Below are 57671 nucleotides of genomic sequence, written 5' to 3' on the forward strand. Positions count from 1 at the left end.
CGCGAGATCGCCAAGGCCGACATTGCCGCCGGCTCCCGGCTTATTCTCCACGATGAAGCGCTGGCCGAGGCGCTTATCCAATTGTTCGGCCACGAGGCGACCGAAGGTATCGGTATTGCCGCCTGCGGCAAAGGGCACGATCACCGTCACAGTTTTAGACGGATAGTCCTGGTTCTGGGCCTTCCCCGCAGACGCGGCAAAGGAAGTGATCGAAGCGGCCATCGCCGCCACTGTGATGAAGCGCATTAAACGCATGATTTCTCCTCCCGTTTGGGCGCTCCTACGCCCTGATGAAATCGAGTTCCGGCTCCTCAACCGGAAAATGAAAGCGCTTTCATTCTAGCATCATATTTTGGTCTCGCAAGACTTGGTCGCTCCAAAAGTTGGTGTGTGATATCAGTGGCTTGAAGAAAATGACGAAACTTATTTCCTGAAAGACTTGCCAAGTGGCAAAATGAAAGCGTACATCATTTCAGTGGAGATGATCATGGTTGGACAGAAAACCCGCAGACTGACAGAGGTAGCGAGCCCGGTGACACTGGCGGACATCGCTAGGCTTGCCGGGGTGTCTCCCGTGACGGTTTCCCGCGCAATCAACACGCCCAGCCTCGTCAAGCCTAAGACCCTTGAAGCGATAGAACGCGTCATCGCCAGGACAGGATATGTGCCGAACCTGCTGGCTGGCGGACTCGCTTCGCGGCGGACGCGGCTGGTGGCGGCCATCGTTCCATCGGTGTCCAGCACGATCTTCGCTGAGGCAATCGAAGGCTTGAACGCCGAACTCGTCGCGGCAGGCTATCAACTCTTGCTGGGCCTGTCCGGTTATGACCACAAGCGGGAGATGGAGCTGACGCGAGCCATCCTCGCGCGGCGACCCGACGGCATAATCCTGACCGGCATCACTCATCTAAAGGAGACGCGAGCGATGTTGTCAGGCGCCGGTCTGCCAGTCGTCGAGATCTGGGACTCGACGCCGTCACCGCTCGATACCGCGGTGGGGTTTTCGCACTATGATGTCGGAGCGTTGGTAGCCGAACATCTTATGGCGAAGGGGTATAGCCGATATGCGCAAATCGGCGCCAACGATCCTCGAGCCATTCAACGTAGAGATGGGTTCATAAAGCGGCTCTCCGGGGTCGCAAAGGTGGAACTCCCCGACGTAGAAATGAACTCCCCCTCGACCTTTAGTGACGGGCGGAGAGCGTTGAGTCAGTTACTTGGTCGTGGATCGGGTTCGCTAGCTGTATTTGGAAGCTCCGATGTTGTCGCGCACGGGGCGCTGACGGAAGCGATAGCAAGGGGGTGCAGGGTTCCGCAGGATGTCGCCATTATTGGGTTCGGCGACTTCGACTTCGCGCCGCACACCTATCCGCCGCTGACAACAGTCCGCATCGACAGACGCATGATTGGGACAAAGGCCGCGCAATCAATATTGAGAAAAATTTCCGGCGAGACTGTCGAACCCATGATTGAAATTGATTTCCAGATCGTCGCGAGGCAGTCCGCTTGATCGCAGCCGCGCGGCATTTCATCTTCCAGAGATGTGGTGGTTTGGCCGTTCACTCGATCCATCGCCGAAACAGATCGGCGAGTGGTGCCAGATCGTCGGCGGCATCGAGGAAGGCGAAAAGGCATGGGAAGCAGCGCTAGTGAGGTGGCGGAGGAAACGGGATTGACATGCAGTCGTCTCTATTCCGCAGAGTTATGCGAGCAATTCTATGAGGCTGAGCGCGATGCCATCAGCATTTTTCCGGTTTTTTTGGAAGCGAAGCGAACTCTAAGCGACCGTAGCTCCGGCACTCGCACCTAAGGATTATGCGTGATCGATCTCGACGGCTCCCGCAGACGGGCACCTCTTCGGCGACATAACCCGTCAGCTAGATGGACGACTTGTTTGCCAGCATGAAACCTAAAAACAAATGAAAAGGGTGCTCCGGATCAGGGGCAGACACCCTTTTCGTGCTGAAGCTTGCAATCCAGCGGAAGGAAAATATGCCGATCAGTCATAATCCTCAATCGGACCGAAGTCTGATGCACCACCTGGCCATTTGGCAGCGGCGACACCTTCAGGATGAGGCCGGATCTTAGCAACGGCTACGCCTTTTTCACGATCTGTCGGGATGCGGTAGCATCGCCGCCACCCTTTCCTCAAGGTTTCAGGATAGCCGCTTGGTTCATCCAATGCCGGTCTGCTCGGCCGCCAGCCAGTATGTCGGCTTATGGCACCAGTGTCGGAAGTTCCGGACCTGGCCGGCGAGCGGCGGCAATGGGTCCGAAGGGAGCCGTTCGTACGAGCCCTGTTCGAGGCTTGTTGCGAAGATGTTCACGTTCTGGGCTAAGAAGATCGCATAATGGATCGACTGAAGCGGCTGTGTACCGACGAACGGAAAAACACCGATTGCGAGATACATAGTTATTCCCGGCGAGCCGTTTCCGGTTCGATTCCTTTCAACTGCGCTAGACGCTCGATGATTTCTCAGATTCTGCTCTCATTAAGAGCTGACAAGAAAACACTGAGATGTCCTGGTGTGTCCTAGCGAGAAAGCTCGACCGGCTCCAACACATCACGTCACCGACAGGTTGGCGAGAGGGCCTTGATGATCCTTGGCCGTTCCGAGAAATGCCACCGATGTTGTCCGGCGGTTTGTGGACACATCGCATGTTCTTCGATTTATCCGAAGGCAGATGGTTTCCTTTTCTTCCAGGACCGCAGCGCACGCCAGAGCACGGTATTGTCTGCATAACCCAGCACACGCGCCACCTCGGACATCGGAGCAGCATGCCGGTCGCCGAGATAATGGGCGGCGAGCGTTTGGCGGTATTGGCGAACGAGATCGCGAAGCGACACGCCTTCCTCAGACAGCCGACGCTGCAGGCTTCGCGGCGACATCTTCAGTTCGGCAGCAAGGATCGCGACCGTCATCGGCTTGCGGCCGAGATAGATGCCGATCAGGGCCTGGACCTTTTCCGTGACGGAATCGCCGGTCGCCGGCTCGTTGACCAGATCGCCGATATGCCGCTCCAGGATTTCGAGCAGGCTTTTGTCTTCAGAGCGGTAGATACGATCGGCATCCGTTTTGTTCATGACGATCCGGTTGCCGGATTGGCCGAACAGGACGGGCGCGCCATAGATCCGTTCCAGCACGGCAGCATCGCGCGGGGCGTGATGCTCGAGCTGTATTTCGATTGGGCGCCAGCCGCGACTGAAGCAGGAACGGACAAGCTGGCAGGAGGCGGCGATCGTGAATTCGCTGTCCTGCCGGCGCGGCCACATGCCGGGATCGACGATCCGGTAGCTCCAGACAAAGTCGCCATTCTCCTCGAATACGCCGGAACTGGTCGCGCCCTGCACCGCGTTGACATATTTCGACAGCCGCTCGAAGGCGCTGCGAATGTTCGGCGAGAGCGCGAAGAGCATGCCGATGGGGCCGAGATCGGCGGGCTTGAACCCTGTGCCCATGCGGGCTCCGAGTGCCGGTTCGCCCGTTATCGTCGCGGCATCCTCGAACAGCGCGACGTAACGCGCCATGGGCAGGACAGTGTAGGGATCTTCCAGTTGCGAGCGCAGAATGCCGTGCGAAGCCAGAAGAAGGTCGGTTTTCCCGGATCTTTTATCGATTTGTTGCACCAGCGGGATCAGGACAGAGGCTCGAATCGAAGCAACTGCGGGCATCCGGCTGATCAAATGCGATGCAACTGCCATTTTCAGCGTCTCCGGTGACTGTCGTGGCGCGAATTATCGATTCATTGGCACGAACTGCAATTTCGGGGCCAGATCGCCGCGCTTACCCTCTTGGCAACTAACAAGCAAAGGGGGTTCTCCATGACACTGGACGCAAGCATGCCCGCGCCATCATCGCCGGAGCGTCGTCTGGCCAAGGACTCGGTGGGGCTTGCCCATATCGTGTTCTTTGTCGTTGCCGCGGCCGCGCCGCTCACGGCCGTCGTCGGCGCTTCGCCAGCCGCTTTCGCTTTCGGCAATGGCGCAGGCGTTCCCGGCGCTTTCGTGCTCGCCGGCCTGCTTTACCTGCTGTTCTCGGTCGGCTTCACCGCCATGAGCCGACATGTGGGCGGGGCGGGGGCCTTCTACACCTATATCACCCACGGCATCGGCAAGCCGGTCGGCGTGGGTGGCGCCTTCATGGCGCTGGTCACCTATAGCGCGGTTCAGATCGCCATCTATGGCCTGTTCGGCTTCTTCATGGCCAACGCCATAGCGCCGCTTGGGCTGGTGCTGCCGTGGTGGGTCTGGGCCTTCGCGGCACTCGTCGTCGTGCTGGTTTGCGGTCAGCGCAACATCGCCTTCTCAGGCGCGATCCTTGGCGTCTGCATGATTGCCGAAATCGGCATATTGCTGATTCTCGATCTTGCCATCGTTTTCTCAGGCGGCGGACCGGAAGGCATTGCCTTTTCCTCCTTCGCGCCGTCGCAGGTCTTTACGCCTGGTCTTGGTGTGGCGCTGGTTTTCGTCATCGGTTCCTTCATCGGCTTCGAAGCCACGGCCATTTTCGGCGAGGAAGCCGAAAATCCCGAAAAGACCATTCCCCGCGCCACCTATGTTGCGGTGCTGCTCATCACCCTCTTCTATGCCTTCTCCACCTGGGCCATCGTGCAATTCTACGGTCCGGGCAATGTGCAGGCCTCTGCTGCTGCCGGGCTCGACAGCTTCTACTTCGCTGCCGCCAATTCCGTGCTCGGCGCATGGTCGAGCCAAGTGATGAACGTGCTGCTGATCACCAGCCTGTTTGCCTGCATCCTGTCCTTCCATAATACGCTCAACCGCTATTTCTTCGCCCTCGGCCGGGAAGGCTTGGCCGCCAAGGTGCTTGGCAAGGTTCACGCCAAGCATGGCTCACCCTACGCCGCGGGACTGCTGCAAAGTCTGATCGCGGCCATCGTCCTTGCCCTTTTCGTGATCTTCGGAGCCGATCCATACACCGTGGTGTTTTCGTGGATGGCAGCGCTTGCAGGGATCGGTATTCTGCAGGTGCAGGTGCTGGTCTCCGTCGCGATCGTCATGTTCTTCCGCAAGACGCCGAACGGCTACAGCGCCTGGACCACGATGATCGCCCCGACGCTGGCGCTGCTCGGTCTCATCGGTTCGCTGGTGCTGGTCAGTTCCAATCTTTCCCTGCTTTCCGGCAGTGAAAGCCTGATCGTCAAGGCTTTCCCCTATGTCATGGTGCTGGTGGGCATTCTCGGAGCGCTGTTTGCAATCCACGTCAAGAGATCCAAGCCCGCTCTCTACGCCTCGCTCGGAAAGGTTTTCGAATGAGTGCCATTGCTGAACTTGCACCCGTCGATCGCCTTCTGGTTCTCGCTATCGCGATCCTTGCCGGCGCAACTTTGCTGATTGCCGTTGAGGCGCATGTCTTTTGCTCCGTGTTTTGCATTCACGCAGAAGCGATCATGACCGAGATGCAGATCTGCTCCGGTCGATCCTGATCACCGCAGCTTGCGACGCGCGAAGGCGCGTCGTCTTTCCGGAAGCCAAGAGGCCCACAATCAAAGAGGCCCAATTCAAAGAGGTATGTTCATGGACGCCGTTGTCGCAGTCACCCATCCGCTCGATCCTCTGAGCCTTGCCGAGATCGCCTCTGCCATTGCCATACTCAGGGATAGGCAGAAACTCGCAGCCACGTTCCGCTTTCCGATAACCCGGCTGGAGGAACCGACCAAGGCGGATCTTGCGAGCCATCGCGTGGGCGACAGTCTGCCGCGTCTCGCCTTCATCCTGGCAATGGATATCAGCAACGGCGACTCCTTCGAAGGCATCGTCGACCTGACCGCTGGCAATGTCTCCTCCTATAAGAGACTGCCCCTTGACGAGCTGCCTTATGGCCAGCCGCCGGTCATGCTGTGCGAATTCGAAACCGTGGAAGGCACCGTCAAATCCGATCCGCGCTGGATCGCTGCCGTGAAGAAGCGCGGCATTACCGACGAGGATATTCCGCTCATCCAGATCGATCCTTTTTCCTCCGGCTATTTTGGCCGTGAATTCGAGAAGGGAAAGCGCATAGTCCGCGCCGTGTCCTACTGGCGCGAAGATATCCGTGACAACGGTTACGCACATCCGATCGAGGGCGTCGTAGCGGTGGTCGATCTGATCACCAATCGAGTGGTCGATCTCGTGGACGATGAAAAGATCATCCCGGTCCCGAGGAAAAAGCGCAATTATGGTCGCGAAACCTTCCCGGAACCGCGGCCCGATCTGAAGCCGCTGCATATTGTTCAGCCGCAGGGGCCGAGCTTTACTGTCGACGGCTGGAAAGTCGAATGGCAGAACTGGAGTTTCCGTGTCGGCTTCACCCCGCGCGAGGGGCTCGTTCTGCATGAACTCGGCATCAAGGATCAGGGCAGGCTGCGGCCCGTCGTCTTTCGCGCCAGCGTTACCGAAATGGTCGTGCCGTATGCCGATCCGACCGCGAACCATTATTGGAAGAGCGCCTTCGATGCCGGCGAATACGGCCTCGGGCGCCTGGCCAACAGCCTCGAACTTGGCTGCGACTGCCTCGGCCACATTCACTATTTCGACGTGCCGGCGGCCGATGATTTCGGCCAGCCTTTCATCATGAAGAACGCCATCTGTATGCATGAGGAAGACTATGGCATCCTCTGGAAGCATTACGAATTCCGCAACGGTATTTTCGAAGTCCGCCGCTCCCGCCGCCTCGTCATCTCCTTCTTCGCAACTGTCGGCAACTATGATTACGGCTTCTACTGGTATCTCTACCAGGACGGCACGATCCAGCTCGAAGCCAAGCTCACCGGCATCATCCAAACGGCGGCAGTCGCGACCGGCGAAACCTATCTTTGGGGCGGTATGGTCGATGACAATCTCGGCGGCCCGACCCACCAGCATTTCTTCAATGCGCGCCTGCATATGGATGTCGATGGCGATGGCAACACCGTGACCGAGCATGAGTTCGTGCCACGTCCCTGGGGTGAAGACAATCCCTACGGCAATGTCTTCGATACTAGGACTCGCGTGCTGAAGCGCGAACTCGATTCGCCTGCGCTCGCCAATGGCGAGACAGGCCGCTACTGGAAAGTCTCCAACCCAAATATGCAGAACAGCGTCGGCAAAGCGCCAGGCTACAAGATCGTCGTCATGCCGTCACCTGTCATGCTTGCCCAGCCGGATTCGACCGTTGCCCAGCGCGGCGGCTTCGCCAAGAAACACATCTGGGTCACGGCCTTCGATGCCAGGGAAAAATATGCGAGCGGCGATTATCCGAACGTTCATGCCGGCGGCGACGGCCTGCCGGGCTATGTCAAGCAGAACCGCGAAATCGAGAATGCCGATGTCGTGCTCTGGCATTCCTTCGGCCATACCCATGTCTGCAAGCCTGAGGATTTTCCGATCATGCCAATGGAATATGCGGGCTTCACGCTGAAACCGAACGGCTTCTTCGCATCTAACATTGCCATGGACCTGCCGCCTGATGGAAACGAGGAGAGCGTCGACAATCGTCTGCCGCACTCGCATGAAAAAATCGCAAGCGGTTCCTGCTGCCACACGTAAAGCGTGGACGCAGGACGAAGGATGATGCCCGCATGATAGTGGGCGATCGGGTTCTCGGAAGGGTCCGGGGTCCGGTCGTTCCGCAAGGATTTCTCGGCGCCGTCCTCTGCGCTGCTCTCAAAGTACGCTCCATTCCAATCGTCAAGACGGTTCCATAAATCACCGATATGCCGCGCGAGGGAATCGCGTGGTCGACGGTTCGTATCCGTTCAACTGCAGGAATGCGATTTGCTGCCAGGTACCGATAGATTTTGACCTCAGAGCTTCTCCGCCAACGCTTTCACCGCTTCTGCTTGCGGCGCCATGAAGTGATAAAGGTAGGTCTTCGCCATCACCACCTGTTTCAGCCGCGCCGAGTTCAGCAGGCGGGTGCCATCTTGCTGAAGGATCGCTTCCGTCTTCCTTCCGATTCGACGGCGGCGGTCGATCAAGCCGCGCTCCTGCGGAGACATGTTTCGTGAACACTGAGCGGCCAGTGAAAATATCAATCACGCCCTTCCACGCCATGGCACGAGTTTCCTTTCCAGCCAGCGCATCGCGAATTCAAACATGATCGCGAAGAAGCCTATGACGAAGATGCCCATCATGACGATGTCGGTGCGCAGGAAGTTCGAAGCATTCAGGACCATCTGGCCCACGCCTGTTGAGGCTGCGACCATTTCGGCGGCGACCAGCGTTGTCCAGCCGACCCCCATACCGATCCGCAGGCCGACAAGGATGTCTGGGAGGGCCGCCGGGAAAACGACGAAACAAAGCAGCTGCCAACGGCTGGCGCCAAGGGCGCGCGCCGCATTGATCTGGTCGGACGAAGCGGACAACACGCCGGCCCGTGCGGCAAGAGCCACGGGCGCGAAGCAGGCGAGGAAGATCAACAGAACCTTCGATGTTTCCCCGATGCCGAACCAGATGATGACGAGCGGCAAGTAAGCGAGCGGCGGCAGCGGCCGGTAAAACTCAATGAACGGGTCGAGCATCGCGCGGATGGCAGGGCTGAGGCCCATGGAAAGGCCGACGGGAATACCGATCAAGGCCGCCAACAGGAAAGCCGAAATCACGCGAAACAGGCTCATCAGAACATGTTCGGTGAGCGGAGCGCCATCGATATTGCCCTCTATGGCCGAAATGAAGGCATTCAAGACCGTTTCAACTTTGGGAAGGAACAGCGGCTTGACCAGGCCGAGATGAGTCACTGCGATCCAGACCGCTAGAACCAGCAACACGGTCAGCATGCTGATCAGGCCCATTTGAATTGCGGTCAGGGCGGTGCGGCTGCGAGCAGGCTTGGCCCGTGACGGTCGCGCGACGGGTAACTCAGCCGCAGTGTTCGACGCTCCCTCGTTCATGCCACCAACCCTTCCTTCATCTTGTCGCCTTTGTGGATCGCGGCCAGGACCTCTTCCCGGATGGCGATGAAGTCCGGCGAGGATTTGACCGCGCGTGCATCACCGCCTTCCAGGAAACGCCGGCCGAAATTCAGCGCTATCATGCGCGCGATGCGCCCGGGGCGCGGTGTCATGATGATCAGTTTTGTCGCAAGAAAGATCGCCTCCTCGACATCATGAGTGATGAAGAAAGCCATCTTGTTTGTCTGAGCCCAGACCTTAAGGATCAGTTCCTGGACCTGCTCGCGCGTAAAGGCGTCAAGTGCGCCGAGAGGCTCATCCATGAGCAGCATTTCGGGATCTGCGGCAAGTGCTCGGGCGATGCCGACGCGCTGCTGCATGCCGCCCGAAAGTTCGTAGATCTTTTTCTCGCCAAATTCGTCGAGGCTGACGAGGCTCAGCATGTGGCGTGCGCGCTCGAGTCTTTCGGCTTTCGCCATGCCCTGCATGCGTAGACCGAAGGCGACGTTGTCCACGACCGAAAGCCACGGCATCAAGGCGTGGCGCTGAAAGACCACGCCGCGATCTGCTCCCGGCTTGGTAACAGGCTTGCCGTCGATCTCGATAATGCCTTCCGTCACCGGCTGGAAGCCCGCGATGCAGGACAGAAGCGTGGTCTTCCCGCATCCAGAGGCGCCAAGCGCCACTACAAACTCGCCCGGCTGGATATCCAGATTGATGCGTGAGAGCGCGACTACGCCGCTTTCGCCTTCACCATAGTGGACGCTAACATTGCGAATCTCGAGCATCTGCTTCACCGCTCCAAACAGAAGATGGGCCAACCGCACTCCAGCTCGCCCATGGGATTGGCTTACTTGGCAGCCTTGACGTATTCGTCTGTGACGAAGGCGGCATAATCCGGGGCAAGCTCGGTCACGCGGCCCTGCTCCTTCAGGAACTCGGCCGTCGACTGTAGCGCCTTGGCCGCGCCGCCGCCCAGCCAATCGGCGGAAGCCTGTTCGTCGAGCGTCGGGAACTTGTAGGCGGCCATGCCTGCGGGAACGTCCGCTGCGTTCGCTCCGGTCCATTTGACGACGGCTGCGACCGGCTTGGAATCCGGCGTCCACGAAGCCTTGTTCGCGGTATAGTCGGCATCGGCCGCCGCAAGCAGCTTGACGAAGGTCGTCATGAACTCCTTGTTGGCGGCGGCGAACTTGTCGGTGACGACGATGCCGTCAAACGTCGCCTTGCCCTTGGCGGCGAAATCCCCGGCGCTGGCAATGACAGTGCCGCTTTTCTTGGCAACATCGAGAACCGGCGCCCAGATGAAGGTGGCGTCCACATCACCGCGTTCCCATGCGGCCGCAATTTCCGGCGGACGCATGTTGAGCAGCTTGACGTCCTTGCTTGACAGGCCGGCTTCGGAAAGCGCGTACATCAGCTGGTAGTGCGACGTTGAGACGAACGGAACGGCGACCGTCTTGCCCTTCAGGTCGGAAATCGTCTTGATGCCGCTGCCATTGCGCGCGACGAGCTGTTCTGCGTTGGCAATGTCGTCGAGGATCCAGAAGAGCTTGATCGGCAGACCTTGCGAGGCGGCAGCAGCGACAGGCGAGGAGCCCGCTTCCCCAATATCAACGTCACCGGAGGACATGGCGCGGATAACGTCGCCGCCGCCGCCGAACTTGACCCACTTGATCTTGTAGCCGGTTTCGGATTCCAACTTGCCGGATTCCATCAGGACGCGGATGGGCGTCATCATGTCCTGGTAGGCGAAGGTAACGCTCTTGTCCTGAGCCGCCGCCCCGAACGAGATTCCTAAAACGGCGCTGCACGTCACGGCAAGGGATGCAAAGGCTTTGCTGAGGCGGTTCATGGAAGCTCACTCCTTGAGAGGATCGGGAAGACGGACCCATTAAGACGGAAGCAAGCATTGTGCCGAAAGAGCCAGTTGCAGCCATCTCTCCCGCCATCTGGACCAGTGAGGGTGCGAAGAACTCTAACTGGCACCCCAGATGTGCGGGTCTGGCTCTGCCATTAGGCAGAACGCAGATTCTAGAAGCAGATCAGGCGCGAGCTGATGCTGGAGGCTTGATGGAGATATTGGCGATTGCAGCCATGACATTTGTGGCGGGCGCGTTTCGCGGCATTACCGGCTTTGGTTATGCGATGGTTGCCGCCCTTGGATTGACCAACGCATTGATTGCGCCCAGCGTCAGCGTGCCGTTCATCCTGTTCAACGATCTCGTGCTGACTGCATGTACCCTTGGCGACCGCAAGGGAGGAAGCGTGGATTGGAACGCCACACGCATCCTTCTGGTGTCGGGCTTTTGCGGAGCGCTGTCCGGCGGTTGGCTTGCCGCGTACCTGGATGCATCCACCGCCCGTATATTTGTCGCAGCTTTCGTAATGCTGGCTGCCAGCGTCGCCTTAATTCGCAATCCTCCGAGATGGCTGGCAGGCCGCGCCCTTGGACTTGCGTTCGGTTTCGCAGTTGGCCTACTTCTTTCGGCCTTTGCGGTCGGCGGGCCGCTTGCGGCTGCTTGGCTTCTCGCCGGTGGTACGCAGCGCTCCCACGTCCGCGGCACGCTGGCCGTATTCTTCGGCGTGATCGATTTGGTCAGCCTTGCAAGCCGCTTGCTCATCGGCGGGGTTGATCCACAGTTGCCCGGGCTCCTCGTTTCCTATGTTCCTGTGACCCTGGGCGGCTTTGGCGCCGGTTATCTGCTGTCCCGGTGGCTTCGGCCTAATATATGGCATCGGATAGCATCCGGCGGCCTGGTCGCAATTGCCCTGGCCGGTCTTGCGCAAGCTGTTTTCGCTCTCATCTCAACCTGATCGTCGGAAGGAATTCAAAAATGCCCCAAATAGCGCTGGTGACCGGTGCCACGTCCGGATTCGGGCAGTCCATTGCCCGACGCTTCGTTGCTGAGGGATGGAGCGTCATCGTGACGGGACGGCGTAAGGACCGGCTTGATGAACTTGTGGCGGAACTGGGCGGTGCAGCACAGGCGTATGGGTTGTGTTTCGACATTCGTGACGAAGAGGCGACGCGCCAGGCGCTTGCATCACTGCCCCCCGTGTTTCAGGGCGTGGACGCGCTTGTCAACAATGCCGGCCTGGCGCTCGGCACCGGCACCGCGGACACCTGCGACCTCGCCGAGTGGCGAACGATGATCGACACCAATATCAACGGTCTGGTCACTATTACGCGGTTAATGCTCGACGGTCTGATCGCACGGCGTGGCCTCGTCGTGAACCTGGCCTCGATCGCGTCGAACTGGCCTTATCCCGGCGGCAATGTCTATGGGGGCACCAAGGCGTTCGTCCGACAGTTTTCCCTTGGCCTACGTAGCGATCTTTCCAGCCGCGGCGTTCGCGTGACGTCGATCGAACCGGGACTATCCGAAAGCGAATTCACACTGGTGCGCACCGGCGGCGACAAGGCGGCATACGACAAGCTTTACCAGGGCGCCAGTCCGCTCCAGCCAAAAGACATCGCCGAGACCGTCTACTGGGTCGCTTCACTGCCGGCGCATGTCAACATCAACAGCATCGAGATCATGCCGGTCAGCCAATCCTGGGCGCCATTCCAGATCCATCGCGAAACGACTGCCCAACCGGAACGATGAAGGCCACGGCATGATCGGCGTAGCCCTCATCTCGTTGTTGTGTCGATCAGCCGAAAACTTTGGTCAGCGCCGTATCGACCGCACCGGTAACCTCGTCGATATCGCTGGCCGAGGCGATCAGGGCCGGGCTGAAGCACAACGTGTTGTTCAATCCCGGCAGCGACCGGTTGGTGGCGCCGATGATGACACCATTCGCCAGGCAGGCTGCGACGACGGCTTGCACCTGCTTTTCCTCAACAGGTTCTTTTGTTTGTCTGTTGCTCACAAGCTCGGCACCACAGAACAGGCCTGCGCCTCGAACGTCGCCTATGACCTCATGGCGCGTCTGCAGCTCCCACAGGTTGGCGCGGAGGCGCTCACCCATAAGCGTGGTGTTTTCGAGAAGATTCTCGTCCTCGATGATCCGCATGTTCTCAAGCGCGGCAGCCGGGCCAGCCACACAACCCCCAAAGGTCGAGATGTCGCGAAAGAAGGAAAGGGGATCGGAGGGATCGTCCTTAAAGAGGTTGAAGACTTTTTCGTTGGTAACGGTGCAAGAGATGGCCGCGTAGCCGGATGCCACGCCTTTTGCCATGGTTACGAAATCCGGCTCGATGCCAAAATTCTGGTAACCGAACCACTTGCCGGTGCGGCCGACGCCGCAGACGACCTCGTCGATGTGAAGTAAGATATCGTAGCGCCGGCAGATGTCCTGCACCGTTTCCCAATAGCCGGCGGGGGGAACGATGACGCCACCACCGGCCGTGATCGGCTCGAGACACAGCGCGCCAATCGTTTCCGGTCCCTCCCGGAGAATGACGTCCTCGATCGCCTGTGCCGCCCGTTCGCCGTAATTCGCAATGTCGCCGTACTGGCCGCGATACTCGAGGCAGTGCGGCACTTCCACGAAGCCAGACGGCATAGGTCCGTACTGCTCGCGCCGTTCCGGCTGCCCTGCTGCAGCAAGCGTTCCGATCGTCGTGCCGTGATAGTCGCGTTCCCTGTAGAGGATCTTGTATTTCTGACCGCCATAATGACGGTGTGCGATCTGCCGCACCATCTTGAAGACCTTCTCGTTCGCTTCCGATCCGGAATTCGAATAGTAGACGCGGCTCATGCCGGGCATCTTGTCAATGAGCTTCCGCGCAAAGAGCGCGCCGGGAATGGAGCCGGCTGAATTCGCAAAGTAGTTGAGCTTGACCAACTGGTCGCGCACGGCGTTGGCGATGCTCTCGCGGCCGAAGCCGACATTCACCGTCCAGACGCCGCCCGATACCGCATCGAGATATTCCTTGCCCGTGGCATCCCAGACCCGCATGCCGCGTCCCTCGACGAAGATGCGGGGATCGACGGTTTCGAACGTCTTGTGCTGCGTCAGATGGTGCCAGACATGCGCGCGATCGGCTTCGATGACGTCACGGATGTCGTTGGGTTGAACGAGGGAATTCATGATTGCCTCCGATTAAAGGATGGCATCACTTAGCATAGGTCACAGTGCATGCGCCCGGCCAAAGCGTCTCTGGCTCCATGGAATGTCCGATCTGGACCCGGCATCAGACCAAAATAGCCGGATGACAGCCCGGCTGTCTGCCATGGTCGCGCAACCCTGTGCCGGATCTCTCGACAGACTTCTCGATAAGTTTTGCCAGCCTGAAGAGCCCTGCCTCAATCCGATGGGTCGCAATCGAGCCGAAGCCGAGCCGGAGATATCGACGCCCTGCGAGAGGATCAGCAAAGAAGATGTCGCCCGCCTCGACCAATACTCCGGACTGGCGCGCCAAATCCATCAACTGCCGGCCGTCGAAGCCGGGGGGGCCCTCTATCCAGAAGCTTGTCGCACCCTGCCCCCGGATGATCCTGCATGACGGCACCAGATCGGGAAGCCGATCGGCAATCAGGTTTGCCCTCTCAAGCATCACGGCGCCGGTTCGGCCAAGATGTTGTCGATAGTGGCCGAGCGCGATGAAATTGGCGAGTGCGCGCTGGTTATTGGTCGGGGGGTGACGCAACATCAGACGGCGCAAAACCCTGAGTTCGCTGATGACCGGCGGCGGGGCGACAATGTAGCCGACACGCAGCCCTGGAGCCAGCACCTTGGAGAAGCTGCCGACATAGATGACCCGTCCTTCCGCATCCAGGCTCTTGAGGGACGGGATGTCTCCATCGCTCTCAATGGACAGATCCGCCTCATAGTCATCCTCGACAATCACGACGTTCTCGCGGCTGGCAATCTGTAGCAATTGTTGGCGTCGATCGAGCGGCATGACGGCGGTTGTGGGGCATTGGTGGCTGACAGTGAGAAAGGTGACGTCACGGCTGACAAAATCGTCGTCCGGCAACACGCCATGGCGATCGAGCGTCAGGCCAACGATGTTCCTTGTAGCGAGGCTCACCATATTGCGGACGTCGGGATAGCCCGGATCCTCTATGCCGACTGCCGTGGTCGGGCCGACGAGCAGCTGGACAAGCATCGACAAAGCCTGCTGCGAGCCAATCGTGACGATGATCTCGCCTTTGCCGGCGAAGATGCCGCGCCTCGGTAGCACCTGCACTTGCAACTGCTCCACAAGGTCGGGGTCGTCATCGTCGATCATGTCGCCGGCCCAGCCCTGTATTTCCTTCACGCTGGAAGCTGCCCGCACCGCCTCGCGCCAATTATTGGTCGGGAACAGGGCGGGATCGTATTGGCCAAATAGGAAAGGGTAGGCGTAGTCGAGCCAGTTGCGCGGCTTGCAAATCTGCCGAAGACCCGATGGTTTGATCGCGAAGCGCGACGACCAGTCGTCCACTGCATCAGCCTGATGTCGTGCCTTGATCCGACCGTTGCCGCCGGCCGCGACAAAGATGCCGCTGCGCTCTCGTGAGACCAGAAAGCCTTCGTCGATGAGCGATTGATAGGCAGTCGTGACGGTATTGCGCGCAATCCCGAGAAGGCTGGCAAGCTGGCGTGTGGACGGCAGACGCGTATTCTTGCTGAGCATGCCCGTTTCGATCGCATGGACGATCATGCGTCGAATCTGCAGGTTAAGTGCCTGTCCGTCCTTCGTCAAAGCGCCGAAAAGACGACGCCATGTCACGTCCGTGACCGCCTGCGAATTGTTCGTGCCCAGAGGTTTCATAAAGAGGGACACGCAAGACTCGGGCCAGTCTTGGATAATTTGCTCAACCACATCTAGCCTGGGATGAAGCAATCCCAACTGACCCTTCGGTTTGCGGACAATCTCGCCATCAATTTCTGTCCGGAGGCACATGAAAATAGGCAGACAGATCGCTTAGTTGGCACATCCTTCCGGGCTTCGCCAGCTTTCTTCTGCCGGTGCTGCTTGTCTGGCTGGTGCCGGAGCTTCCGGCATGGATGCATGGGCTCAACGGAATCACTGGCATTGTCGGGCTGCTGCTGAAGGTCGGCCTGCTGATACCGCGTCACAATCGTCTCGAAAGCACTGGCAAGGACGACGTAACGACTTCGTCCTGACAAGTGTTGCAGTGAAACTCCGTCGGCGCAATGAGCTCGACAGACTGCGTGGTCGACAAGTTCGATCTAATACGACGAGCCGTCGCGACCATATTATCGGTTCGGCCACGAGGTGCGAGCTTGCCCTCTGCCGGACGTGTCAGAGATTCTGAGGCTCTGGCTTTCGACGCCCTGAAGCCGTGCCCCATTTTAATTAAAAAGGTCGAGATTCGGTTTGATGGCCTCAATCTAGAGGGACATCCGGCGCGTGAAGGCAAACATGTTGGAAGATCTAATCGAGCTTCACTACAGCGTCAACAGGGGTAAGCCTGTTGATCGGGCTTGACGTGAAATCAAAGTTACTTAATCTAAGTCTCAGCAGGCCCACTGGGAGGAGGGGCCGGCAATCTCTCCGTAGCACCATTCTCATCTCCCAACGCCATGATTCCGGATCTTTCTCCGCTGATTCTCAACAGGATAAGCCATGCCGCTCACCATCGCCCAACGCCTCGATCGCCTCAAGGTCCGCATAGCTGAGCTCGCGCACTGGCGGGACCGGCAGAGTGTCCCGATCAACGGGTGGACCTTCGAGGGTGAGCCGATTGGCCATCAGCAGGATTGGCCGCATCGTGAGGGTGCGGTGCATTTTGCCGCGCGCGCCGAGGCACCGCAGGGCTGGCCGCTCAAGGATATCCGCCTGCAGCTCGATCTCGGCGGCGAGAGCCTGATCACGCTTAGCTATCCCGGTGGTGAAAGCGAGACATTCGGCCTCGATCCCTATCACCAGGAATTTCCGGTGAAGGGCCATCGCTTCTCGATTGCAACGGAAAGCGTCGCTCGTTTTCCCTTCGGCGAGCCGAATCGGGCGCCTCGGCTCAACAAGGCTCGGCTGATTTGGCTCGACGGCCCGGCGCATCGTCTGCATCTTCTGTTGCAGCAGGTCTCCGAGGCCATCGGCGTGCTGGGCGAACACGAGGTCGTGCCGCATATGATGGATGCTGCGGAGCAGGCCCTGCGCAGCCTCGATTGGCCATCGGATACCGCAGCCTACATCTCCCGCACCTCAAGCGCTGTCATGCAGCAGAAGATCTGGGAGCTGCCGGAGCTTGTATCCGGTCCGGCGGGCCTCTCCGACGAGCAGAGCGCTTTGGCGGCCGCTGCCTTCGCGGGTCTGACGGCGCGGCTGAAGGAATTGCAGAAGCGCTTCCCTCCGAACGGCGAACTGGTTTTGACCGGCCACGCCCATATCGATCTCGCCTGGCTCTGGCCCTACCGCGAGACGCGGCGGAAGATGCGGCGCACCTTCAACACGGCGCTGTCGCTGATGGAGCGCTCGCAGGATTTTCGCTTCAACCAGTCGACCGCCCATTATTACGCGCAGATGGAAGAGGAAGATCCCGAGCTTCTCGAGCGCATCAAGAAGAAGGTCGCGGAAGGAAAGTGGGAAACGGTCGGCGGCATGTGGGTCGAGCCCGACACCAATATGCCCACAGGCGAAAGCCTCGTTCGCCAGGTGCTCTACGGCCAGCGTTACTTCGAAAAGACTTTCGGCGCGCGCCATACCGTCTGCTGGTTGCCGGACTGCTTCGGCTTCTCAGGCGCGCTGCCGCAGATCCTGAGACAGGGCGGCATCGACAGCTTCTTCACCATCAAGGTCAATTGGAGCGAGACCAACCACATTCCCTCCGATCTCTTCTGGTGGAAGGGCCTCGACGGCAGCCAGGTGCTGACCCACACCTTCGACAATCCGATGCAGGGCTATAACGGCTTCGTGCAGGCCGATTGCTACCTGCCGACATGGAAGAATTTCCGCGGCAAGGTGCAGCATCACGCCTCGCTTCTCGCCGTCGGTTACGGCGACGGTGGCGGCGGCGTCACACCCGAGATGGTCGAGCGCGAAGTGCAGCTGCGCGATTTTCCCGCCATTCCGCAGGCGCGCTGGGGCACTGTCAAGGGCTTCTACGAAGAGGCGCACCAAACTGCTAGGGAAAAGCACCTTCCCGTCTGGGACGGCGAGATCTATCTCGAACTGCACCGCGCGACGCTGACGACGCAAAGCGGCGTCAAACGCAAGCACCGCCAGGCCGAACGCGCGCTGATCACCGCCGAAACGCTCGCTTCGCTCGCCCATATGCTCGGCGGCGAAAAGCCGCGAAGCCTCGAGACGGCTTGGCGCGTGGTGCTGAAGAACGAGTTCCACGATATCCTGCCCGGTTCCAGCATCCGCGAAGTTTATCAGGATGCGGAGCAGGAGCTCGGCGGCGTTATCGACCACGCAAAGGCCGAGCAGGCGAAGGCATTGCAGGCGCTGTCGGCCAATCTGCCGAAGGGCGGGGTCACCGACGCGCTGATCGTCGTCAATCCGTCGCTTGCGCCCCGGCCGGTAAGCGCGACACTTGCCGATGGCGCGGTGATCTCGAGCGCTGACATCGTCGCCCCCTTGTCGATCGCAGTCTTCGACAGGCAGGCGCTGAAACCGGCGGGCGGGCTGAAGGCCAGCGCCGACCGTCTCGAAAACGATCATCTCTCGGTCGTCATCGGCAGGGATGGGGCTGTTGCCAGCCTCATCCATAAGGCGACCGGCCGCGAGGCGGTCGATGGCTCCGCCAACCAGCTCTGGGTCTATCCGGCCGACAAACCGCGCAACTGGGATGCCTGGGATATCGACGCCGATTATGCCGAAAAGGCCGTCCGTCTCGATGCGCCCGAAAGCATCAGCCTGGTCGAAAACGGTCCGCACCGTGCGGCGATACGCGTCGTCCACCGCTATCGCAACTCGAGCGTCACGCAGACATACGTGCTCAGCGCCCATGCCAAACGGCTGGACATCGAGACGACGATCGACTGGCGCGACCGCCGCACGCTGCTGCGGACCCTGAACCCGGTCGATGTCCAGGCGCGGAAGGCGACCTTCGAATGCGCTTTCGGCGTGGTCGAGCGGGCAACGCATACGAATACGTCCTGGGAACAGGCCATGTTCGAAGCCGTCGCTCATCGTTTCGTCGATATCAGCGAGCCGGGGTTCGGCGTGGCGCTTCTCAACAATGCCAAATATGGCCACAGCGCTCGCGGCAATTTGATCGGCATGAGCCTGGTGCGCGGGCCGATCTATCCCGATCCACTGGCCGACGAAGGCGAGCAGAGCTTCACCTATGCCTTGATGCCGCATGACGGCGCCTGGTATGAAGGCGGCGTCCTCGACGAGGCGATCGATCTCAACCAGCCGCTTATAACGGCGGAAGCCAGCGGCCTCTCCGCCGGCACCTTCGCGCCGCTCGCCGTCGACGGTATTCCCGTCGCCTTCTCCGGCCTCAAGACCGCGGAGGAGGGCGAGGGCCTGATCCTGCGCCTGTACGAGCCCGCCGGCCGCCGCGGCCGCCTTTCCATCGGCCTTGCCTCCGGGTGGACAGCATCGGAGCCGCTGACCATTCTCGAAGAGCCGATGGACCGTAAGGGGCCCGCCGACATCATGCCATTCGAGATCCGCACCTGGAAGCTTGAAAGGGCCTGATGCCCGAGTCACGAGATGACGCGCCGCCGCTTAGATGCGGCGGCGTTCACCGGCAAGGCCCCGACGACTCCGCATAACCGGTGAGCAAACGGAATGACCTTTTTCGATCTCAATCGAAAACAGCAGGCAACATCCAATCTGTCCTATCCGCAGCATCTCAAATTAGACCGGCAGCGACTCAGCCGGGCCATGTGAAGGTCAGCTTCCAACGCCAGTTTCGCTCCCTTGAACGCGGCGATCACCGGCTCACGGTCTTTGGGCGCCGGTCGCGGCAACGTAGACAGAATAGAGCGAGCGCGTTGCGGCGATGAACAGACGGTTGCGTCCGGGGCCGCCGAAGGCGAGGTTTGCGACGGTCTGAGGTACGCGGATCTTGCCGATCAGCTTGCCTGCCGGATCGAAGCAGTGCACGCCATCGCCGGCACTGGACCAGAGGTTTCCCTTCACGTCAGTGCGGATACCGTCCGGGATGCCGTTGTCGATGAGGCAGAAGACGCGGCCGTTCACAAGCCTGCCGCCATCGACCACGTCGAAGGCGCGGATGTGACGCGGCAGGCTTTCGTCGTGGCTTGCTGCCGAATCCGCGACGTAGAGGATCGTCTCATCAGGTGAGAAGGCGATGCCGTTCGGCTGGATGAAATCCGTGATGACGGCAGCAAGCTCGCCGGTTTCCGGATCGAGCCGGTAGACGTTGCGTGTCGCCTGCTCCGGCTCGGCCTGATAGCCTTCGTAATTCGACATGATGCCGTAAGTGGGATCGGTGAACCAGATCGTGCCATCCGATTTCACCACCACGTCGTTCGGCGAGTTGAGCCGTGCACCCTCGAAGCGGTCGGCGAGCACGGTGATCGAGCCGTCGATCTCGGTGCGCGTGACGCGGCGCCCGCCATGTTCGCAGGAGATGAGCCGGCCCTGCCGGTCTCGCGTGTGGCCGTTGGTGAAGTTGGATGGCTGTCGGTAAACGGAGACGCCGCCCTCGGGCGTCCATCGCAGCACGCGCTGATTGGGAATGTCGCTCCACAGAAGCTGGTTCGCGTCGTTGAACCAGACGGGGCCTTCCGCCCAGCGGCAACCGGAATAGAGTTCGTCGAGGCCGGCGCTCGTCACGATCAACTGACGGAAGCGCGGGTCGTGAATTTCATAGATGCTGCCCTCGGCCATGGCGGTCTTCCTGATTATCGCATGCCGGTCCGGCGACCGCCTGCGAGCATAATGACGCTGATGATGATGAGGCCGGTCATGATGAGGCGGATGCCCGCGCCGAGCCCATAGGTATTGAGCATGGAAACGACAAGGAACATGAAGAGCGACGCGCCCCAGATGCCCGGGACGTTGGAATCGCCGCCGGCGACCGCCGTGCCGCCGATCACGACGACGGCGATCGACGTCAGCAGATATTCCGAGCCCATATTGAGCGCCGCACCGCCGGAGAAGCAGGCGAGCAGATAGCCCGCGAGGGATGCGAGCACGGCGCAGAAGAGGTAGGTGACGAAGCGCGTGCCGTCGACCGGGATGCCGGCCATGCGCGCGGCCGGCATGCTCTGGCCGATTGCCGAGATCCAGCGCCCGTAGATCGTCTTCTCGAGCAGGAACCAGGCTAGTAGCGAGATGAGGAGCGCGACGATCGCCACGTTCGGGACGCCGAGCGTATTCGAGGTGGTGAATTCCGCAAGCATGCTGGGCGGTTTGATGCGTAAGCCCCGGTTCGTCCAGATCGCCGCGGACTGCACGATGAAGCTCATGGAGAGTGTTGCGATGATCGGCGGAATGCGCAGCGCCTTGATGAGTGCATAATTGCCGAGGCCGACGACGAGGCCGATGAGGATCGCGAGAAGAAGCCCGGGGAGAATCAGCCCGTTTTCGACGTTCATCAGCTTCAGCGCCACCGTGCCGGCAAGCGTCATCGTGGCGGGAACCGACAGATCGATATTGCCGGGACCGAGCGTGATGACGAACATCTGGCCGATGCCGACGATCACCGAGAAGGCCGCGAAGGTGAGCGCGGCCTGCGACAGGCCGAGCGTGCTGGCGCCGAGTGTCACCATGACCGTCAGGAACCAGACGATGAAGGCGGCAAACCATGACCAGATCCAGGGTTTGCCGAAAAGCCTGAGGAGAGGAGTCATCGGCGGCGTTTCTCCCGTTTCTCCAGGCGGTTCAGCATCAGGCGAAGCGCGAGCACGATGATCAGGATCGCGCCCTGGGCTCCGATCTGCCAGTCGGGCGAGATGCGCAGGAAGGACAGGAACGAGCCGGCAAGCGTCAGCGTCAGCGCGCCGATGACCGCGCCGACAGGGGAAACGCGCCCGCCTATGAATTCGCCGCCGCCGAGGATCACGCCGGCGATCGACAGGAGCGTATAGCGCAGCGCGATATTGGCATCGGCAGACGTCGTCAGGCCGACAAGGGCGATGCCGGCTAGCACGGCGAACAAACCCGCCAGACCGTAGGCGGCGGCGCGAGCCGCGACGATCGACCAGCCGGCGCGCTCCACCGAACGCTGGTTGCCGCCGATGCCGCGGATCAGCACGCCGAGCGAGGACCGCATGACGAGAAGATGGGCGACGGCGGCGATGACGATGCTGGCGACGATCGCCATCGGCGCCAGCGGCGGCTTGACGGTCATCAGCCAGCGCACCCAGTCCGGCGCCTGCCCGCCCGGCGCCGGAAGCAGCAGCACGGCCAGGCCGCCCCAGACGAAGCTCATGCCGAGAGTGACCACAATAGAGGGCAAATTGCGCAGATGGATGACGACACCGAGGGCGGCATAGGTTGCGATCGCCACCGCCAGGACCAGGACGCCGATTACAGGATCGTCGCGCAGAAAGGTCGCGCTCACGCAGGCAACGAAGCTGACAAACGTGCCCATCGAGAGATCGAGATCGTTCACCGCCATGACAAGCATCTGGGCTATCGTCGCGAGCGCGATCGGCACAGCCAGGTTGAACAGCAGGTTCAGCCCGACATAGCTCATGGCGCGCGGCTGCAGCCAGAAGACAGCGGCGAGCAGCAGCGTCAGCGATAGGGCGGGAATGGCAAGACGCATGGCGTCGGACGAAAGCCGGAACGTCATGCGGCGACCCCTTCGAAGGAGGCGGCGATGATATTGCTCTCGTTGACGGCGTCGCCGGCGAGTTCGGCCGTGATGCGGCGTTCACGGAAGACGTAGACACGGTCGCAGAGACGCACCTCGTCCATTTCAGTCGAATACCAGATGAAGGTGCGGCCGCGCGAAGCTTCATCGCGGATGATGGCGTAGACCTCTTGCTTGGTTCCGACATCGACGCCGCGCATCGGATCATCCATCAGGACGACGGGCGCGCGTGTCGCAAGTGCGCGGGCAAAGAGCACCTTCTGCTGGTTGCCGCCGGAAAGCGACAATATGCCGTTTGCCATGTCGGGGGTGCGGATTTCGATCCGCCGCTTCCAGTCGGCGCCTTTGGTCTCCTCTTTATCAGCGAGAATGAGGCCGCGTCGCGAGAGGTCACCCAGCGAAGCGACCGAGAAATTGCGCAGGATGCTCCAGAGTTCGAAGACGCCGTTGAGGCGGCGGTCGCCGGCCACGAAAGTGACCAGCGGGTCGCGCTCAGGCAGCCAGTTGCCTGACTGGGCGGCATGCAGGGCAAGCAGGAGCTCGGTCTGCCCATGACCGGCCAGCCCCGCCAATCCAATGATCTCGCCCTTGCGGGCTGAAAAGGGACGGCCTGCCGTCTGATGGGACAGAACGAGCGGAGCGGTGGATTGCTCGCGCGCAGGGCGCTGGCCCGTCTCCTCCTTCGCAACGGTGCCCATGGCCTCGACCAGGCCATGATGGTCGAAGCCGCGCGCCGGGCGTTCGGCAACGACGCGGCCGTCCTTCATGACGACGATGCGGTCTGAGGTTTCGAGGATCTCGTGCAGGATATGCGAGATGAAGATGACCGAGCCGCCGCCCGCGACGAAACGGCGGACATGGTCGAGCATCTGGCGGGCGAGGCTCGCGTCCAGCGAGGAAGTGGGTTCGTCGAGGATCACCAGCCGCGGCGCAACGCCGGCGTCGGAAAAGGCCATCGCGATCTCGACCATCTGCCGCTCGGCGATCGAAAGGTCTCCTATGGCTTGGCCGCTGTCGATGCCATGCCCGGGAAAGACCGTATCGAGGCTCTTTTCGATGACTTTCGCGGCGCGCCTGCGCCAGCCGAAGCCCCCGAGATCGCGGTGCATGATGCGCGTATTCTCGACGATGGAGAGGTTGGGACAGAGCGAAAGCTCCTGGAAGACGCAGCGCACGCCGCGCGATCGCGCAGCGTTGATGCCGTAACGGTCCAGCCGCTCGCCGTCGCCCGACACAATTCCTTCATGGGGCGTAAGGCCGCCATTGATGACGCTGACGATCGTGGATTTGCCGGCTCCGTTGTGCCCGACGAGTCCGACGCACTCGCCCGGCATGACGCGGAGCGTGACGCCGTCAAGCGCCCTAACGGCCCCGAAGCTCACCTTGGCGCCATCGACGGCGATCACCGCCTTCAAAACCTCATTCATGCTGTCCGCCACACCTGCTCGGAGGGACTGCTGCGCGGCCATTTGCGGCCCGCGCAGCAATCGCCGGGAGAGTTATTTTGCCGACTCGATGACCTTGATCGCGTCTGCCTGTGTGTATTCCACATTGGCCACGCCGCCGGCCTGGGTGTTGGCAAGGTTCGTTTCGAGGTTGTCTTGGTCGATGCGCAGGAAGGGCACGACGAGGTCCTTCTTGACCTGCTTGCCGTCAAGGATCTGTTGGGCGACCCAGAAGGCGAGCGTGGAGACACCGGGCGCGATCGATACGGACATGGTCTCGTAGCCCTTCGCGTCCTTCTGCTCCTTCCACCACTTCAACTCATCTTCGCGGTTGCCCATGATAATGATCGGCATCTTCCGGTCGGTCGCGGCAATCGCCTGTGCTGCCCCATAACCATCGCCGCCCTGCGTTACCACGCCAACGATCTCGGGCAGGCTCGGCAGGATGCCGGCGACGGCCTTCTGCGCGACGTCTTGCGCCCAGTCTCCGTGAACGGAGCCGACAATCTTGAACTGCGGGAACTGCTTGACGCCCTCATGGATGCCGGCCGAGATCTCGTCGTCGACGAAGACGCCGGCAAGACCGCGGATCTCGAGCAGATTGCCACCCTGCGGCAGCTTCTTCGACAAGTACTCTACCTCGCTTCGGCCCATTTCCTTGAAGTCGACGGCGATGCGCCAGGCGCAGGGTTCGGTCACGATGCCGTCGAACGAGACGACCGTTATGCCCGCGTCGCAAGCTTCCTTGACCGCGCCGTTCAGCGCAGTCGGCGAGGCGGCATTCAACACGATTGCGTCATAACCCTGCAGGATCATGTTCTGGATCTGCGCCGCCTGTTCGGTCGCCTGGTTCTCGGCCGTGGTGAAAGGATCAGCTGCGGCAACCACGCCGGCCTTTACGGCTTCGCCCGTCACCTTGCTCCAGCTTGTCAGCATGGCTTGGCGCCAGGAGTTCCCGGCGTAATTGTTGGAAAGAGCGATCTTCTTGGCCGACGTGTCGGCAAAGGCGGAAACGGGCATGGCGGCGCAAGCAATAGCGGCCGATGCCAGAAGCATCTTACGGATTGTCATGTCTTCCTCCCTCATGATCGCGCCGGTCGGCGGATCGCTTCACTGCTGCCGGCAGAGCCGGGCCTGAGTGAAAATTGTTCTTGCACTGAGCTTCCTCCTCTCAGTAAGGGCAGGATGCGGTAGATCGGCCGGCCTGTACAGGGGCAAGGCGGCAACTCGTTTGCGGGTTTTGCGCAATAAGCTGCGGGTTTACGCAAGACGGCAGCCCATCCGCGGGCGCTTACTGGGAATGATCACGCGGGTTGAGGAGCCTGTCGTGACGGGGAGGAACTGACAATGCTGCATCTTGCACCGGCAGCCCTGTTCGAACACTATCTCGGCATCTCCCGGCTGCTCGCGGGTCAGCTCGACTTCCGCTCGGCCATCCGTTCCGTCGCGGCCGAGGTCGCCCACATCATCCCGCACGACCATCTCGATGTCTGCGTGCTGCTCGAAGGCGGCAACTATCACACGGCCTATGAGACGGGCATCGAGACCGCCTGGGGCGAGATTGCCGGCGCGCCTGTCGTCAACAGCCCTATCCGTTCGCTCCTGAGAGGTGAGGTCGAATTTCTGCTCTCGGACGACGCCATGAAAGATCCGCGCTTCCATTTCGAGGGCGCGTTCAAGCGGCCGATCGTCGAGCAATCGCTGAGGAGCCGGCTGCATGTGCCGATGAAGGTGCAGGGGACGATCATTGCAGCACTTTCCTGTTCGTCTCACCGAGCGGGCGTCTATACGATGGAAGACGTCGAGCGCGCCCGCATCATCGCCGACCTGCTGACGCCCTATTTCTTCGCGCTGCAGGCAGCCGAGCAGGCGCAACGCTCGGCTATCGTCGAGGCAGAGGCGCGTGCTCGCGAGGAAGGGTTGCGCCAAGGTGCGCTGAAGCTGACGGAAGCGCTGGAGCAGGAACGCCAGCGGATCGGCATGGACCTTCACGACCAGACGCTCGCCGACCTGACGCGGCTTGCCCGCCGGATCGATCGGCTGTCGCGCAACGGCGAGGTGACGCCCGAGGCGCTCGAACCCGTTTCACGATCCCTGCAGCATTGCATGCAGGATCTGCGGCAGATCATCGAGCAGGCAAAACCTTCCGTGCTCCAGCTGTTCGGCCTCGCCCAGGCGATCGAACATCATCTCGACCGATCGACCCGCGACACCGGCTCGGGCATCGAATGGGGCCTTGTCGATGAGACGAACGGCGCGCTGGAAAGGCTGGAGCCGACCGTCAGCGTCGCCTTGTTTCGCATAGCGCAGGAGGCAATCAACAATGCCGTGCGCCATGCCGCGCCGCTGGCGATCATGGTGCGGCTCGAAGCCAACGACGAACAGCTGTCGATCGAAATCTCCGACGACGGCACCGGGCTCGCCAAGGCGCGGGGGCGCATCGGTGGCGGCATCGACAATATGAAGACGCGCGCACGGCTGATCTCGGCGCGCTTCACGACCGGCCCCGGTCAAAACAATCGCGGGACCGCGGTGCGCGTCGTGCTGCCCTTGGCGCCGAACGCCCCAGGGGGCGAGCCAGACTGAGGAGAAAGACACGATGAAGGTTCTGATTGTCGAGGACGACCCGCTGCACCGGTCCTATTTGCACGAAGCTGTCAACGCTGCCCTGCCGGAGTGCGATACGGTGATCGAGGCGGAGAACGGAACCGTCGGTGAAAAGCTCGCGCGCGACCACAAGTCGGCGCATATCGTCATGGATCTGCAGATGGCGAGCCGCAATGGCATCGAGGCGGCGCGGACGATCTGGAAGGAGCGGCCGGAGACCCGCATCCTGTTCTGGTCGAATTATTCGGACGAGGCTTATGTGCGCGGCGTCTCGCGCATCGTTCCGGATGGCGCAGCCTACGGCTACGTGCTGAAATCCGCCTCCGACGAGCGGCTGAAGCTTGCGCTGCGCTCGATCTTCATCGAGAGCCAATGCGTCATCGACCGCGAGGTGCGGGGCCTGCAGCAGAAGAGCCTCGGTCAGACCAACGGCTTCACCGATTCCGAATACGAGATCCTCGTCGACATAGCCCTCGGCCTGACCGACCGGGCCATTGCCAAACGCCGGAACCTGTCGCTGCGCAGCGTGCAGAACCGCCTGCAGCAGCTCTACGACAAACTCGACGTCTATCAGACGGCCGGCGATGACCACGAGGACGGCCGCTTCAATCTGCGCGCCCGCGCCGTTACGATCGCTTTCCTGCGCAAACTGCTGAACTACAGCGCTTTGGAACGGGCGGAGGCGGAATTGCAGGAATGGCTCGACGGAAAATAGTTTCCGACCTCCGTCGGACACGGGAGGAATCCTCAGCCAGAAATTGGCGGAACGCGAGAAGTTCGCAGGGCTGTGCACGGCCTTTGGGGAGCGACGCATACGGGACTGCTGGTCGGGCAAAGGTATCACGAAGCGGTAAAAACTCATCATCGCCTGGCTGAGCCGCTTCGATGCAGACGAGTCATGAGACTCCTCCGCGGCCAACTAGCAGGCTGAAGCTCAGCCCTCCACACCGAGCCTCGCCAGCAGGCGACCGACATAGGCTTCCAGGCCGCCCACCATATCGAAGCGATCGGGATCGCGCAGCCAAAGCATCTGCAGGCCGTCCATCACGGCGATCAGTTCGGCTGCCATGACTCTGCCGTCGATCCCGTTGTCGATCGAGCCGTCGGCGATGGCTTGCTCGAATGTTGCAGCGATGTCATTCTCCATCTGGATGGCGCGATCGAGAAACCACGCTTTGGCGGGGTGGTCCTTCATCAGGCTCTCGGCATTAAGAATGGCGAAGGCTCGAACGACCTCGATCATTTCAGCGTTGCGACGGAAGACGTCGACCATGCCCGTGAGCAGGCCGCGAAGACCGGAACGATAATGTCCGATGAAATCCGCGCTTTCGACGTCGCGCTTGGCGAGGACGGCGAGCAGCAGATCGACCTTGGTCGGGAAGTGGTGCAGCAAGCCGGGCAGTGACAGGCCGACATCACCGGCAATATCCGCGATCGCGGCATTCTGATAGCCGTCCTCGGCAAAACGCCGCATCGCCGCTGTCAGGATTTCCGCGCGACGCTCCTCTCCCTTGCGGGACCGGCGCCGTCTTTTCTCTTCCTGTCCCGTCTGTTGTCCTGCCATCGTCTCCTGATTCACCTCTGTCACACCGCCATCGAGTTTCCGGGCCGCCCCAACCATACATCAGGCTCCACAGGTTGACATCTTAAAAATACCGAGTAATCGGTAGGTTTAATGATGGAAGTGACCATGGTGGGTCCGTCCGAAACGTCTGACTTCACTCAAGGGAGGTTCGCATGATCGATTCCATACTCGACAAGATGACTCTCGAGGAGCAGGTCGCCCTTCTATCAGGCGCCGATTTCTGGACGACTGTTCCCATCGAGCGCTTAGGCGTGCCGAAGATCAAGGTGACGGACGGACCGAATGGAGCGCGTGGTGCGGGCTCGCTGGTTGCCGGCGTCAAGGCGACCTGCTTTCCTGTCGGCATTGCACTCGGCGCCACCTGGAATCCCGATCTCGTCAAGCAGATGGGCGTGGCGCTGGCGCGCCAAGCAAAGAGCAAGGGTGCCGCCGTGCTGCTCGCACCGACGGTGAACATCCATCGCTCCGGGCTCAACGGCCGAAATTTCGAATGTTATTCCGAAGATCCGATGCTGACAGCCGAGCTGGCCGTCGCCTATATCGCGGGCGTGCAAGGCGAGGGGGTCGCAGCGACGATCAAGCATTTCGCCGGCAATGAATCGGAGATCGAGCGGCAGACAATGTCTTCCGACATCGACGAGCGGACACTGCGCGAAATCTATCTGCCGCCCTTCGAGCAGGCCGTCCGCCGCGCCGGCGTCCTGGCCGTCATGTCCTCCTATAACCGCTTGAACGGCACCTATACGAGCGAACACCATTGGCTGCTGACCAAGGTGCTGCGCCAGGAATGGGGCTTCGACGGCATCGTCATGTCCGATTGGTTCGGCTCGCACTCCACCGCCGAGACGATCAATGCCGGCCTCGATCTTGAAATGCCGGGGCCGGCGCGCGATCGCGGCGAGAAACTCGTTGCCGCCGTGCATGAGGGCAAGGTCGAGGCTGCGACGGTGAGGGCGGCGGCGCGGCGGATCCTGCTGCTGCTCGAGCGAGTCGGCGCGTTCGAGGGTGCACCGGATCTCACGGAGCGGGCAATCGATCTGCCGGAAGACCGGGCGCTGATCCGGCGTCTCGGCGCCGAAGGCGCGGTCCTCCTCAAGAATGACGGCATCCTGCCGCTTGCCAAGACCTCGCTCGACCGGATCGCCGTCATTGGGCCGAATGCCGCGAGCGCCCGTGTCATGGGCGGCGGCAGCGCGCAGATCGCGGCGCATTATACGGTGAGCCCGCTCGAAGGCATTCGCGCTGCTCTTTCCAATGCCAACAGCATCAGCCACGCCGTCGGATGCCGCCACAACCGCCTGATCGACGTGTTCAAGGGTAAGATCAAGGTCGAATATTTCACGGGGCGCGGCTGCAAGGGCGATCCCCTTCACGTCGAGACCGTCGACAAGGGCGAGTTCTTCTGGTTCGAGTTGCCGGCCGGCGAACTCGATCCGGCCGATTTCTCGGCCCGGATGACGATGCAGTTCGCGCCGGAGGAGAGCGGCGAACATGTTTTCGGCATGACCAATGCCGGCCTTGCGCGGCTCTTTGTCGATCGCCGGTTGACGGTCGAAGGCCATGACGGTTGGACGCGCGGCGAGAATTATTTCGGCACCGCCAATGACGAACAGCGGGGCACGATGACCCTCGAAGCCGGCCGGTCCTATGAGGTCATCGTCGAGTATGAGCCGTCCACGGCGAGCGAGGAGGGCATCAATCTCATTGCCGTCCGGTTCGGCGTCGAAAAACCGCTCGGCGAGGCCGATATCGAGGGCGCCGTCGAAACGGCCCGTAATGCCGATGTGGCGCTTGTCTTCGTCGGCCGCGATGGGGAGTGGGACACGGAAGGGCTTGATCTGCCCGACATGCGGCTGCCGGGCCGGCAGGAGGAACTGATCGAGAAGGCTGCTGCTGCCAACGCCAACACCGTGGTCGTGCTGCAGACCGGCGGTCCCATCGAGATGCCCTGGCTCGGCAAGGTCCGCGCCGTCCTGCAGATGTGGTATCCCGGCCAGGAACTCGGCAACGCCGTCGCCGACGTGTTGTTCGGCGATGTCGAGCCCGGCGGCCGCCTGCCGCAAACCTTCCCGAAGGTGCTGACCGACAATTCCGCCATCACGGGCGATCCCGCCGTCTATCCCGGCAAGGACGGGCATGTGCGCTATGCCGAAGGCATCTTCGTCGGCTACCGCCATCACGATACGCGCGAAATCGAACCTCTCTTCCCCTTCGGCTTCGGCCTCGGCTATACGAGTTTCCGCTGGAGCGAACCGCAGCTCTCGGCCCGACAAATGGGTCCCGAAGGCATAACCGTCAGCGTCGACGTCACCAATACAGGCGACCGTCCCGGCTCGGAGCTGGTCCAGCTCTATGTGCGCTCGCCGAGAACGAAAGTGGAACGGCCGGACAAGGAACTGCGCGCCTTCGCAAAGCTCTCGCTGCAACCGGGCGAAACCGGCACGGCCGTCATGAAGATTATGCCGCGCGATTTGGCCTACTTCGATATCGAGGTCGGCGCCTTCCGGGCCGAACCGGGTGGTTATCAGCTGGTTCTGGCGGCAAATGCCGCGGACATAAGATCCGTGATCGACCTGCCGTCGCCAGCCGGTTACGTGCTGCCGCCGTCTCCCGCATGATACTTGTGGAAATGGCCGGCGTCAGTCGAATTAGGTGAATGAAAACAGCGCACAAAAGGCTTTCCAGCCTGTCGGATAAAGCAGCCCAAAATTTTTGGACTCTCCTCTTGAATCGAAAATCGTGCGAAACCAGATCATTTCCGTCGGCAGCGCAAAAGCGGGCCGATGATCAGAGCGGAGACGCAGGTTTCCGACGCGTCTCCACCCCATGTTGCTTTACGGAGGATATGGCTATGAGAAACGAACTTGACTTCGCCCCCCTTTATCGGTCCAGCATCGGCTTCGACCGTGTCTTCAATCTCCTGAACAATGCGCAGCGCCTGCAGGCGATCGATTCCTGGCCGCCCTATGACATCGTCAAGACGGGCGAAGACGACTATCGCATTCAGATGGCGGTCGCCGGTTTCGCCGAAGGCGACCTCGACATCACCCAGGAGCGGAATGTCCTTCTGGTGAAGGGGCAGAAGGCGGAAGGGCAGGAAGGCGAATATCTGCATCGCGGCATCGCCGGGCGCGCATTTGAACGCCGCTTCGAACTCGCCGATCACGTCAGGGTCGAGAATGCCTCGCTGACGAATGGTATTCTCTCGATTGCGCTGAAGCGTGAAGTTCCCGAGGCCATGAAACCGCGCAAGATCGCCATCGGAGAGGGCTCCTTTCAGCAGGCGCCTCTTCAGATTGAAGCCGAGCGTCAGGTGGCTTAAGGAGAGCTTCTCCATGAAGTCCCGGATAAAGCCGTTCATCGTTGAGATCAGGAAACGACGCGGAAGCAGCGCGAAAAGTGCGGATAAGCATCTATTTTCGAAGTCGCTAGGCAAGCTCCGAAGCGTGACCGCGGTCTCTGAAGCGCGGTCCTGAACAGGGCCTTCACGTGAACAAGGGCCTGCGCCGTATGGCCGGCCCTTGCCCGGCTTTTGTTGCAGGCCCTGAAAAGACGCAGGCCCACCCTGCAATCAGACCGCATCTGGCTGGGTGCGCAGATTGGTGACGACGCGCCGGTTCTGCACCTTGCAGGAGCGCTCTGTGCAGTCGCGGACTTCGCGGTCATTGCCGTAGCCCTTGGCCCACATTCGCTTGGGGTCTACGCCTTTCGAGGCAAGATAGGCCATCGCCGCATCGGCACGTTTCTGTGAGAGCGTCTGCATTTGGGAGGCGGAACCGGAATCGTCTGCAAACCCTTGCAGCTTGAGCAGCCAGGTTGGGTTCTGGTTGAGCCATGCCGCCTGGTTATCCAAGGTTGCCATGGCGACGGAATCGAGCGCGGCGGAGTCCTGCTTGAAGTAGATCCGTCGGCCGACATTGAGAATGAAATCCTCCTCGCTGCCAGCCGCGACGTTCTCGAAACCGGGCGCGGGGTCGTTGGTCTGACCGGTCATCGGCACAGCAGCCGGCTCTTCCAGGGAGGCGACCTCGGTGGTCGAGCAGGCGGCGAGCGCCAAGAGCATGGCCGCGCCGACAAGGCGCTTCGTATAGCCTGTTATAGCAGACATCGGGGTGATTTCCTCATTCGACCGGGGTTGCCTGGCTCAGCTCCGCATTGCCCGCCTGGTCGGCAATATGCGGCAGAACCTGTACAGCAGTGCCAATGGGGCAGCGCTGGTAAAGATCGATGGCGTCTTCGTTGAACATGCGGATACAGCCGCTGGAGGCATCCTTGCCGATGCTCCATGGCTCCAGTGTGCCGTGGAACCTATAGCCGGTGTCGACGCCGTCGCGATGCAGATACATGGCGCGGGGGCCGAGCGGATTCTTCGGTGAGCCACCCGCGACGAACTCCGGCAGTTCGGGATGGCGCTTGCGCATTTCCGGCGGCGGCGTCCAGCGTGGCCAAAGCGATTTAGCGTCGATCGTGGCGCGACCGAACCATTTAAAGCCCTCGCGGCCGACCCCCACGCCGTAGCGGATGGCGGTCTTGTTCTCCATGATCAGGTAGAGAAAATGATGCCTTGTATCGACGACAACGGTGCCGATCGGCTCGCTGCTGAAATATTTGACCACCTGGCGGTGCCACCGCTTGTCGATCTTCGCGAAATTGGTGCTGCGAAATGTCACGCCGCTGTCGACGGCCGTGCCACCGAAATAAGAAGATGCCGCCGCGACTGCCGGTTTTCGGACGGCGCCGGTCCCAAGCAACGCCAATCCACCAAGCACAATACTCCTGCGAGTCCACACCATCGGCCAATTTCCCCCTCAAAGCCAACAAGCGAGTGGCAGTAAACCAGATTTTTTATCTGCCTCAACAGAAAACTCTACTCCTTGCCATGATTGATATCGAATTGGGGTATCCCAAGGCCGCGTTGTTTCGTTCGTTACTTCGAGTTGAATAAGGTTATACCGCGCTCCGCGATGGATAGGAAACGCGACCTACCCGGTCGAAAAGCCATGGACAGTTCCACTGACGATCTCGTCTGCAGGCACTCAAACTCTGATAGCTGACCCGTCCCGACCTCACTCGCAGAAGTTCCGTGCGCCTGCTCTTGGATTGGACCACGTCCTTCGGGACTTTCCAGTATCGAGGCAGCGTGCAACCTGTTCGGGAATAGCGTACACGGACAGATGATCGGATAAAGATGACAAAAACAATCATATTATGTTGACAAGGTCAATTTCGCTCCATAGGTTCCGCCCGCATCCGTGACGCAGGGACCAAGCAATGCCGCGTGTTTTTTTGAACGTTTCTAATAATCTACCAGAAATTTATAGAGAGACCTTATTTGCCTCGACAGCGATCTTCCTGATCGGCGTTGCCATATCGCCGGCCTTTGCCCAGAGCGCCTCCGCAGATGCCAACGCGACTGCGCTGGAACCGATCGTCATTCAAGGTGCATCCTCAGATAGCAAGACCGACCGAACATCAGTCACGGCCAAGAACAGCTCGGGCGCGACCAAGATCAGCACCCCGCTGGTCGAGACACCGCGTTCGATCTCGGTGACGACGGAGAAGGAAATCGAGCAACGCGGCGCACAGACCGTCATCGAGGCGGTGCGTTATACGGCCGGCGTGACGACGGGGCCGAACGGCTTCGATCCGCGTTTCGACCAGATTTACATTCGCGGCTTCAACGTCACGACGGTCGGGGACTTTCGTGACGGACTGCGCCAACCCTACATCAACTACGGGATGTTCCGCACCGATCCCTATCAGCTGCAGCGCGTCGAGGTGATCAAGGGCCCGGTTTCCGTTCTCTATGGTGCGGGATCGCCGGGCGGCCTCGTCAACAAGATATCGAAGCTTCCGACCGAGGAGCCGATCCGCGAAGTCGGCATTAGCTACGGCACCGAGGACCGGCTGCAGGGAATGTTCGATTTCGGCGGGCCGATCAGCGAAAGCAACGACGATTTCCTTTATCGCATCGTTGGCCTCGCCCGCCGCGGCGATACTAATTTCGACATTGCCGACGACCGCTACTTCCTCGCGCCGTCCTTCAGCTGGAAGCCTGACGAGGGCACGACTTTCACGGTATACGGTCTGGCGCAATCGGACGAAACCGACTCCAACGTCGGAGCGATCACGACCTTGGACGGCAAGATCCACGAGCTCAGGGCGAGCGATCCCGACTACGACTACCAGAAGGTCAAGCAGCAGCAGGTCGGTTATCAGTTCGAGCATGAATTCGACAACGGGCTGACCTTCCGGCAGAACCTGCGATACTCGCATCTCGATTTGGAGGCCCGCTATCTCGGCGTTACCGGCTGGAGCGGAACCGTCGCGCATCGTGGCACCAATGCGATCCGGGACGAAATGAACGTTTTCCAGATCGACAATCAGCTCGAGGCGAAGTTCGATACAGGCCCGCTTGCCCATACGATGCTGTTCGGGCTCGACTACACCAATCTTCAGTCGAGCTTCGGATATGGCGCCGGAGCCGCCGATCCGGCGTTCGACTTCGATATCGCCAACCCGACTTATGGAGTCTCGGGCGCTACGCCGGACTATAGTATCTTGGCTTCCGTTGCCGACATGCGGCAGGTCGGCATTTACGCCATGGACCAGATCGAGGCCGGAAACTGGCGCTTCAACCTCGGCGGCCGGCAGACCTGGGTGAACCAGACGCGCGATGCGACCTTGCCCACGGTCAGCTCGGAGGAAGTCGACAAGAACGCCTTCTCCTGGCAAGCCGGGGCGCTCTACCTCTTCGACAACGGCGTTGCTCCCTTCGTCTCATATGCCACCTCGTTCGATCCGGTGAACAATCGCTCGCAATCCGGCAAGATCCTGGCGCCGACAGAGGGTGAACAATACGAGCTCGGTGTGAAATACCAGCCGCCCGGCTCCGACATTCTCCTGTCGGCCGTTGCCTATCACATCGTCGAAAAGAACAAGCCGGTACTGGTCGATCCGGTGATGTTTGCTTATGGCTCGATCGGCGAAGTAACCGGAAAGGGCATCGAACTTGAAGCCCGGGCGGCGGTAGCCGATGGCTGGGATCTTATTGCGGCCTACACTTACAACCAGTCGGAAGTGACGGGAGGCGGTGTAAACGAGGGCAATACGCCAGCCTTGACGCCCTCGCATGTCGCAAGCCTCTGGGCCAACTATACCTTCCAGGAAACCAATCCTTTCCATGGTCTGTCAGTAGGCGCGGGCGTCCGTTATGTTAGCGAGAACTGGACGGATACGGCCAATACGTCGAAGAACCCCTCGAGCTTCTACATCGACGCGTCCGCCGCTTATGATTTCGGCGCGGTCGACAAGAAATACGAAGGCCTGACGGCGGCCTTCAATATCCGCAACATTGCCGATGAGCGGGACACCGTCTGCAACGAGGGCTTCTGCTATCTCGGCCAGGGCCGCAACATGACCGCAACTCTGAAGTATCGGTGGTAACGGCATGGCGGTGGAGATGAACGGGGCGGTCTCTCGCTCTTCGATCGCCGATCATCCTGTCGCCCGCCAGGCGGTCGGCCTCGATGGCCTGGTTGGTGATGGTCCGTTTTCTTATTGCCGCGGCAAGCTGCTGGCTTCTCCGCCACCAACCGGGATCATCGTTCTCTGCAGCGAGCTCGGCGACCGGGACATCTTTGACGGCATCATCGCTCGCTATGGGCAAAAATTTCCGGGCAGCGATCGCCGCGCGATCGTCTCCATGTGGACGCTCTATTATTTCAGCATGCTGACGATCGCTCCGAGCGTCCACATGTTCGTGAACCGCATCGCCTTGCCAATGGAGATCAACCAACTGTCTTTCGTCTGTAATGAGCAGACCGGCGAACCGGAAGCATTCGTGCTGTCTGGCATGCCCGAACCGACCACCGACCCAGCCGGTGAGCTTCACCGGCTGATGCTCGGCCATGCCGAGCCCGTCATCGCCGCGATCGCCGCTAATGCCGGCGTCGCGCCGAAGCTTCTCTGGAACAATGTCGCGGCCTACCTCTCCTGGATTCTCAAAGAGATCGCTCATCGCCACGAGCCCGCCCTCGTCGAGGGCGGCATGACGCTGCTCGATGATGCGCACTGGCCGGGCGGCGCGCGCAATCCGATGTTCGGCATGATCCGCACCGCACGCCAGCAATGCGGGCTCGAATTCGCCCGCCGCAAAGTCTGCTGCCTGCGCTATAACCTGCCGGGTGTCGGCGGTTGCGGCGAAGCCTGCCCCCTGCCCGACGGACGCCACTAAGGCATAATGCGACCGCCGCAACTCAGGCGGTTTTTGCCAGTTCGGCATATCTCGACGGAGGCATTCCGACGAAGCGGGTAAATGCCGTGCTGAACGCGCTTGCGGAACCATAGCCGACCCGCTCCGCGATTTCCTGAATTCCGAGATCTCTATGCCTTAACAGGTTCTTGGCGAGCGCCATCCGCCAGGAAATCAGATATTCCATCGGCGCCATGCCGACGACGCGGCGAAAGCGGTTGAAGAATGCAGACCGTGACAGTGCGGCTGCCTCGGCAAGCTGTTCCACCGTCCACTCTCTGGCTGGATTTTCATGCAATCGACGGATGGCGAAGACGAGACGTCCGTCGTTCAGACCTCGCAGGATTCCGACCGAGGCCGTCTCTTCGCCGGTCGAGCGCAGCGCCTCGACAAGCAGCACTTCCAGGAGCCGGGCAAGGATCATGTTTCTTCCTGGCCGCTCGGTCCGGGCTTCGTCCGTCAGTAGCTGGACGATAGCGGAAAGCCGCTGATCGTTGCTGATGTGGACGAGGCGCGGCAGCAAGGAGACCAGCAGGGCGGCATCAGGCGAACCGAAGGCGAAGTGACCGACGAGCAGTCGCGCATTCGCAACTCCTTCGGGCTCGCCGTGCCGTGTCTCATCAGGAAATACCGTGACAGTGAGGGGGTCGATTTCAGCGGATGGTCCGCTGTCGAGGCTCGACATCGTGAATGAAGAGGCGGCCGGGATCAGCATGAAGTCTCCCTGGCGGAGAATGATGTGATCGTCCTTGGTGCTCAGCAGGCAGGCACCTTCCATGACCACGCAGTAAAAGGGTTGCCCCGTCTCGTGGCGTTCAACGCGCCAGGTTCCCGCTCCGCTGACAACCTTCGAAAGGTGCGCCGCCGGCTGCAATAGTGTGACTATCTCCGCCAAGGGGTCGCTCATCGATACTCCTGATAACGAAATTCGGACATTGCATCATAGGCAGTATCGATGGTCGCCGTCTATATCTAGGCGGTCAGCATAATAGGAGACAGAGATGAAAACCGTTCTCATTACAGGGTGCTCGTCGGGATTTGGCGCTGAGATCGCCAGGTTCTTCTGGGGCAAGGGCTGGAAGGTGGTCGCCACCATGCGCGCACCGCGCGAAGACATTCTACCACCATCGGAGAACCTCAAGATCATCGCGCTTGACGTGAGAAGCCCTGAAAGCATCCGAGCTGCGCTTGATGTGGCCGGTCCGGTGGACGTCTTGGTGAACAACGCCGGCATCGGCTGGCTCAACGCGGTCGAGGGGACGCCGATGGATATTGTCCGCGATATTTTCGAGACGAATACGCTCGGCACAATCGCCATGACGCAAGCGGTCCTGCCGCAGATGCGGGAGAGGCAGGAGGGGGTCATCGTCAATATCACGTCGAGCGTGACGCTGAAGCCGCTTCCGCTCCTCTCGGTCTATACGGCCAGCAAGGCAGCGGTGAATGCCTTTTCCGAGTCCGTTGCGCTCGAGCTCGAGCCGTTCAATGTGCGCGTGAGGATCGTTCTTCCAGGGCGGGCGCCGGATACGCGGTTCAGTGAAACCGCACGGACGCGAATGCAAAAGCAGAGCGGCTTCCCCGAGGCTTACTCCTCCGTCGTCTCGGACGTGTTCGCGTCTTGGGAGCAGCAGCCCGAAACTGCCTTGACCAAGCCCTCCGCTGTCGTCGAGGCCGTGTGGCGCGCCGCGAAGGATCCGTCCTCTCCGATACGCATTCCCGCAGGAGCCGATGCCGAGGCATTGGCCGGCTGACCGGACGCGAAGCCGCATGGCTCAAAACGGCTTCACGGATACTTGTCTCGAGGGGCGGGGGGCGCCTCTCACGGTCGCCGGCGCAGAACAATCAACAGCATCGGGGCTCCCACAAGAGCCGAAATCAAACCGGCGGGGACCTGATAGGGGAAGGCGATCATGCGGCCGGCCCAATCGGCGATGACGAGCAGGATCGCTCCGATGAGGGCGGCGGCGAGGAGTTGGATGGAGGGCCGGCGGAGGCCGAGCCCATGGGCGAGGTGCGGCGCCATCAACCCGATGAAGCTCAAGGGGCCGACCACAAGTGTGGCCGCTGCCGTCATGATCGCCGAGAGCCCGAACAGTACCGCTCGGGCGGGGGCGATCCTGAGGCCGAGTTCGCTCGCCGTCTCCGGTCCGAGTTGTAGGAGGGCGAGCCATCGGCTGGCGAGAAAGGCCGCCACGAGGCAGGCAAGGGCGATCGAGAGGGCGCTCACGGCAACCGTGTTGTCGACAAAATAGGTCGAGCCCGCCATCCAGCGGATAAGCGCCAGGCCGCGGGGGTCGCCGCCTGCGGCAAGGACGCCGATGCCCGCGTCAAGGATCGCGCCGAAGGCAATGCCGGCGAGCAGCACGCGGTTCGGGCCAAAGCCGGAATGGGCGCTCAAGAGGAAGATCAGCAGCAGCACGCCAAGCGCGCCGCCGCCGGCAAAGGCAAGCTGAACCGTCAGCCCCGGCGCGGCGAAGGCGAACATGGCGGCGGCGACGCCGAGCGTCGCCCCAGCCGACACGCCGAGAACCTCGGGGCTCGCCATTTCGTTTCCGGTCAGCCGCTGCAGAATGAGGCCTGTCACGCCGAGCACGGTTCCGGCGCCGAAAGCCGCGGCGACGCGCGGCAGGCGAAGGGGAAGGATTTCCTCCCACGAGGTGGCCGGAAGCCAAGCCCAGGCACCGTCGGTGGCGCGCCCGAAAAAGATCGCCGCAATCGCTAATGCGACGACGGAGAGAAGAAGCAGGGCAAGCGATGCCGCCGCCCTGTTGCCGAACACGAGCCGCGGCGAGGCCATGCCGGGCAGCGCCCGCGAGGCCGTCGCAAGCCGCGGCAGGAGCGCGATGAGGATCGGCCCGCCGAGCAGTGCGGTCACCGCTCCCGTTGGGACGAAATCGCCGGGAGCAAGAAGCTTGATCGCCTCGTCGGTCAGGAGGAGAAGGCCGGCACCTGCGATGGGCGACCAGATCAACTGGCTGAGGGCGCGTGTTGCGCCGGCCAGCCGAACGATCTGCGGGGCGACCAGCCCGATGAAACCGATGACGCCGACGGCGCTGGTGACGAGAGCGCTCAGCGCAATCGCGATCGCCATGATCAAGCCGCGCGCCCATTTGATCGGCAGGCCGAGGCTCGTCGCTCCGGCATCGCCGAGCTGGCTGAGCGCCAGCGGTCTGGTGGCGATAAGGGCAAGAGCGGCGAGCAGCGCCACCTTAGGCAGCAGCGAGGTCGGGATCGACCAGCTTTGCTGCGACAGCGATCCTGCTCCCCAGATGAAAATCCCCGAGAGATATTGATCGTTCATGAGAATGAGGATGGCCGCCGCCGCCCCGCACCAGAGGCCGATGATCATGCCCGACAGGATGAGGGAAAAGGGCGAGAAGCCGTGCCGGGCGCTGATCGAAAAAATCGCCAAGGCGGCAGCCGCACTTCCGCCGAGCGCGACCGCGTCGCGGCCCCATCCCGTGAGGGAGGGAAAGGCGAGCATGACGGATACCAGCGCCAGATTGGCGCCGGCCGAAACGCCGAGCGTCGTCGGCGAGGCCAGCGGATTGCGCAGCACCTGCTGCAGGATCGTTCCCGAAAGTGCGAGGGCGGCTCCCGCGATCAGGGCCGTGGCCATGCGCGGAAGCGTCGAATAGAGAAGGAGAAGGTGCTGCGCGTCGTAACTGCCTCTCGCCTCCAGATGCGGCAGCGCCGGTCGGAGATCAAGGGCGGCCAGGCTGAGGCCAGAAAACAGCAGCAGCACCGCAAGTGCGGGCGCGCCAAAGCGGGAAGATTGCGCTTTCATCGGGCGGCAGTCTCCAGAACATCGACCATTATGGTCGAAAAGCGCAGAGCCTCCTGGACCATCCCAAACATCAGGACGCCTGGCACGACCGAGATCCGCTGCCGCCGGACGAAGGGAAGGCTGGTCCAGAGCGGGCTTTCTGAAAGGCGGGTCAGGACATCGGGCGGCAGCAGCGGCGACACGACGACGAGATGGGCCTCCTCATCGAGTTCGGCGAGCTGTTCCAGGCCGATTGTTTGAAATCCCCAATAGCTGGCCTCCCCTTTCCAGGCATTCTCGAGGCCGATGCGTCTCATGGCGCCGCCGTAAAGGCCGGGGCCGCCATAGATGCGCGCATGCCTCTGGTCGATGAAGTTGATAACGGCGACAGGAGGCGCGGACAGGCTCTCCACCCGCTCGCGCAGCCGGCCGAACGTAACGTCGGCGCTGGCGAGAAATGCCTCCGCTTCCTGCCTCCGCCCGATCATGGCGCCGAGACGCAGCGTCTCGGCGTAGGCGCGGCCGAGCGCCTCGCCGTTTTCGGCATAGACCGTGAAAGTCTCCACGGGCGCGATGCGAAACAGCTTTTCATCGAGCGCCGCAAGGAAGGGCGTGCTGAGGATGAGCGATGGCCGGAGGCTGGTGAGGACTTCGAGATTGATCTCCGACGTGGTGCCGATGTCGACGACGCCTTGCGGCATGGTCGGCTCGACGACCCATTCCGACCAGTTCCGCAGCGAGGCGATGGCACGCGGCACGCTGCCGAGCGCCAGCATCGTCGATGCCAACCCGTAATCGAGCGACACGACGCCACTATCGCCTGCGCGCGTGATAGTGGGTGCGCCCGTTATCGCCAGCGCGCCCAGAAGAAAGTCACGTCGTCTCAAAGCGCGGTCTCGCTCGGCTGCGCCCCAGCGAGCGGCTTGACCATGAACAGGCATGGATGGTCCTCGTGCCAGAGCCTGGGAAAAACTTCGGCCCTGACGAAGCCGTTCCGGTCATAGAAGCGCCGCGTCGCCTCGAATTGCGGTTCGTCGCGGCCGCGTGGCGCGAGCGTCTTGACTGTCAGCAGCCGGGCGCCTGATTCATGGGCGAAGCGTTCGGCCGCATCGACGAGATGCCGCCCGGCGCCACGGCCGTGATATTCGGGCCTTGTCGCGATCAGCGCGATCTCGACCGCGCCGGGCAAATGCGGTTTCAGAGCGATCATGGCAGTAACGACATCCGCCTCGATATAGCCGAACACCGGCAGATCTTCGACCGCCTCAGCGCTCGCTTCGATGACCTCTGTGTCCGAAAACCAGTCGGGCAGGGCCTTCATGATCGATCGGCAGAGCTCGGCCTTGCCACTCAGGATCTCAACTGTTCGTCCCATATTTTCTCGTCTCCAGCCGGTCGATTTAAACTTGACTCCTGTTATCACCTTAAATTAGACACTGCAATCAAATCGTGTACCTTTGTGCAAAAGGCAACACCGAGGCCGAACCGACCAGCAACGACAGAGCCTGATTTTCCATTTGTAAAAAGGGTACAGGACATGCGAGCATCGCATCGTGATGTGAACGGAAATGCGGTTGTCAACGCGATGATCGAAAATAAGGAAAAGCTCCTTAAGACGATTGAAAGCGTTGTTAAATCAAGGTCATATTCTGAGGATATATTTCAGGACGGAGTGATCAAAGCTTACGGAGTGAACGTCGAAGGCATTCGTTGCCCGATTGGTTACGCATTCAGGATGGTCTACAACCTCGCACTGGACGAGAGCCGCCGCCGGCGTCAGCAAATGAACAACTATAGGTCGATAGATCAGGTGCAGGAGATTACGGCGCCGATCCCGACGGTGCTCGATCAGCTGGTCGCAGCCGAGACCCTGCGCGATGTGCTTGCCTCGCTCGAGGCGCTGCCGAAGCGAACCAACGACGCCTTCATCCGCCACCGGCTGAACGGCGTGCCGCAGAAGGATATCGCGGCCGAACTCGGCGTATCGCGGACGCTTGTCAATTTCATGATCAAGGCGGCGGAACAGCATTGCCACTCGGCGATCACGGAACCCGCCCACCCCGATCAAGAGCATCGGCAGGATCTTACCGCCTCGCGGCGTGCAGCGCCTGCTGCAGGTCGCTCCAAAGCAGTTCCGGTTCTTCCAGCCCAACAGCGAAACGTATCGTCTGCTCGCTCACGCCGAACCGGATGAAGGTGGTCATCCGGTCGGGGATCTGCAGCGCGACCTTGGCGGGGACCACAAGCGTTTCCGGCCCTCCCCAGCTGACGCCGAGGCGAATCTCGCGAAGCGCGTTGACGAAACGCGCGACATCGATGTCAGGCGTGAGGTCGAAGGCGAAAAGCCCGGCATAACCCGACAGCGTTGCCCGGCCGGGATGATCCTGAAAGGCCGGGTGGCGAACGCGGGCGATGGCGGAATGCTGTTTCAGTCGGTCGGCGAGCAGAAGCCCGCTGCGCTCATGTTCCTTCAGCCGGACCCGAAGCGTGCGCATGCCCCGCAGCAGGAGCCAGGCTTCGAAGGGCGAGAGTTTGGCGCCGACATAGGGATAGGAGGTCGAGTTGATCCTGGCGATCGCCTCCTTCGTGCCGACGACGACGCCGGCGACGGTATCGCTATGGCCGCCGAGATATTTCGAGGCGGCATGAATGACGATATCGACGCCGTGCTGGATCGGCTTCTGAAAGAGCGGCGTCGCCCAGGAATTGTCGATGACGGTCGTCACACCGGCCTCCTTCGCCATGGACGACAGCGCCACGATGTCCTGAAGCTCGAAGACGAAGGAGGAGGGGTTTTCGAGATAGAGCAGCTTGGCGCCGGGCAGCGCCTTGCGCACCTCGTCATGGTCGGAGGGATCGACGAAATCCACCGTGACACCGAGCCTGCCGAGCAGCTTCACCAGAAGGCGATAGACGTCGTTATAGAGGTGGCGGACTGCAACGACCCGATCGCCTGCTTCGACGAGGCTGAGAATCGTCGAGGTGATGGCGGCTGTTCCGCTTGAGAAGGCGCGGCCATCCTCCGCGCCTTCGAGCCGCGCCACCAGAAGTTCGAACTCGCGGACGGTCGGATTGTCGCCGCGCGAATAGATGAAGTTGCGCGCCCGGCCGGCGAAGACATCCTCCATCGCCTCGTAACTGTCGTAGGTGAAGAGCGACGTCTGAAAGATCGGCGGCGAGACGGCATTGAATGCCGCCGGATCGATGGGCGTGAAGAGATCGTCGGCGGCGGCATGGGCGCCAAGGTCGCGTGGGCTGAACGACTGGTTCATCGGAATCCTCTCATGGACAAAAGCTGGGATGGGGACGGATGGAGGTCAGCCGGTCGGCTGAGCTCTGCCGGAGCGCGCCGAGCGACCGCGCCAGGCAGAAGCATGACAGCAGGCCGGTGAGCGCCGAGGCCAGGAACATGGCTCCGAGCAAGCCCGAAAAACCGAAGAAGGGCGGCAGGAGCGCAAGCAGCGGAAAGAGAAGATATCCGTTCTGCGCCAAGCCGACCGCGATGGCAGCTTTCGGCCTGCCCTGCGCCTGGAAGAGGATCAGCACGGTTTGCCTGATGCCGAACAGCAGGAAGGGAAAATGAGTTGCGAAGATCGCCTGCCCCGCGATCGAAACGACGGATGCATCGTCGGTGAAGAATGAGGCAAGGTGTTCGGAGAAGAGGATTGCCGTCAGTCCATAGACGCCGCCGACCGCGCTTGTGACTGCGCAGAGCAGGCGGGCTGCCAACAGCACCCGGTCGATGTCGCCGCGGCCCCAGGCGAAACTCAAGATGGACTGTGCCCCGAGCGAAATGCCTATGACAGGCAATGCGCCGACCGCAAGCAACCGTAAGGCAATTCCGACCCCGGCAATGCCGTCTTCACCGTGATAGGTGCCGGCGACCGACAGGATCGCGGCGATTGCGCCGGCCGTTGCGAGGCTCGTCAGCGTCGTCGGCGCGCCAACGGCAAGGACCGGCCGGAGATGCCTGACATCGCCGAACCGCCAGCCGAGCGTCAGCCGGATCGTCCCGAGCCGCCTCGCATGATAGGCGCCATAGATTGAGAGCGCCACCAACTGCGACAGGATCGTCGCGATCGCAACCCCCTGAAGGCCGAGGCCGAAGCCGAAGATCATGATCGGGTCCAGGATGATGTTCAGCGCGAAACAGGCGACCAGCGTCCACATGCTGAAGCGGGCATTGCCCTCGGCGATCGCCAGAAAATCGAGAATGATCTGCGCCATCGTCAGCGGGATCGAGACCGCGATGATGAGGAGATAATGCTGCGCAAGTGGCTCGATCGCGGCCGTGGCGCCGAACAGCAGGAAAGATGGGAACGCAATGATTGCGACGGCGCTTGCCGCTCCGAAGGCGATGCCGGCGGCAAGGCTGACCGAGGCAAGGGTGCTCGCTCTCGATCGGTTGCCGGCTCCAAGCGCCCGTCCGACCTCGGTCGCCACACCGACACCGATGCCTTCGCCGAAAGCGGCGACGAGCATGAGGATCGGCAGCACGATCATGATCGCGGCGATCTGATCTTCGCCGATCATGCCGACGAACACCATGTTGATCGTATGGTGCGCGGCATTGATCGACAGGCCGAACATGGCGGGCAGGCCGAGCCGCAGCAGCAACCGGAAAAGTTGCGGGCTGGCAAGGTCTTCGGGGGCAAGCCGCCATTTCCGCAGCCTGCCGCTCATTTCGCTCATGTCGTTCATGATGCGGGGACCCACAGATGATCGCCGAAGAAGCGCTCGCGGGTCAGCATCACCAGAAGCGCACGCTTGTGCGGAAAATCGAAATGCTTGACCTTGGCAAAGCCCGAGCGGTCGAGATTGCGGATCTGCTGCTCATGGCTGGCGCGCGGTTCACCGACGATGCGTTTGGTGCGGGGATCGTCGAGGAAGATGAAATGCATCAGCGAAGGAAGCCACGCGCTGATCCACTTTTTGCCGCGATAATCCGGCTCGCCGATCGCCACATGCCATCCGCGATCGTAGTCGTCGGCATCGTAGAAGGGACCGAGCCGGTTCTCCTTCGCCCAGTAGACTTCGAAATAGCCAAAGGGAATATCGGCGAAAGTGCCGATCAGCGGCAGGACATGCGGATCGGCGATCCTCTCCTCCAGGATCTCCCGGTGCTTGTCGATCGAACCGGCATCCTCCCAGATCGTGTTGACCTGCTCGTCGTTCATCCAGCGGTGGAAGGCCGCAACATCGGTCTCCGGATCGGCCACCCTGAAGCTGATGTCCCGCTCCAGCCAGGGGATGAAGCGCTGGTAAACCGTGCCCTTGGGCTTTGCCGGCCGGCGCGGATGATAACGGCCTGCGGTCATCTGCTGCACCGGCGGCAGCGGATAAGTTAGCTGCGGCAGCCACAGCGACGGCCATTGCCACATGATCGCGGAATCGAGCTTTCCTGCACTCGAAATATGTCTTGGAAGGCTTGCCTGATGCCCTTCGAAGGTGACCGACTTGATCAACCGATTTTCCGCGGTCACCGCTTCGGCGGCCGCCATCAGAAGCTCTGCCGATTGTACGGGATCACCGTGGTAGAAAGTGATCGTTGCGATGCCGGCTTCGACCTCGAAGGCGGCCTCATGGTGCCCGTGCGCGGTCTTCAGGTGGACGAGATTGGGGGCGAGGCTGACATAGCTGCGCGCCTGCAGAGCCCGCCTTTGTTTGGCGGCGTCGAAATCCATGATGTTCTCCTTGATCGGCAGGGCTTTTGATGTTGCGAGCATGAAGCCCGCTCCTGCGCCGATTTGGTAGAATGACGATCCATCTCCGGGCCGATTTAGGGTTAAGCGAAGAAAAAAATTCTCATCAATTTTCTAAACTCCAGCTGGCGAGATCCGTCATTTGCGCAAGACGTCAATCTCTGCAGGAGCTTCGAATGGACAATCTTGAGCCCCGCGACGATCTCTGGATCGTCGTTATCGACGCCGAGCGCCACTACTCGGTCTGGCCGCAGGACAAGCAAATTCCGGTGAGTTGGGAGGCCGCGGGTTTTTCCGGTTCGCGCCAGGAATGCCTCGCCCATATCCGCGACGTCTGGACCGATCCCCGCCCGCTCTCCCTGCGCTCGGCCATGTCAGCCGATGCGCGTCTCTGAAAACGTCTGGATGGCAAGATGAACAAGCAGATCACCAATTTCGCCGATGCCCGCCCGACCGATGCGGCGGTGGACACAATCTTCGAAAGCTTTCCGCTGACCATCGCGCAGAAACGCATCTGGTCGCTGGAACAGATCGGCAATTACACGGTCTTTCCCGACCAGGTCATCGGGCTGCGACTGAGCGCCGGGATCGACGTCGAGACGATTGCCGGTGCCTGCCGCGCGCTCGTGGCCGAGAATCCGTCGCTGGCCATCCGATTCCGCCGGCTCGCGGGCGGCCGCATCGAGCAATATCGCGGCGCATCGAACGCCGTGCCGATCGAAATCATCGGCAAAGAAGGCGCCGCTCCGTCCGAGACTGAAGCCTTGGCCGCGCGAAAAGCCTTCCGCGACAGGCGCTTCGATCTCCTGGAAGGCCCGGGCGCGCGCATCCAGATCATCCTGCTTGCCGGTGGACAGTCGCTTCTGACGATCGTGCTGCATCCGATCATCTGCGACGAGCGGGAAAAATCCTTTCTTGCCTATTCCCTGGCGCGAATTCTTAGTAGCGAATCCGCCGGGGATGTGCGCGCGGCGGAAATTTCGGCCGGAACGCAGGAAGCCGAGTGGTTGCAGACGGATGAGGCGCAGGAAGCGCTCGCATATTGGCGCGACACGATCGGCCTCGACTATGTGGCTTCGACCTTCCCCACCCGCTTCAACAGCGGCGGACTTGCAGGCGTAGCGCGCGCTGAGCATCGGTTTACGATCGAGTCCGACCTCTGGCGCAAGCTCGAACGACATGCGGGGAGCAAGGGATTTCAGGTCGAGCGTGTCCTTCACGCCGCCTTCTGCGCATTGCTGGCGCGCTACAGCGGCAACTATTCTTTGCTGACCGGGCTTCTGGTCGCGCGGCCCAACGCGAAGCATCTGGCCAGCCGCGGCCGCGCCGAACAGGTTCTTCCCCTCGTCCTGCCGCTCGCCTCCCGACATACCCTCGACGACGTCGTCGCGACGATCGCCTCGGTGACGGAGGAGGGCTTGCGCCGGCTCGTGCCCCTGGAGCGCATCACGCAGGAACTGGTCGTCGACGAGGCCGCCGCTCAGGAAGCGGTTGTAAAGTCGCTGTTCGAATTCCGCGAGCCCTATCCGGTTTCGACAGATGCGGCGAACCTGGAGCCACAGGGCGCGCGCGCCGACAGCGAACTATCCCTGGTGATCGAGGCGCGTCCCGACGGGAGCGCATCGGGGCTGATCGACTATGCGCAGGACCTTTACGACGGCGCCTTGATTGCCCGCACCGCCAGGCATTTTGGCCTGGTGCTCGAGCAGATCGTCGCGCAGCCAACACTGCGGATCAAGGATATCGAACTCGTCGGCAGCGACGAGCTCGACTGGTTGTCGGCGCCGTATGAGGATGATGTCGTCAACGACGACCGGCCGGTCCACGAGCTGATATCGGCCCATTCGCGACGGACGCCAGAGAAGACCGCGATCGTCTACGGCGACGAGGAATGGAGCCATGGCTGGCTGGAGGCGAGCACCAACCGTCTCGGCCATCGGCTGCGGCAGCTCGGGGTCCGCGCCGAGGTGACGGTCGCGATCTTCATTAAGCGTTCGCCGGAAGCGATCGTCGGCATCCTTGCGACGCTGAAAGCCGGCGGCGCCTATATTCCCGTCGAGCCCGACCATCCGCCGGTCCGCAACCATCACATCCTGCGCGATGGCGGCGTCAAGATCGTCCTGACCCATAGCTGGCTGCGTCATCGGCTGCCGGAAGAGCTCGACGCCATCGTCCTCGAACTCGATAAGACCGACCTCGACAGCGAGCCGGATACGCCGCTCTATGTTCCCACGCACAAGGACCAACTCGCCTATGTGATGTACACCTCGGGATCTACCGGATTGCCGAAGGGGGTGGCCGTCGAGCACGGCCCGTTGACGCACCATCTGCAGAATACCTCCCGGGTCTACGGCATGAGCTCGGAATCTCGCGAATTGCCGTTCCTGCCCTTCAGTTCGGACGGCGGCCATGAGCGGTGGATGAATCCGTTGATGGAAGGCGGCAGCATCATCCTCCCAGATCAGCCGCTCTGGACGCCGGAGGAGACATTGGCGGCGATGCGCAAGCACGGCGCCAACAATGCGAGTATTCCGACGACCTATCTGCAGCAGCTGGCGGAATGGGCCGATTTATCGGATAGCGCGCCGCCGATGCGTCTCTATTCCTTCGGCGGCGAGGGGCTTGCGCAATCGACCTTCGATCTTCTGTCGCGGGCGCTGAAATCGGAATGGCTGATCAACGGCTACGGTCCCACGGAAACCATCATGACGCCGATGGTCTGGAAGGTGCGAGCCGGCACGAAATTCCAGGGCGTCTATGCCCCGCTCGGCCGTGCCGTCGGGCTCCGGCGTGTCTATGTGCTCGACCCCGACCTCAATCCGTGCCCGATCGGCGTGACCGGCGAGCTTTATATCGGCGGCGAGGGTATCGCACGCGGTTATCTCGGCAAGCCGGATACGACGGCCGATCGCTTCATCCCCGATCCCTTCTCGAAAGAGGGCGGCCGGCTTTACCGCTCCGGCGATCTGACGCGTTGGCGTGAAGACGGAACCGTCGAATTCGTAGGCCGTGTCGACCATCAGGTGAAGCTCCGCGGATACCGCATCGAACTCGGCGAGATCGAAGCGGCTCTGTTGCAGCAGCCCGGCGTCGGCGAAGCTCTGGTCGTGCTGCGTGATGACGATGCCGAGGGCGAAAAGGCTCTGGTTGCCTATGTCGTTCCCAAGAAGGATGAGACGCTCGACCTCGAGACGGTCCGGTCCGGCCTCGAACGCAGCCTGCCTTCCTACATGGTGCCGGCGGCGGTGGTCGAACTCGAAAAGATGCCGACCAACCCGAACAGCAAGCTCGACCGGTTCGCGCTGCCGGCGCCGCAGCCGGTCAAGCGCGCCATCGTCGAGCCGGCGACCACGCTCGAGGAAGAGGTGCTGCAGGTGTGGCGCCAGGTTCTCAAGCTGGAGGCGATCAGCGTCGAGGACAATTTCTTCGCGATCGGCGGCAATTCGCTGGGCGCGATCCGTATCCTTTCGCTGCTCCGGCAGCGCCGGCCGAAGGTTCCGTTCACCGTCGCCGATATTTTCAACAATCCGACTATTCGCGCTTTTGCCGGCGTGATGGAACAGGGAGCAGAGCGGGACCTGTCCGAGGTAATCGTGCTGCGCGCATCAGGCGCCAAGCCGCGGCTCTATTGCTTCCCCGGCCTTCTCGTCAGTACTCGCGAATATGTGAAGCTGGTCGATTATCTCGGGGTCGATCAGCCGGCGACGGGCTTCATTTGCCATTCTCTTTCCGAGAAGAAGGAAGTCGGCGCGCCGATCGAAGAAATCATTGAGAGTTACGTCGATTATATCAGGACGCACAGCAGGGGAGCCCCTTGCTATTTCCTCGGCTGGTCCTGGGGCGGTCTGCTGGCCTACGAGGCGGCCCGCACACTCGGTAACGAGGTCGACGTCAGGATGATGGCGATGGTCGACGTTTGTGACCTCGGCTCCGAATTCGCGATCGGCGCCAAGCCCCGCTTCCGGCCCGGCGAACGCGACGCGCTGCATCGGGACGTGCAGGCTTGGCTGCAAAAGACGGCGATGCGCTCCGAATGGGACCGGCTGCTTTCGACGATGGACGCCGATACCTATGAGCAGTTCCTGCGCTTCGTCGGGGACGAGAAGGATCCGCTTCCAACTGACGGGCCTGACATCAGCAGCCGCGAACATACATTCTGGGTGCTGATCGACAATGCGCTCATCTTCCGCAAGCATCGGCTCGTTCCCCATGACGTGCCGATCTATCCCTGGGCGGCCGACGACAGCCTCAACCGCGGCCTCAACCTGATCGACTGGCGCCGCCTGTCGCCGCGGGCGCACGCGGCCGAAATCATCACGGGCACCAACCACCTGCACATGATCGGGTCTCCCGCCTTCCATTCAAGGCTTGCCCTGCGTCTCAAGGAAACAGAGAAGGATAACGCATGACCGTCGCTTTTACCCGCAGGGATGCCCTGAACGAGCCGCTCGATGTTGCCGGCATAGGCATAGGTCCGTCCAATCTGAGCCTTGCCTGCCTGTTGGAATCAGTGCCCGAGCTCCGCAGCCGCTTCTTCGAGCGGCGCGGCTCCTTCGACTGGCATCCCGGCATGATGATGCCCGGCGTAGAACTGCAGTCGTCCTTCCTGAAGGACCTCGTCACCCCGGTTTTGCCGACCAGCCGCTGGTCCTTCATTTCCTATCTGGTGGCCCATAAGCGGCTCTACGCCTTCTTGAACGCCAATTACGACGCCGTTCCCCGGCAGGAATTCGCCCGTTACCTCGCCTGGGTGGCAAAGGGCGTGGAGAGCCTGCGCTTTTCCACTGACATACGCGACGTCGAGCACCGCGACGACCGCTTCGTGCTACGCTTCGACAATGGCCAGGAAGAGGCGCGCAACCTCGTAATCGGCACGGGGTCGTCGCCTTTCGTGCCCGATTGGGCGAAACCCTTCCTGGGTGGGGACTGCTTCCACAACAGCGAGGCCAAATCGCGTCTCGGCGATCTCAAGGCCGCCCGTATCGTGGTGGTCGGCGGCGGTCAGAGCGGCGGTGAGGTGGTCGAGGCGCTGCTTGGTGACCCGAGTTCGATAAAGGAGCTGACCTGGATCAGCCGGCGACATAATTTCGAACCGATCAACGATACGCCATTTTCGAACCAGGTCTTCTCGCCTGAATATGTGCAGGCCTATCTGAAGCTCGGCGGCGAGCAGAAGCAGGCAGCCTTGAAGAACTCGATCCTGACCAGCGACGGCCTGTCGATTTCGACGATCCATTCGATCTACCGGCGGCTCTACGCGCTGCGTTATCTCGAACCGAGCGCGCTCAACGCGTCGCTGTCGCCGAGCCGCGATGTGATCCAGATGGAGCGGAATGGCAATGCCTACCGGCTCATCGTCCGAAATCATTTTGACGGCGGGATAGAGGTGCTTCATGCCGACGCGGTGGTTCTTGCAACCGGCTACAGGTTCCGATTGCCGGATGCGCTCGGCTCGATTGGCGAAAGAATAAGTCTCGACAGAAACGGCTACCCCAGTCTGAATGACGATTACACGATGCAGTGGACAGGTCCGAGGACCAATCGGCTGTTTGCGCAGAATGCCGGCCGGTATTCGCACGGTATTGCCGACTCGCAGCTCAGCCTGATGGCTTGGCGCAGCGCAACCATCATCAACGCGCTTCTCGGCCGGCAGCATTTCGATGCGGAGCCAGACAACGCTCAACTCGTCTGGGCGACGCAGGCCGCTTCCGCCATGCCACATCAGCTCCAGGCCGGCTATTCAGACGGTATGATGTCGTCCTGAAACATAGCCACGCGAATGCCTGGGAGAGCGCATTGAGAACGGACAGCCAGCGCGATGACGTGCTGGCTGCCGCCCTCGATCAGATGGTGATGCCATGCCTGGTCGGCGGTGCCGCCCTTTGCCGCGACAGGAGTGCCATCCTCCCAGGAAAAAGTGATGTTGCGAGGATCTTCACCGAGCCCGACCCCGAGCGCCTTGAGGTGGCTCTCCTTCAGCGCCCAAAGCGCAACAGCCGCGCGCGGACGTTCACGTATGGGCAGATGGTCCAGCCAGCGTCGCTCGTCGGCGCTGCAATAGGTTACCAGTGCTGCCTCCTCGATCTCGGCGTCCGCGCGCTCACAATCTATTCCGACGCACTCGCATTCTGAAGCGACGGCGACTGCGACCAGCCCATAGGCATTGGCAAGGCTGAATTGTGGCGCATCACGACGGTCGAACGCCAGCCTGCCGTGCTCGTCTGCAAGCAGCACTACCTCGCCCGGTTGGATGCCGGCATGCGCGCTCAACATTCGCCGCAGCAGATACCTGCCGGCGATGAACGAGGTTCGGTCCCGGTCGAATCGGTAGGTTGCGGCACGCTCACGCTCATTCGGCGAAAGCGTCCGCATCCAGTTGCTCTGGTCGCCATCGTTCTCCGCATACCGCCAGAGCACGACATTGATCGCGGCAAGTTGATTTTCTGATTGCTGCATAGCGCCTCAGCCCGAATGGCCGGTTGACCTGGATTAGCTGTAACCGAGAGACTTGAGCGTCGCATCCATCCAGAAGAAGCCCGCAAGCGCCGTCAGGGCCGTTATCGAGAACAATATCCAGCCAGCCGTCGTCAGGGACTGCCGCTCGGCATCGCGATAAGGATACCGGTTACCGGTCACGAGCAGATAAAGACCGAACACCGTGCAAACGGCAATAAGAACGACGATGCGCGGCATCCATGTGACTGTAGCCGCTCCGAGTTCCGATTGGTGAAGCGGCAGCCAGACGGCAACCCAGGCCATGACGACGCCGACGAGAAGGATAAGCATTCCACCCAGCCGATACCTGATTTCTCCGAACATCATTCCTCCCGCAGTGCGCGTCCCAATGGATTTCGCCAGCATAGAAGGAAAATTTGCGCGGGTGAAGCTTTGCGCTCTGATCAGTCCTGTTGTGGAGGCAGCTCTCTGACAGCACACTTCAGAATTTATCGATGAGGTCGATATATGGTCTGCAGCGGCAGGTTAGCGGATAGACGATGAACGATACGATTGTCCTTTTTCACGGTATTGCCCGGACGAAGAAAAGCATGGAGAAGCTTGCAGAATTTTTGTCTGGCCACGGTCATCGGGTTGTGAACGGCTGGCTATCAATTAGCACTCTTTAAAATATTCAGTGCGACATTCGGGCGAACGAAGAAGCGAGACCGCCTTGAGCAACAAACGATCCAGAACAAACGTCGAGCTTGAGAACCTGCTCCGCCAGCTTGGCCTGGCCCTTGAAGCATCCGGGATCGGCATCTGGCAGCACAATATCGCAAAGAATCAGACTCGCTGGGACGAGCAGCTCAAGCTCATATATGGTGTTCCGAAAGCGCCGCTCGATGTCATCTGGCTCGACAGCGTCCACCCCGACGACGTGGGGCCGACCAATGAAATATATTTGCGCGCGATCGAAACCAAATCGGATTATGCATCCGAGTTTCGCATTGTTCGACCGGATGGAGCGATCCGCTACCTGCGCTCGCGCGCCCGCTATTTCGTTGATGCGGCAGGCGACGGTTGCTTTGTCGGCGCCGAATGGGATGTGACGGACGACGTCCTTCTTAACAAGGAGCTGGAGAGAAGCCGGGCGGAAGCTCGGTTCGCCGCCGATCACGATCACCTCACCGGACTTTTGAACCGGCGCAGCTTTGATTTCGCCCTGTCTGAGCTTGCCAGGCAGGAAGGCGTCCGAGTTGCGCTTCTTCATATAGATGTGGATCATTTCAAGGAGATCAACGACCGCTTTGGGCATGCGGTCGGCGACCTCATTCTCTGTCATGTCAGCGAGATTCTCTTGGAGGCTATTTCCGCGGGAGACCTCGCGGCACGCCTTGGCGGCGATGAGTTCGCTGTTGTCATCGCCGAGAACGAGTCCGGCAAGACGAACGCCGTGCTCGATCATATTCAGCGACGTCTGGAAAGTCCTTTTTCTGTAGGCGACCAGGCGCTCAGCGTGCAGTGCTCGATCGGCGTTGCCAGCGCCATGAGCGCAGAATTCGCCAAGCTGCTTTCCCAGTCGGACCTGGCTTTGTACCATGCCAAGCGGAATGGTCGGAATCGCGCCGAGATTTTTACCGATGAGATGGCCTCGAGCCTAGCCAACGAAAGGCAGCTTGCCCAGGATCTGCGATCCGGATTGGCGCTCGGGCAGATCCGTCCGTTTTATCAGGTGCAGGTCGACGCCAGGTCATTCCGGGTAAACGGCGTCGAAGCTCTGGCGAGGTGGCACCACCCGGTGAGAGGAATTCTCGCTCCGGCCCATTTCCTGTCTCTCGCCTCGGCGAACGGATTGGTCGCAGAGCTTGACGATGTCATACTGAGGGCTGTCCTGTCGGATATGAATTCCGCGGCCTCCCTGCTGGAGGGCATCCGATTATCCATCAACCTTTCCGCAGATCGTCTCGATGATCCCGAATTGACAACGAAGCTCGGTGGCTATGACATCCCTCCCGGCCGGTTGAGCTTCGAGCTGATTGAGACGATATTCCTGGACAGCCTAAGCGATCGGGTGCGCCAGAACATCCAGGCAATCAAGTCCTTCGGTATCGACATTGAGATCGACGATCTCGGATCAGGACATGCTTCCCTGTTGGGCCTGCTTGAGCTCAGGCCGGACCGCGTCAAGATAGACCGCCGGCTTGTGATGCCGATACTGCAATCCGTGCCCAGCCGACGGCTCGTCAGTTCGCTGGTCGACATCGCGCGGGCGCTCGACATGGAAGTCATCGCTGAAGGGGTGGAAACCTTCGACCATGCCAAAGTGCTTGCCGATCTCGGCGTCCACACTCTCCAGGGTTATGCTTTTGGACGGCCGCAGTCCTTCGCCGATCTGGCGGCGCGATTGGAGCAGGAGGCACTGGAGTTCGGGCAACCGGATGTCGTGCGTTTTCCGTCCGGAATTGCGTAAACAAACGCTAGAGCGGTTCTGCGCTTCGTTGAAAGCTGAACCGATCTAGCTTGCTTTCCAGTTCGCATTGTCGGGGATCGACCGCTGAGGCACGACCACCTGGATGATGGACGGGCTGTTCAGGTTTTCTTTGGCGCCGTTTATGGCGCCCTGCAGTTCGCCATAGGTATCCACTTTCCAGCCTTGGCAGCCAAAGACCTCCGCCAGCTTGCTGTAATTCCATCGGTGCAGAATGCATGAATCGTAGAACGGCTTGTTGCCGTGGAAAACCGATGCATCGGCAAGCCACTGCTCCACGCCATAGATGCCGTTGTCCATCACGAACACGATCGGGTTGAGTTTGAAACGGGTTTGTGTCGAGAGGCATTGAGCGGTCATCTGAAACCCGCCATCCCCCGCAAAGACCAGCAGCCTCTGTTTATCTTGCTTCGCCAGCGAAACCCCGGTCGCGGCCGGGCCGATATAACCGATCGCCGAATAGGATGATTGGACGATGAAACCGCGGCGAGCACCCACTTCAAGAAGCAGGCTCCCGAAATAATTCAAACTGGCGTCGGCACCAACGATCGTATTTCCGTCGATCTGCTGCTGAATGAAATCGTAGAAGCCCTGATAGGTGATTTCGGCTGCCGGATTCACGACCGGCGCTTGCCGGGCCGTTTTCGCCGGAAGAGTTTGGGCTTTGCACGTCAGCCTTTTGTCGACCAAGCCGTTGACGAGATCCGCCAGCGAAACCTGTGCGTTGAAGATCGTGCCGTATTTTACCGTATCCCAAGAGGCGAATGCGGTTTTATCGAGATCGATAGGCCAGCCCAAATCGTTGATATCAGTCAACCAGACGCCCAGCGCCAATACGAAGTCGGAGTCTTTGACCAAAGACTGGACATAGGGTGACGACGATTTGCCATCAAATACCCCGGCAAATTGGACATCGTCTTCCGAAATGATGGCCTTGCTCAGAAGCTCAGTCACATAGGGAATTTTGAGGTCACGAATGAGCCGCTCCGCCTGGTCGTGAAGGCCAGACCGATCGATCTCGACACCGATCCAGATCAAGGGTTTGGTGGCATTCTCCAATCTGTCGCTGATTTGCGCGATCGACTGATTGAGACTGTCTTCGTCGGATATGACGGGCGCCGCCTTCAATGAATTCGACGGGCGCGCGCATTCGAGGTCGACCATATCCTCCAGCAACTCGAGATAGACCGGACGTCTTTCCGTGATGCACTGTGTCAGCGCATAATCTATGAGCATTGGCGCAAGATGAGGGCTGTCGATGCGGACGGTAGCGGCGGTTATGTATTCGAACACCTGAAGATCCGTTTCCCGTCCGCTGATGAAGTGATGCGAACTGTAGCCGGTTTGTTCGAATGTCAGCGTTTTCTGGATGCTTGGCGCACCATTGATCAGAACGACCGGCACTTTCTCGACGTAAGATCCGGCGATCGCATTTGTTGCGCAAAGCGAGCCTGCGGAATAGGTGACGCACAGCGCGCCAATTCCTTTCAGTCTCGCATAGCCGTCGGCCGCATAACCGGCATTCAGTTCGTTCACCTCTTCGATGACCTGAATACCGCTCTTCTCGACATAGCTGTTTACCCATTCGATCGAATAATCGCCCGCTACGGAAAACAGGTGTCCCAAGCCCAGTTCGCCAAGTCTGTCGACCAGATATTGCCCAACCGTGTATGTATCGCCCATGGTCCAACGGCTCCCCTGTTGACGACAATTGACCTTTATTAGAACTCGCTCGCGTTATCGAATAAGCGCGGTATGTATATGTCGAATATTCCGGGGCATTTTCGCTCGGGAAATCTTTCCAGCAGGAAGCGCTTGAAAGCATCATTGGTGAGTCCGTTGCCGGCGGCCTCCATGGCGGCGGACAAATACTCTATATTTTTGGCAACTTCGTTTTTGTCGGCCGGCAAGCCGTGGCCGGGAAGGAACAGGTCATAGTCGGAAAGCAGCATGCCCTGCAAAATCCCGATCCAATGCTCCATGTATTTCGTCAGATAGAGGTGCGTTCCGCTGTAGATCAGGTCTTGCGCAATAAAAACGCCCACCTCCGGAAGACCTATGGTGAGGAGAAAATCGATCTCCGTATCAACGACCTCATCAAATACGTATTTGACTCCGTCGATGATCTCGTGGCCGGCGCGAACCGTATTTTCGGGAATCACCAAGCTCTTGGGAGCGAGGTTGCCCAGTTTCCAGTGGTCATTCAGGGAATCATGCCCATGCTGCCTCAGGAACTCCTTCGTTTCCGGCAATGTATGAATCGGAATGTCGCTGAATGCGGCTCCCAGGCCGAACCAGTGGTCGGGGTGCCTGTGCGACAGGTAAATCCGGTCGATCTCCTTGCCGATACTGTCGGCATACGCCCTGAATTGCAGCGCATAGGGAACGAGGAATTGCCCATCGACAAGAACAAGCTTGTTCCTGCTTTCGATGATGTGCGTTGCATTGGCGATATTGTCATCCGTGAAAGCTGAAATGAAGGTATGAATACGGACATCGCCTGCTCGCCTGACGATTTTGATGGGATCCGGCAATTGCGCCACCATAGGTATCTCCCTGATTTAAAGGTCGTTTGCTGACGTTTGACGTTCACCCAGGCATGGCGGAGACGTGGTTCCCCAGCATTCCCAGGTTTGTTTCCGCATGTGCACTAGAGCGCCATTACCGATGGGATCGACGACGGTGGGACGCGATCTTTTCCTCCAATGTCCTCAGGGCGGCCTGCGCAACGTCATAGGCGCTGTCGACGCCGGCCTCCGGCGCATCCTCGCCGGGGCGCCAGAAGCGTCTGCGCGTCATTCGCATCGAGCTCTCGAAGGGGGGGATCGCATTAAAGACTTCGACGAGATAGGGGCCGGAATAGACCGGC

Annotated in this window: 48 protein-coding genes and 3 pseudogenes (2 of these 51 only partly in view); 22 read left to right on the forward strand and 29 right to left on the reverse strand. The window is 60.8% G+C overall.

Annotated elements, in window-relative coordinates:
* Positions 1-255, reverse strand: partial view of a Bug family tripartite tricarboxylate transporter substrate binding protein gene (locus J2J98_RS22555; RefSeq protein ID WP_064708491.1) — the beginning only. Its footprint begins 732 nt before the window's first position; only the first 255 of its 987 coding nucleotides appear in the window; it begins with the start codon at positions 253-255; its stop codon lies off the left edge, out of view.
* Positions 256-487: 232 nt separating this feature from the next.
* On the opposite strand from J2J98_RS22555, the gene J2J98_RS22560 reads away from it, so the two are divergent.
* Positions 488-1510 carry a LacI family DNA-binding transcriptional regulator gene (locus J2J98_RS22560; RefSeq protein ID WP_064708581.1) on the forward strand — a complete coding sequence of 341 codons (1023 nt, stop codon included), beginning with the start codon at positions 488-490 and terminating at the stop codon, positions 1508-1510.
* Between the two features lie 73 nt (positions 1511-1583).
* Positions 1584-1762, forward strand: a pseudogene (locus J2J98_RS30445) (NUDIX domain-containing protein); the annotation flags it as partial.
* Between the two features lie 412 nt (positions 1763-2174).
* On the opposite strand, the gene J2J98_RS22565 reads toward J2J98_RS30445, so the two are convergent.
* Positions 2175-2411, reverse strand: a complete 237-nt coding sequence (locus J2J98_RS22565) for a hypothetical protein (RefSeq protein ID WP_207603182.1) — start codon at positions 2409-2411, stop codon at positions 2175-2177.
* Positions 2412-2671: 260 nt separating this feature from the next.
* A complete protein-coding gene (locus J2J98_RS22570; RefSeq protein ID WP_207603183.1) occupies positions 2672-3703 on the reverse strand; it encodes an AraC family transcriptional regulator in 1032 nt (343 codons plus the stop codon).
* Between the two features lie 120 nt (positions 3704-3823).
* Between J2J98_RS22570 and J2J98_RS22575 the strand changes: the two genes are divergently transcribed.
* The 3 genes from J2J98_RS22575 to J2J98_RS22585 all read left to right on the forward strand — a co-directional run bounded on the left by J2J98_RS22575 (position 3824) and on the right by J2J98_RS22585 (position 7525).
* Positions 3824-5275 carry an APC family permease gene (locus tag J2J98_RS22575; protein ID WP_207603184.1) on the forward strand — a complete coding sequence of 484 codons (1452 nt, stop codon included), beginning with the start codon at positions 3824-3826 and terminating at the stop codon, positions 5273-5275.
* The gene (locus J2J98_RS22580) at positions 5272-5445 is read left to right on the forward strand and encodes a hypothetical protein (protein WP_207246173.1); all 174 of its coding nucleotides are present in this window, start codon (positions 5272-5274) and stop codon (positions 5443-5445) included. Before J2J98_RS22575 ends, J2J98_RS22580 begins: the two co-directional genes overlap by 4 nt.
* Positions 5446-5536: 91 nt before the next feature.
* The gene (locus tag J2J98_RS22585; RefSeq protein WP_207603185.1) at positions 5537-7525 is read left to right on the forward strand and encodes a primary-amine oxidase; all 1989 of its coding nucleotides are present in this window, start codon (positions 5537-5539) and stop codon (positions 7523-7525) included.
* Positions 7526-7782: 257 nt separating this feature from the next.
* On the opposite strand, the gene J2J98_RS22590 is transcribed toward J2J98_RS22585, so the two are convergent.
* From J2J98_RS22590 to tauA, 4 genes are all read right to left on the reverse strand, one after another.
* On the reverse strand, positions 7783-7956 hold the full coding sequence (locus J2J98_RS22590) for a hypothetical protein (RefSeq protein WP_207603186.1): 174 nt from the start codon (positions 7954-7956) through the stop codon (positions 7783-7785).
* Positions 7957-8013: 57 nt separating this feature from the next.
* On the reverse strand, positions 8014-8868 hold the full coding sequence (locus tag J2J98_RS22595) for an ABC transporter permease subunit (RefSeq protein WP_207603187.1): 855 nt from the start codon (positions 8866-8868) through the stop codon (positions 8014-8016).
* Positions 8865-9656 (reverse strand): taurine ABC transporter ATP-binding protein, encoded by a 792-nt coding sequence (locus J2J98_RS22600; RefSeq protein ID WP_138394759.1) that lies wholly within the window; start codon positions 9654-9656, stop codon positions 8865-8867. The genes J2J98_RS22595 and J2J98_RS22600 overlap by 4 nt, the downstream gene beginning before the upstream one ends.
* A gap of 62 nt (positions 9657-9718) precedes the next feature.
* Positions 9719-10723, reverse strand: a complete 1005-nt coding sequence (tauA, locus tag J2J98_RS22605; RefSeq protein ID WP_207603188.1) for a taurine ABC transporter substrate-binding protein — start codon at positions 10721-10723, stop codon at positions 9719-9721.
* Positions 10724-10941: 218 nt separating this feature from the next.
* On the opposite strand from tauA, the gene J2J98_RS22610 reads away from it, so the two are divergent.
* Together J2J98_RS22610 and J2J98_RS22615 are read left to right on the forward strand one after the other, a co-directional pair.
* On the forward strand, positions 10942-11685 hold the full coding sequence (locus J2J98_RS22610) for a sulfite exporter TauE/SafE family protein (RefSeq protein ID WP_207603189.1): 744 nt from the start codon (positions 10942-10944) through the stop codon (positions 11683-11685).
* Positions 11686-11705: 20 nt separating this feature from the next.
* Positions 11706-12479, forward strand: a complete 774-nt coding sequence (locus tag J2J98_RS22615) for an SDR family NAD(P)-dependent oxidoreductase (protein ID WP_138394559.1) — start codon at positions 11706-11708, stop codon at positions 12477-12479.
* 46 nt (positions 12480-12525) lie between these two features.
* Here the strand turns inward: J2J98_RS22615 and J2J98_RS22620 are convergent, their stop codons facing one another.
* Both J2J98_RS22620 and pdxR read right to left on the reverse strand, forming a co-directional pair.
* Positions 12526-13908 carry an aminotransferase family protein gene (locus tag J2J98_RS22620; RefSeq protein WP_207603190.1) on the reverse strand — a complete coding sequence of 461 codons (1383 nt, stop codon included), beginning with the start codon at positions 13906-13908 and terminating at the stop codon, positions 12526-12528.
* Between the two features lie 103 nt (positions 13909-14011).
* Positions 14012-15655 carry a MocR-like pyridoxine biosynthesis transcription factor PdxR gene (gene pdxR / locus J2J98_RS22625; protein ID WP_246569433.1) on the reverse strand — a complete coding sequence of 548 codons (1644 nt, stop codon included), beginning with the start codon at positions 15653-15655 and terminating at the stop codon, positions 14012-14014.
* A gap of 741 nt (positions 15656-16396) precedes the next feature.
* On the opposite strand from pdxR, the gene J2J98_RS22630 reads away from it, so the two are divergent.
* Positions 16397-19423, forward strand: a complete 3027-nt coding sequence (locus tag J2J98_RS22630; protein ID WP_207603191.1) for an alpha-mannosidase — start codon at positions 16397-16399, stop codon at positions 19421-19423.
* Positions 19424-19669: 246 nt separating this feature from the next.
* Here the strand turns inward: J2J98_RS22630 and J2J98_RS22635 are convergent, their stop codons facing one another.
* The 5 genes from J2J98_RS22635 to J2J98_RS22655 all read right to left on the reverse strand — a co-directional run bounded on the left by J2J98_RS22635 (position 19670) and on the right by J2J98_RS22655 (position 25033).
* The gene (locus J2J98_RS22635; protein WP_207603192.1) at positions 19670-20584 is read right to left on the reverse strand and encodes an SMP-30/gluconolactonase/LRE family protein; all 915 of its coding nucleotides are present in this window, start codon (positions 20582-20584) and stop codon (positions 19670-19672) included.
* A gap of 14 nt (positions 20585-20598) precedes the next feature.
* A complete protein-coding gene (locus J2J98_RS22640) occupies positions 20599-21549 on the reverse strand; it encodes an ABC transporter permease (RefSeq protein ID WP_207603193.1) in 951 nt (316 codons plus the stop codon).
* Positions 21546-22496 (reverse strand): ABC transporter permease, encoded by a 951-nt coding sequence (locus J2J98_RS22645; protein WP_064712315.1) that lies wholly within the window; start codon positions 22494-22496, stop codon positions 21546-21548. The genes J2J98_RS22640 and J2J98_RS22645 overlap by 4 nt, the downstream gene beginning before the upstream one ends.
* Positions 22493-23944, reverse strand: a complete 1452-nt coding sequence (locus J2J98_RS22650; RefSeq protein WP_207603194.1) for a sugar ABC transporter ATP-binding protein — start codon at positions 23942-23944, stop codon at positions 22493-22495. Before J2J98_RS22650 ends, J2J98_RS22645 begins: the two co-directional genes overlap by 4 nt.
* Before the next feature lie 72 nt (positions 23945-24016).
* The gene (locus J2J98_RS22655) at positions 24017-25033 is read right to left on the reverse strand and encodes an ABC transporter substrate-binding protein (protein ID WP_064708497.1); all 1017 of its coding nucleotides are present in this window, start codon (positions 25031-25033) and stop codon (positions 24017-24019) included.
* A gap of 276 nt (positions 25034-25309) precedes the next feature.
* Between J2J98_RS22655 and J2J98_RS22660 the strand changes: the two genes are divergently transcribed.
* The 3 genes and pseudogenes from J2J98_RS22660 to J2J98_RS30785 all read left to right on the forward strand — a co-directional run.
* Positions 25310-26548, forward strand: a complete 1239-nt coding sequence (locus tag J2J98_RS22660) for a GAF domain-containing sensor histidine kinase (RefSeq protein ID WP_207603195.1) — start codon at positions 25310-25312, stop codon at positions 26546-26548.
* Between the two features lie 13 nt (positions 26549-26561).
* Positions 26562-27284, forward strand: coding sequence for a response regulator transcription factor (locus J2J98_RS22665; protein ID WP_064708499.1), 723 nt, complete (start codon positions 26562-26564; stop codon positions 27282-27284).
* A 78-nt stretch (positions 27285-27362) separates the two neighbouring features.
* A pseudogene (locus tag J2J98_RS30785) lies at positions 27363-27471 on the forward strand (alpha/beta hydrolase); the annotation flags it as partial.
* A 32-nt stretch (positions 27472-27503) separates the two neighbouring features.
* Here the strand turns inward: J2J98_RS30785 and J2J98_RS22670 are convergent.
* Complete coding sequence (locus J2J98_RS22670; RefSeq protein WP_064712421.1) at positions 27504-28133, reverse strand: TetR/AcrR family transcriptional regulator; 630 nt, start codon at positions 28131-28133, stop codon at positions 27504-27506.
* Positions 28134-28306: 173 nt separating this feature from the next.
* On the opposite strand from J2J98_RS22670, the gene J2J98_RS22675 reads away from it, so the two are divergent.
* Together J2J98_RS22675 and J2J98_RS22680 are read left to right on the forward strand one after the other, a co-directional pair.
* Positions 28307-30772 (forward strand): glycoside hydrolase family 3 C-terminal domain-containing protein, encoded by a 2466-nt coding sequence (locus J2J98_RS22675; protein ID WP_207603196.1) that lies wholly within the window; start codon positions 28307-28309, stop codon positions 30770-30772.
* Between the two features lie 233 nt (positions 30773-31005).
* Positions 31006-31476 (forward strand): Hsp20 family protein, encoded by a 471-nt coding sequence (locus tag J2J98_RS22680; RefSeq protein ID WP_138394551.1) that lies wholly within the window; start codon positions 31006-31008, stop codon positions 31474-31476.
* A gap of 249 nt (positions 31477-31725) precedes the next feature.
* Here J2J98_RS22680 and J2J98_RS22685 read toward each other — a convergent pair whose 3' ends face one another.
* Both J2J98_RS22685 and J2J98_RS22690 read right to left on the reverse strand, forming a co-directional pair.
* On the reverse strand, positions 31726-32262 hold the full coding sequence (locus tag J2J98_RS22685) for an OmpA family protein (protein ID WP_064712310.1): 537 nt from the start codon (positions 32260-32262) through the stop codon (positions 31726-31728).
* 13 nt (positions 32263-32275) lie between these two features.
* A complete protein-coding gene (locus tag J2J98_RS22690; RefSeq protein ID WP_064708503.1) occupies positions 32276-32947 on the reverse strand; it encodes a L,D-transpeptidase in 672 nt (223 codons plus the stop codon).
* Positions 32948-33425: 478 nt separating this feature from the next.
* Between J2J98_RS22690 and J2J98_RS22695 the strand changes: the two genes are divergently transcribed.
* A complete protein-coding gene (locus J2J98_RS22695; protein ID WP_207603197.1) occupies positions 33426-35600 on the forward strand; it encodes a TonB-dependent siderophore receptor in 2175 nt (724 codons plus the stop codon).
* Between the two features lie 4 nt (positions 35601-35604).
* Positions 35605-36390, forward strand: coding sequence for a siderophore-iron reductase FhuF (fhuF, locus tag J2J98_RS22700; RefSeq protein WP_207603198.1), 786 nt, complete (start codon positions 35605-35607; stop codon positions 36388-36390).
* Positions 36391-36412: 22 nt separating this feature from the next.
* Here fhuF and J2J98_RS22705 read toward each other — a convergent pair whose 3' ends face one another.
* The gene (locus J2J98_RS22705; RefSeq protein ID WP_207603199.1) at positions 36413-37315 is read right to left on the reverse strand and encodes a helix-turn-helix transcriptional regulator; all 903 of its coding nucleotides are present in this window, start codon (positions 37313-37315) and stop codon (positions 36413-36415) included.
* Positions 37316-37409: 94 nt separating this feature from the next.
* On the opposite strand from J2J98_RS22705, the gene J2J98_RS22710 reads away from it, so the two are divergent.
* Entirely contained in the window at positions 37410-38159 is a 750-nt protein-coding gene (locus J2J98_RS22710; protein WP_207603200.1) for an SDR family oxidoreductase, read from the forward strand.
* Positions 38160-38227: 68 nt separating this feature from the next.
* Here the strand turns inward: J2J98_RS22710 and fhuB are convergent, their stop codons facing one another.
* The 3 genes from fhuB to J2J98_RS22725 are packed head-to-tail and all read right to left on the reverse strand — an operon-like array spanning position 38228 to position 41549.
* Positions 38228-40195, reverse strand: coding sequence for a Fe(3+)-hydroxamate ABC transporter permease FhuB (fhuB, locus tag J2J98_RS22715; RefSeq protein WP_207603201.1), 1968 nt, complete (start codon positions 40193-40195; stop codon positions 38228-38230).
* Positions 40192-41025: an iron-siderophore ABC transporter substrate-binding protein gene (locus J2J98_RS22720; RefSeq protein WP_207603519.1), complete on the reverse strand. Its 834-nt coding sequence runs from the start codon at positions 41023-41025 to the stop codon at positions 40192-40194. The genes fhuB and J2J98_RS22720 overlap by 4 nt, the downstream gene beginning before the upstream one ends.
* Positions 41026-41057: 32 nt before the next feature.
* Entirely contained in the window at positions 41058-41549 is a 492-nt protein-coding gene (locus J2J98_RS22725) for a GNAT family N-acetyltransferase (RefSeq protein WP_207603202.1), read from the reverse strand.
* Between the two features lie 162 nt (positions 41550-41711).
* Between J2J98_RS22725 and J2J98_RS22730 the strand changes: the two genes are divergently transcribed.
* Complete coding sequence (locus tag J2J98_RS22730; protein WP_138394543.1) at positions 41712-42368, forward strand: sigma-70 family RNA polymerase sigma factor; 657 nt, start codon at positions 41712-41714, stop codon at positions 42366-42368.
* Here the strand turns inward: J2J98_RS22730 and J2J98_RS22735 are convergent.
* Genes J2J98_RS22735 through J2J98_RS22745 form a run of 3 tightly spaced genes read right to left on the reverse strand, consistent with a single transcriptional unit; the run spans position 42259 to position 45858 of the window.
* On the reverse strand, positions 42259-43446 hold the full coding sequence (locus tag J2J98_RS22735) for a PLP-dependent transferase (RefSeq protein ID WP_207603203.1): 1188 nt from the start codon (positions 43444-43446) through the stop codon (positions 42259-42261). The genes J2J98_RS22730 and J2J98_RS22735 overlap by 110 nt on opposite strands.
* Before the next feature lie 10 nt (positions 43447-43456).
* Positions 43457-44875, reverse strand: coding sequence for an MATE family efflux transporter (locus tag J2J98_RS22740; protein WP_207603204.1), 1419 nt, complete (start codon positions 44873-44875; stop codon positions 43457-43459).
* Positions 44872-45858, reverse strand: coding sequence for a GNAT family N-acetyltransferase (locus tag J2J98_RS22745; RefSeq protein WP_207603520.1), 987 nt, complete (start codon positions 45856-45858; stop codon positions 44872-44874). The genes J2J98_RS22740 and J2J98_RS22745 overlap by 4 nt, the downstream gene beginning before the upstream one ends.
* A 194-nt stretch (positions 45859-46052) precedes the next feature.
* Here J2J98_RS22745 and J2J98_RS22750 point away from each other — a divergent pair, with 194 nt between their 5' ends.
* Genes J2J98_RS22750 through J2J98_RS22760 form a run of 3 tightly spaced genes read left to right on the forward strand, consistent with a single transcriptional unit; the run spans position 46053 to position 51640 of the window.
* Entirely contained in the window at positions 46053-46271 is a 219-nt protein-coding gene (locus J2J98_RS22750) for an MbtH family protein (protein WP_207603205.1), read from the forward strand.
* Positions 46272-46289: 18 nt separating this feature from the next.
* Positions 46290-50285, forward strand: coding sequence for a non-ribosomal peptide synthetase (locus tag J2J98_RS22755; RefSeq protein ID WP_207603206.1), 3996 nt, complete (start codon positions 46290-46292; stop codon positions 50283-50285).
* The gene (locus J2J98_RS22760) at positions 50282-51640 is read left to right on the forward strand and encodes a lysine N(6)-hydroxylase/L-ornithine N(5)-oxygenase family protein (RefSeq protein ID WP_138394538.1); all 1359 of its coding nucleotides are present in this window, start codon (positions 50282-50284) and stop codon (positions 51638-51640) included. Before J2J98_RS22755 ends, J2J98_RS22760 begins: the two co-directional genes overlap by 4 nt.
* Here the strand turns inward: J2J98_RS22760 and J2J98_RS22765 are convergent.
* Together J2J98_RS22765 and J2J98_RS22770 are read right to left on the reverse strand one after the other, a co-directional pair.
* The gene (locus J2J98_RS22765) at positions 51613-52332 is read right to left on the reverse strand and encodes a 4'-phosphopantetheinyl transferase family protein (RefSeq protein ID WP_207603207.1); all 720 of its coding nucleotides are present in this window, start codon (positions 52330-52332) and stop codon (positions 51613-51615) included. The two genes, J2J98_RS22760 and J2J98_RS22765, sit on opposite strands and share 28 nt — an antisense overlap.
* A gap of 33 nt (positions 52333-52365) precedes the next feature.
* The gene (locus J2J98_RS22770) at positions 52366-52662 is read right to left on the reverse strand and encodes a hypothetical protein (RefSeq protein WP_246569434.1); all 297 of its coding nucleotides are present in this window, start codon (positions 52660-52662) and stop codon (positions 52366-52368) included.
* A 209-nt stretch (positions 52663-52871) separates the two neighbouring features.
* On the opposite strand from J2J98_RS22770, the pseudogene J2J98_RS30450 reads away from it, so the two are divergent.
* Positions 52872-52973 (forward strand): annotated as a pseudogene (locus tag J2J98_RS30450) (lipase); the annotation flags it as partial.
* Positions 52974-53008: 35 nt separating this feature from the next.
* Positions 53009-54784, forward strand: coding sequence for a putative bifunctional diguanylate cyclase/phosphodiesterase (locus tag J2J98_RS22775; RefSeq protein ID WP_207603208.1), 1776 nt, complete (start codon positions 53009-53011; stop codon positions 54782-54784).
* A 45-nt stretch (positions 54785-54829) separates the two neighbouring features.
* Here J2J98_RS22775 and J2J98_RS22780 read toward each other — a convergent pair whose 3' ends face one another.
* The 3 genes from J2J98_RS22780 to J2J98_RS22790 all read right to left on the reverse strand — a co-directional run.
* Positions 54830-56485, reverse strand: a complete 1656-nt coding sequence (locus J2J98_RS22780; RefSeq protein WP_207603209.1) for an alpha-keto acid decarboxylase family protein — start codon at positions 56483-56485, stop codon at positions 54830-54832.
* Between the two features lie 38 nt (positions 56486-56523).
* Complete coding sequence (locus J2J98_RS22785; RefSeq protein ID WP_207603210.1) at positions 56524-57348, reverse strand: MBL fold metallo-hydrolase; 825 nt, start codon at positions 57346-57348, stop codon at positions 56524-56526.
* A gap of 115 nt (positions 57349-57463) precedes the next feature.
* Positions 57464-57671 carry the end of a sugar phosphate isomerase/epimerase family protein gene (locus J2J98_RS22790; protein WP_207603211.1) on the reverse strand. It continues 821 nt past the right edge of the window, so 208 of the gene's 1029 nt are visible here — the last part of the coding sequence; its start codon lies beyond the right edge, outside the window; its stop codon occupies positions 57464-57466.

The organism is Rhizobium bangladeshense, from assembly GCF_017357245.1.
Lineage (GTDB): Bacteria > Pseudomonadota > Alphaproteobacteria > Rhizobiales > Rhizobiaceae > Rhizobium > Rhizobium bangladeshense.

Coding starts and splice junctions, on each gene's coding strand:
- J2J98_RS22560 (WP_064708581.1), top strand. CDS start 488: ATGGTTGGACAGAAAACCCGCAGACTGACAGAGGTAGCGAGCCCGGTG.
- J2J98_RS22565 (WP_207603182.1), bottom strand. CDS start 2,411: ATGTATCTCGCAATCGGTGTTTTTCCGTTCGTCGGTACACAGCCGCTT.
- J2J98_RS22570 (WP_207603183.1), bottom strand. CDS start 3,703: ATGGCAGTTGCATCGCATTTGATCAGCCGGATGCCCGCAGTTGCTTCG.
- J2J98_RS22575 (WP_207603184.1), top strand. CDS start 3,824: ATGACACTGGACGCAAGCATGCCCGCGCCATCATCGCCGGAGCGTCGT.
- J2J98_RS22580 (WP_207246173.1), top strand. CDS start 5,272: ATGAGTGCCATTGCTGAACTTGCACCCGTCGATCGCCTTCTGGTTCTC.
- J2J98_RS22585 (WP_207603185.1), top strand. CDS start 5,537: ATGGACGCCGTTGTCGCAGTCACCCATCCGCTCGATCCTCTGAGCCTT.
- J2J98_RS22595 (WP_207603187.1), bottom strand. CDS start 8,868: ATGAACGAGGGAGCGTCGAACACTGCGGCTGAGTTACCCGTCGCGCGA.
- J2J98_RS22600 (WP_138394759.1), bottom strand. CDS start 9,656: ATGCTCGAGATTCGCAATGTTAGCGTCCACTATGGTGAAGGCGAAAGC.
- tauA (WP_207603188.1), bottom strand. CDS start 10,723: ATGAACCGCCTCAGCAAAGCCTTTGCATCCCTTGCCGTGACGTGCAGC.
- J2J98_RS22610 (WP_207603189.1), top strand. CDS start 10,942: ATGGAGATATTGGCGATTGCAGCCATGACATTTGTGGCGGGCGCGTTT.
- J2J98_RS22615 (WP_138394559.1), top strand. CDS start 11,706: ATGCCCCAAATAGCGCTGGTGACCGGTGCCACGTCCGGATTCGGGCAG.
- J2J98_RS22620 (WP_207603190.1), bottom strand. CDS start 13,908: ATGAATTCCCTCGTTCAACCCAACGACATCCGTGACGTCATCGAAGCC.
- J2J98_RS22630 (WP_207603191.1), top strand. CDS start 16,397: ATGCCGCTCACCATCGCCCAACGCCTCGATCGCCTCAAGGTCCGCATA.
- J2J98_RS22635 (WP_207603192.1), bottom strand. CDS start 20,584: ATGGCCGAGGGCAGCATCTATGAAATTCACGACCCGCGCTTCCGTCAG.
- J2J98_RS22640 (WP_207603193.1), bottom strand. CDS start 21,549: ATGACTCCTCTCCTCAGGCTTTTCGGCAAACCCTGGATCTGGTCATGG.
- J2J98_RS22645 (WP_064712315.1), bottom strand. CDS start 22,496: ATGACGTTCCGGCTTTCGTCCGACGCCATGCGTCTTGCCATTCCCGCC.
- J2J98_RS22650 (WP_207603194.1), bottom strand. CDS start 23,944: ATGAATGAGGTTTTGAAGGCGGTGATCGCCGTCGATGGCGCCAAGGTG.
- J2J98_RS22655 (WP_064708497.1), bottom strand. CDS start 25,033: ATGACAATCCGTAAGATGCTTCTGGCATCGGCCGCTATTGCTTGCGCC.
- J2J98_RS22660 (WP_207603195.1), top strand. CDS start 25,310: ATGCTGCATCTTGCACCGGCAGCCCTGTTCGAACACTATCTCGGCATC.
- J2J98_RS22665 (WP_064708499.1), top strand. CDS start 26,562: ATGAAGGTTCTGATTGTCGAGGACGACCCGCTGCACCGGTCCTATTTG.
- J2J98_RS22670 (WP_064712421.1), bottom strand. CDS start 28,133: ATGGCAGGACAACAGACGGGACAGGAAGAGAAAAGACGGCGCCGGTCC.
- J2J98_RS22675 (WP_207603196.1), top strand. CDS start 28,307: ATGATCGATTCCATACTCGACAAGATGACTCTCGAGGAGCAGGTCGCC.
- J2J98_RS22680 (WP_138394551.1), top strand. CDS start 31,006: ATGAGAAACGAACTTGACTTCGCCCCCCTTTATCGGTCCAGCATCGGC.
- J2J98_RS22685 (WP_064712310.1), bottom strand. CDS start 32,262: ATGTCTGCTATAACAGGCTATACGAAGCGCCTTGTCGGCGCGGCCATG.
- J2J98_RS22690 (WP_064708503.1), bottom strand. CDS start 32,947: ATGGTGTGGACTCGCAGGAGTATTGTGCTTGGTGGATTGGCGTTGCTT.
- J2J98_RS22695 (WP_207603197.1), top strand. CDS start 33,426: ATGCCGCGTGTTTTTTTGAACGTTTCTAATAATCTACCAGAAATTTAT.
- fhuF (WP_207603198.1), top strand. CDS start 35,605: ATGGCGGTGGAGATGAACGGGGCGGTCTCTCGCTCTTCGATCGCCGAT.
- J2J98_RS22705 (WP_207603199.1), bottom strand. CDS start 37,315: ATGAGCGACCCCTTGGCGGAGATAGTCACACTATTGCAGCCGGCGGCG.
- J2J98_RS22710 (WP_207603200.1), top strand. CDS start 37,410: ATGAAAACCGTTCTCATTACAGGGTGCTCGTCGGGATTTGGCGCTGAG.
- fhuB (WP_207603201.1), bottom strand. CDS start 40,195: ATGAAAGCGCAATCTTCCCGCTTTGGCGCGCCCGCACTTGCGGTGCTG.
- J2J98_RS22725 (WP_207603202.1), bottom strand. CDS start 41,549: ATGGGACGAACAGTTGAGATCCTGAGTGGCAAGGCCGAGCTCTGCCGA.
- J2J98_RS22730 (WP_138394543.1), top strand. CDS start 41,712: ATGCGAGCATCGCATCGTGATGTGAACGGAAATGCGGTTGTCAACGCG.
- J2J98_RS22735 (WP_207603203.1), bottom strand. CDS start 43,446: ATGAACCAGTCGTTCAGCCCACGCGACCTTGGCGCCCATGCCGCCGCC.
- J2J98_RS22740 (WP_207603204.1), bottom strand. CDS start 44,875: ATGAACGACATGAGCGAAATGAGCGGCAGGCTGCGGAAATGGCGGCTT.
- J2J98_RS22745 (WP_207603520.1), bottom strand. CDS start 45,858: ATGGATTTCGACGCCGCCAAACAAAGGCGGGCTCTGCAGGCGCGCAGC.
- J2J98_RS22750 (WP_207603205.1), top strand. CDS start 46,053: ATGGACAATCTTGAGCCCCGCGACGATCTCTGGATCGTCGTTATCGAC.
- J2J98_RS22755 (WP_207603206.1), top strand. CDS start 46,290: ATGAACAAGCAGATCACCAATTTCGCCGATGCCCGCCCGACCGATGCG.
- J2J98_RS22760 (WP_138394538.1), top strand. CDS start 50,282: ATGACCGTCGCTTTTACCCGCAGGGATGCCCTGAACGAGCCGCTCGAT.
- J2J98_RS22765 (WP_207603207.1), bottom strand. CDS start 52,332: ATGCAGCAATCAGAAAATCAACTTGCCGCGATCAATGTCGTGCTCTGG.
- J2J98_RS22770 (WP_246569434.1), bottom strand. CDS start 52,662: ATGCTTATCCTTCTCGTCGGCGTCGTCATGGCCTGGGTTGCCGTCTGG.
- J2J98_RS22780 (WP_207603209.1), bottom strand. CDS start 56,485: ATGGGCGATACATACACGGTTGGGCAATATCTGGTCGACAGACTTGGC.
- J2J98_RS22785 (WP_207603210.1), bottom strand. CDS start 57,348: ATGGTGGCGCAATTGCCGGATCCCATCAAAATCGTCAGGCGAGCAGGC.